The 53,666-nt window shown below is 66.6% G+C and carries 59 protein-coding genes (2 of these 59 only partly in view); 34 read left to right on the forward strand and 25 right to left on the reverse strand.

Going from position 1 to position 53,666, the window contains the following annotated elements; translation table 11 throughout:
• From EPD80_RS05020 to EPD80_RS05065, 11 genes are all read left to right on the forward strand, one after another.
• On the forward strand, nucleotides 1-1,338 hold the 3' portion of the coding sequence (locus tag EPD80_RS05020) for a dynamin family protein (protein WP_185957714.1). The gene continues 621 nt to the left of window position 1, outside the view; 1,338 of the gene's 1,959 nt are visible here — the last part of the coding sequence; its start codon lies off the left edge, out of view; its stop codon occupies nucleotides 1,336-1,338.
• A gap of 73 nt (nucleotides 1,339-1,411) precedes the next feature.
• Nucleotides 1,412-2,170, forward strand: coding sequence for a FadR/GntR family transcriptional regulator (locus EPD80_RS05025; protein ID WP_185957715.1), 759 nt, complete (start codon nucleotides 1,412-1,414; stop codon nucleotides 2,168-2,170).
• Nucleotides 2,163-3,653, forward strand: coding sequence for an FAD-linked oxidase C-terminal domain-containing protein (locus EPD80_RS05030; protein WP_142809967.1), 1,491 nt, complete (start codon nucleotides 2,163-2,165; stop codon nucleotides 3,651-3,653). The genes EPD80_RS05025 and EPD80_RS05030 overlap by 8 nt, the downstream gene beginning before the upstream one ends.
• A 55-nt stretch (nucleotides 3,654-3,708) precedes the next feature.
• Nucleotides 3,709-3,843: a hypothetical protein gene (locus EPD80_RS11475; protein ID WP_255446500.1), complete on the forward strand. Its 135-nt coding sequence runs from the start codon at nucleotides 3,709-3,711 to the stop codon at nucleotides 3,841-3,843.
• Complete coding sequence (glcE, locus tag EPD80_RS05035) at nucleotides 3,840-4,904, forward strand: glycolate oxidase subunit GlcE (protein ID WP_142809969.1); 1,065 nt, start codon at nucleotides 3,840-3,842, stop codon at nucleotides 4,902-4,904. The genes EPD80_RS11475 and glcE overlap by 4 nt, the downstream gene beginning before the upstream one ends.
• Nucleotides 4,905-4,907: 3 nt before the next feature.
• A complete protein-coding gene (gene glcF / locus EPD80_RS05040) occupies nucleotides 4,908-6,143 on the forward strand; it encodes a glycolate oxidase subunit GlcF (protein WP_142804857.1) in 1,236 nt (411 codons plus the stop codon).
• Complete coding sequence (gene dapF / locus EPD80_RS05045; protein ID WP_142804858.1) at nucleotides 6,140-6,997, forward strand: diaminopimelate epimerase; 858 nt, start codon at nucleotides 6,140-6,142, stop codon at nucleotides 6,995-6,997. The genes glcF and dapF overlap by 4 nt, the downstream gene beginning before the upstream one ends.
• Entirely contained in the window at nucleotides 6,994-7,626 is a 633-nt protein-coding gene (locus EPD80_RS05050) for a DUF484 family protein (RefSeq protein ID WP_185957716.1), read from the forward strand. The genes dapF and EPD80_RS05050 overlap by 4 nt, the downstream gene beginning before the upstream one ends.
• Before the next feature lie 5 nt (nucleotides 7,627-7,631).
• Nucleotides 7,632-8,528, forward strand: coding sequence for a tyrosine recombinase XerC (locus EPD80_RS05055; RefSeq protein ID WP_142809973.1), 897 nt, complete (start codon nucleotides 7,632-7,634; stop codon nucleotides 8,526-8,528).
• A 14-nt stretch (nucleotides 8,529-8,542) separates the two neighbouring features.
• On the forward strand, nucleotides 8,543-9,733 hold the full coding sequence (locus EPD80_RS05060; protein WP_142809976.1) for a class I SAM-dependent rRNA methyltransferase: 1,191 nt from the start codon (nucleotides 8,543-8,545) through the stop codon (nucleotides 9,731-9,733).
• A gap of 132 nt (nucleotides 9,734-9,865) precedes the next feature.
• Nucleotides 9,866-10,972 (forward strand): aromatic ring-hydroxylating oxygenase subunit alpha, encoded by a 1,107-nt coding sequence (locus tag EPD80_RS05065; RefSeq protein WP_142809978.1) that lies wholly within the window; start codon nucleotides 9,866-9,868, stop codon nucleotides 10,970-10,972.
• A gap of 47 nt (nucleotides 10,973-11,019) precedes the next feature.
• Here EPD80_RS05065 and mltA read toward each other — a convergent pair whose 3' ends face one another.
• Nucleotides 11,020-12,231: a murein transglycosylase A gene (mltA, locus tag EPD80_RS05070; protein ID WP_185957717.1), complete on the reverse strand. Its 1,212-nt coding sequence runs from the start codon at nucleotides 12,229-12,231 to the stop codon at nucleotides 11,020-11,022.
• Nucleotides 12,232-12,468: 237 nt separating this feature from the next.
• On the opposite strand from mltA, the gene EPD80_RS05075 reads away from it, so the two are divergent.
• From EPD80_RS05075 to EPD80_RS05085, 3 genes are all read left to right on the forward strand, one after another.
• The gene (locus EPD80_RS05075; protein ID WP_142809980.1) at nucleotides 12,469-13,059 is read left to right on the forward strand and encodes a DsbC family protein; all 591 of its coding nucleotides are present in this window, start codon (nucleotides 12,469-12,471) and stop codon (nucleotides 13,057-13,059) included.
• A 124-nt stretch (nucleotides 13,060-13,183) separates the two neighbouring features.
• Nucleotides 13,184-14,083: an ATP-binding protein gene (locus EPD80_RS05080; protein WP_221928857.1), complete on the forward strand. Its 900-nt coding sequence runs from the start codon at nucleotides 13,184-13,186 to the stop codon at nucleotides 14,081-14,083.
• Nucleotides 14,080-15,030 (forward strand): Nudix family hydrolase, encoded by a 951-nt coding sequence (locus EPD80_RS05085; protein WP_221928858.1) that lies wholly within the window; start codon nucleotides 14,080-14,082, stop codon nucleotides 15,028-15,030. The genes EPD80_RS05080 and EPD80_RS05085 overlap by 4 nt, the downstream gene beginning before the upstream one ends.
• Before the next feature lie 8 nt (nucleotides 15,031-15,038).
• Here the strand turns inward: EPD80_RS05085 and EPD80_RS05090 are convergent, their stop codons facing one another.
• From EPD80_RS05090 to EPD80_RS05145, 12 genes are all read right to left on the reverse strand, one after another.
• Nucleotides 15,039-15,242, reverse strand: a complete 204-nt coding sequence (locus EPD80_RS05090; protein ID WP_142804865.1) for a DNA gyrase inhibitor YacG — start codon at nucleotides 15,240-15,242, stop codon at nucleotides 15,039-15,041.
• 12 nt (nucleotides 15,243-15,254) lie between these two features.
• A complete protein-coding gene (gene zapD / locus EPD80_RS05095) occupies nucleotides 15,255-16,013 on the reverse strand; it encodes a cell division protein ZapD (RefSeq protein WP_142809982.1) in 759 nt (252 codons plus the stop codon).
• Nucleotides 16,010-16,636, reverse strand: a complete 627-nt coding sequence (gene coaE / locus EPD80_RS05100; protein ID WP_185955398.1) for a dephospho-CoA kinase — start codon at nucleotides 16,634-16,636, stop codon at nucleotides 16,010-16,012. Before coaE ends, zapD begins: the two co-directional genes overlap by 4 nt.
• Nucleotides 16,633-17,463 (reverse strand): SPOR domain-containing protein, encoded by an 831-nt coding sequence (locus EPD80_RS05105; RefSeq protein ID WP_142809984.1) that lies wholly within the window; start codon nucleotides 17,461-17,463, stop codon nucleotides 16,633-16,635. The genes coaE and EPD80_RS05105 overlap by 4 nt, the downstream gene beginning before the upstream one ends.
• Before the next feature lie 18 nt (nucleotides 17,464-17,481).
• Nucleotides 17,482-18,849 (reverse strand): TrpB-like pyridoxal phosphate-dependent enzyme, encoded by a 1,368-nt coding sequence (locus EPD80_RS05110; protein WP_142809986.1) that lies wholly within the window; start codon nucleotides 18,847-18,849, stop codon nucleotides 17,482-17,484.
• On the reverse strand, nucleotides 18,846-19,607 hold the full coding sequence (locus tag EPD80_RS05115) for a type III pantothenate kinase (RefSeq protein WP_142809988.1): 762 nt from the start codon (nucleotides 19,605-19,607) through the stop codon (nucleotides 18,846-18,848). Before EPD80_RS05115 ends, EPD80_RS05110 begins: the two co-directional genes overlap by 4 nt.
• Entirely contained in the window at nucleotides 19,604-20,407 is an 804-nt protein-coding gene (locus EPD80_RS05120) for a biotin--[acetyl-CoA-carboxylase] ligase (protein ID WP_142809990.1), read from the reverse strand. The genes EPD80_RS05115 and EPD80_RS05120 overlap by 4 nt, the downstream gene beginning before the upstream one ends.
• A 46-nt stretch (nucleotides 20,408-20,453) precedes the next feature.
• Nucleotides 20,454-21,845: a nitrogen regulation protein NR(I) gene (ntrC, locus tag EPD80_RS05125; RefSeq protein WP_142809992.1), complete on the reverse strand. Its 1,392-nt coding sequence runs from the start codon at nucleotides 21,843-21,845 to the stop codon at nucleotides 20,454-20,456.
• A complete protein-coding gene (glnL, locus tag EPD80_RS05130; RefSeq protein ID WP_142809994.1) occupies nucleotides 21,842-22,891 on the reverse strand; it encodes a nitrogen regulation protein NR(II) in 1,050 nt (349 codons plus the stop codon). The genes ntrC and glnL overlap by 4 nt, the downstream gene beginning before the upstream one ends.
• Before the next feature lie 62 nt (nucleotides 22,892-22,953).
• Nucleotides 22,954-23,349: a DUF4124 domain-containing protein gene (locus tag EPD80_RS05135; RefSeq protein ID WP_185957718.1), complete on the reverse strand. Its 396-nt coding sequence runs from the start codon at nucleotides 23,347-23,349 to the stop codon at nucleotides 22,954-22,956.
• 125 nt (nucleotides 23,350-23,474) lie between these two features.
• Nucleotides 23,475-24,860 carry a type I glutamate--ammonia ligase gene (gene glnA / locus EPD80_RS05140; RefSeq protein ID WP_142809998.1) on the reverse strand — a complete coding sequence of 462 codons (1,386 nt, stop codon included), beginning with the start codon at nucleotides 24,858-24,860 and terminating at the stop codon, nucleotides 23,475-23,477.
• A gap of 117 nt (nucleotides 24,861-24,977) precedes the next feature.
• Nucleotides 24,978-26,207, reverse strand: a complete 1,230-nt coding sequence (locus EPD80_RS05145) for a cation diffusion facilitator family transporter (RefSeq protein ID WP_142810001.1) — start codon at nucleotides 26,205-26,207, stop codon at nucleotides 24,978-24,980.
• Between the two features lie 10 nt (nucleotides 26,208-26,217).
• Between EPD80_RS05145 and EPD80_RS05150 the strand changes: the two genes are divergently transcribed.
• Genes EPD80_RS05150 through rfbC form a run of 8 tightly spaced genes read left to right on the forward strand, consistent with a single transcriptional unit; the run spans nucleotide 26,218 to nucleotide 33,378 of the window.
• The gene (locus EPD80_RS05150) at nucleotides 26,218-26,670 is read left to right on the forward strand and encodes a rhodanese-like domain-containing protein (protein WP_142810175.1); all 453 of its coding nucleotides are present in this window, start codon (nucleotides 26,218-26,220) and stop codon (nucleotides 26,668-26,670) included.
• 25 nt (nucleotides 26,671-26,695) lie between these two features.
• Entirely contained in the window at nucleotides 26,696-27,808 is a 1,113-nt protein-coding gene (gene nadA / locus EPD80_RS05155; RefSeq protein ID WP_142810004.1) for a quinolinate synthase NadA, read from the forward strand.
• A gap of 50 nt (nucleotides 27,809-27,858) precedes the next feature.
• Nucleotides 27,859-28,668 (forward strand): endonuclease/exonuclease/phosphatase family protein, encoded by an 810-nt coding sequence (locus EPD80_RS05160; RefSeq protein ID WP_221928860.1) that lies wholly within the window; start codon nucleotides 27,859-27,861, stop codon nucleotides 28,666-28,668.
• A gap of 39 nt (nucleotides 28,669-28,707) precedes the next feature.
• Nucleotides 28,708-29,892 (forward strand): cardiolipin synthase ClsB, encoded by a 1,185-nt coding sequence (gene clsB / locus EPD80_RS05165; RefSeq protein ID WP_185957719.1) that lies wholly within the window; start codon nucleotides 28,708-28,710, stop codon nucleotides 29,890-29,892.
• 39 nt (nucleotides 29,893-29,931) lie between these two features.
• A complete protein-coding gene (rfbB, locus tag EPD80_RS05170; RefSeq protein ID WP_142810007.1) occupies nucleotides 29,932-31,008 on the forward strand; it encodes a dTDP-glucose 4,6-dehydratase in 1,077 nt (358 codons plus the stop codon).
• Complete coding sequence (gene rfbD, locus EPD80_RS05175; RefSeq protein WP_142810009.1) at nucleotides 31,005-31,931, forward strand: dTDP-4-dehydrorhamnose reductase; 927 nt, start codon at nucleotides 31,005-31,007, stop codon at nucleotides 31,929-31,931. Before rfbB ends, rfbD begins: the two co-directional genes overlap by 4 nt.
• A complete protein-coding gene (gene rfbA, locus EPD80_RS05180; protein ID WP_142810011.1) occupies nucleotides 31,928-32,827 on the forward strand; it encodes a glucose-1-phosphate thymidylyltransferase RfbA in 900 nt (299 codons plus the stop codon). The genes rfbD and rfbA overlap by 4 nt, the downstream gene beginning before the upstream one ends.
• Complete coding sequence (gene rfbC, locus EPD80_RS05185; protein WP_142810181.1) at nucleotides 32,827-33,378, forward strand: dTDP-4-dehydrorhamnose 3,5-epimerase; 552 nt, start codon at nucleotides 32,827-32,829, stop codon at nucleotides 33,376-33,378. Before rfbA ends, rfbC begins: the two co-directional genes overlap by 1 nt.
• Nucleotides 33,379-33,664: 286 nt before the next feature.
• Here rfbC and EPD80_RS05195 read toward each other — a convergent pair whose 3' ends face one another.
• From EPD80_RS05195 to EPD80_RS05240, 10 genes are all read right to left on the reverse strand, one after another.
• Nucleotides 33,665-34,960, reverse strand: a complete 1,296-nt coding sequence (locus EPD80_RS05195; protein ID WP_142810013.1) for a M23 family metallopeptidase — start codon at nucleotides 34,958-34,960, stop codon at nucleotides 33,665-33,667.
• Nucleotides 34,961-35,056: 96 nt separating this feature from the next.
• A complete protein-coding gene (dacB, locus tag EPD80_RS05200) occupies nucleotides 35,057-36,466 on the reverse strand; it encodes a D-alanyl-D-alanine carboxypeptidase/D-alanyl-D-alanine endopeptidase (RefSeq protein ID WP_142810015.1) in 1,410 nt (469 codons plus the stop codon).
• An 8-nt stretch (nucleotides 36,467-36,474) separates the two neighbouring features.
• Complete coding sequence (gene lysA, locus EPD80_RS05205) at nucleotides 36,475-37,725, reverse strand: diaminopimelate decarboxylase (protein ID WP_142810017.1); 1,251 nt, start codon at nucleotides 37,723-37,725, stop codon at nucleotides 36,475-36,477.
• Entirely contained in the window at nucleotides 37,722-37,826 is a 105-nt protein-coding gene (gene lptM, locus EPD80_RS11575) for an LPS translocon maturation chaperone LptM (RefSeq protein WP_142804883.1), read from the reverse strand. Before lptM ends, lysA begins: the two co-directional genes overlap by 4 nt.
• Before the next feature lie 128 nt (nucleotides 37,827-37,954).
• Nucleotides 37,955-38,557 carry a TIGR01841 family phasin gene (phaP, locus tag EPD80_RS05215; RefSeq protein WP_142810019.1) on the reverse strand — a complete coding sequence of 201 codons (603 nt, stop codon included), beginning with the start codon at nucleotides 38,555-38,557 and terminating at the stop codon, nucleotides 37,955-37,957.
• Nucleotides 38,558-38,767: 210 nt separating this feature from the next.
• Nucleotides 38,768-39,544: an enoyl-CoA hydratase gene (locus EPD80_RS05220; RefSeq protein ID WP_142810022.1), complete on the reverse strand. Its 777-nt coding sequence runs from the start codon at nucleotides 39,542-39,544 to the stop codon at nucleotides 38,768-38,770.
• Between the two features lie 29 nt (nucleotides 39,545-39,573).
• Nucleotides 39,574-40,242, reverse strand: coding sequence for a lipopolysaccharide transport periplasmic protein LptA (gene lptA / locus EPD80_RS05225; protein WP_221928861.1), 669 nt, complete (start codon nucleotides 40,240-40,242; stop codon nucleotides 39,574-39,576).
• Nucleotides 40,239-40,874, reverse strand: a complete 636-nt coding sequence (gene lptC / locus EPD80_RS05230) for an LPS export ABC transporter periplasmic protein LptC (RefSeq protein ID WP_142810025.1) — start codon at nucleotides 40,872-40,874, stop codon at nucleotides 40,239-40,241. The genes lptA and lptC overlap by 4 nt, the downstream gene beginning before the upstream one ends.
• Nucleotides 40,871-41,398 carry a KdsC family phosphatase gene (locus EPD80_RS05235; RefSeq protein WP_142810028.1) on the reverse strand — a complete coding sequence of 176 codons (528 nt, stop codon included), beginning with the start codon at nucleotides 41,396-41,398 and terminating at the stop codon, nucleotides 40,871-40,873. Before EPD80_RS05235 ends, lptC begins: the two co-directional genes overlap by 4 nt.
• Nucleotides 41,398-42,390: a KpsF/GutQ family sugar-phosphate isomerase gene (locus EPD80_RS05240; protein WP_142810031.1), complete on the reverse strand. Its 993-nt coding sequence runs from the start codon at nucleotides 42,388-42,390 to the stop codon at nucleotides 41,398-41,400. Before EPD80_RS05240 ends, EPD80_RS05235 begins: the two co-directional genes overlap by 1 nt.
• Before the next feature lie 213 nt (nucleotides 42,391-42,603).
• Here EPD80_RS05240 and EPD80_RS05245 point away from each other — a divergent pair, with 213 nt between their 5' ends.
• On the forward strand, nucleotides 42,604-44,580 hold the full coding sequence (locus EPD80_RS05245; RefSeq protein ID WP_142810034.1) for a monovalent cation:proton antiporter family protein: 1,977 nt from the start codon (nucleotides 42,604-42,606) through the stop codon (nucleotides 44,578-44,580).
• A 95-nt stretch (nucleotides 44,581-44,675) separates the two neighbouring features.
• Here the strand turns inward: EPD80_RS05245 and EPD80_RS05250 are convergent, their stop codons facing one another.
• Both EPD80_RS05250 and EPD80_RS05255 read right to left on the reverse strand, forming a co-directional pair.
• Nucleotides 44,676-45,227 carry a FlgO family outer membrane protein gene (locus EPD80_RS05250; RefSeq protein ID WP_142810037.1) on the reverse strand — a complete coding sequence of 184 codons (552 nt, stop codon included), beginning with the start codon at nucleotides 45,225-45,227 and terminating at the stop codon, nucleotides 44,676-44,678.
• Between the two features lies 1 nt (nucleotide 45,228).
• Nucleotides 45,229-45,867 carry a FlgO family outer membrane protein gene (locus tag EPD80_RS05255; RefSeq protein ID WP_142810040.1) on the reverse strand — a complete coding sequence of 213 codons (639 nt, stop codon included), beginning with the start codon at nucleotides 45,865-45,867 and terminating at the stop codon, nucleotides 45,229-45,231.
• 134 nt (nucleotides 45,868-46,001) lie between these two features.
• Between EPD80_RS05255 and EPD80_RS05260 the strand changes: the two genes are divergently transcribed.
• The 11 genes in view from EPD80_RS05260 to hisG are tightly spaced (at most 28 nt apart) and all read left to right on the forward strand, a layout consistent with a single transcriptional unit that may run on beyond the window.
• Complete coding sequence (locus EPD80_RS05260) at nucleotides 46,002-46,829, forward strand: ABC transporter ATP-binding protein (RefSeq protein ID WP_142810043.1); 828 nt, start codon at nucleotides 46,002-46,004, stop codon at nucleotides 46,827-46,829.
• Complete coding sequence (gene mlaE / locus EPD80_RS05265) at nucleotides 46,826-47,608, forward strand: lipid asymmetry maintenance ABC transporter permease subunit MlaE (RefSeq protein WP_142804893.1); 783 nt, start codon at nucleotides 46,826-46,828, stop codon at nucleotides 47,606-47,608. Before EPD80_RS05260 ends, mlaE begins: the two co-directional genes overlap by 4 nt.
• 28 nt (nucleotides 47,609-47,636) lie before the next feature.
• Nucleotides 47,637-48,107 (forward strand): outer membrane lipid asymmetry maintenance protein MlaD, encoded by a 471-nt coding sequence (mlaD, locus tag EPD80_RS05270; RefSeq protein ID WP_142810045.1) that lies wholly within the window; start codon nucleotides 47,637-47,639, stop codon nucleotides 48,105-48,107.
• Nucleotides 48,104-48,865, forward strand: a complete 762-nt coding sequence (locus tag EPD80_RS05275) for an MlaA family lipoprotein (protein WP_142810048.1) — start codon at nucleotides 48,104-48,106, stop codon at nucleotides 48,863-48,865. The genes mlaD and EPD80_RS05275 overlap by 4 nt, the downstream gene beginning before the upstream one ends.
• 27 nt (nucleotides 48,866-48,892) lie before the next feature.
• Nucleotides 48,893-49,552 (forward strand): MlaC/ttg2D family ABC transporter substrate-binding protein, encoded by a 660-nt coding sequence (locus EPD80_RS05280; protein WP_221928862.1) that lies wholly within the window; start codon nucleotides 48,893-48,895, stop codon nucleotides 49,550-49,552.
• Nucleotides 49,549-49,866 (forward strand): STAS domain-containing protein, encoded by a 318-nt coding sequence (locus EPD80_RS05285; protein WP_206673186.1) that lies wholly within the window; start codon nucleotides 49,549-49,551, stop codon nucleotides 49,864-49,866. Before EPD80_RS05280 ends, EPD80_RS05285 begins: the two co-directional genes overlap by 4 nt.
• On the forward strand, nucleotides 49,863-50,756 hold the full coding sequence (locus tag EPD80_RS05290) for an ABC transporter ATP-binding protein (RefSeq protein WP_142810051.1): 894 nt from the start codon (nucleotides 49,863-49,865) through the stop codon (nucleotides 50,754-50,756). Before EPD80_RS05285 ends, EPD80_RS05290 begins: the two co-directional genes overlap by 4 nt.
• On the forward strand, nucleotides 50,749-51,519 hold the full coding sequence (locus EPD80_RS05295; RefSeq protein ID WP_142804897.1) for an ABC transporter permease: 771 nt from the start codon (nucleotides 50,749-50,751) through the stop codon (nucleotides 51,517-51,519). The genes EPD80_RS05290 and EPD80_RS05295 overlap by 8 nt, the downstream gene beginning before the upstream one ends.
• Before the next feature lie 16 nt (nucleotides 51,520-51,535).
• The gene (locus EPD80_RS05300; RefSeq protein ID WP_142804898.1) at nucleotides 51,536-51,805 is read left to right on the forward strand and encodes a BolA family protein; all 270 of its coding nucleotides are present in this window, start codon (nucleotides 51,536-51,538) and stop codon (nucleotides 51,803-51,805) included.
• Nucleotides 51,806-51,807: 2 nt separating this feature from the next.
• Nucleotides 51,808-53,058, forward strand: coding sequence for a UDP-N-acetylglucosamine 1-carboxyvinyltransferase (murA, locus tag EPD80_RS05305; RefSeq protein ID WP_142810054.1), 1,251 nt, complete (start codon nucleotides 51,808-51,810; stop codon nucleotides 53,056-53,058).
• A 9-nt stretch (nucleotides 53,059-53,067) separates the two neighbouring features.
• A protein-coding gene (gene hisG / locus EPD80_RS05310; RefSeq protein ID WP_142804900.1) for an ATP phosphoribosyltransferase crosses the window boundary here: on the forward strand, nucleotides 53,068-53,666 show its 5' portion. 58 nt of this gene lie beyond the right edge of the window; only the first 599 of its 657 coding nucleotides appear in the window; the start codon lies at nucleotides 53,068-53,070; the stop codon falls past the right edge of the window.

Genomic DNA, 53,666 nt, shown 5'->3' on the forward strand with positions numbered 1-53,666 from the left:
ATTCTCGATACGCCGGGGTTGAATGCCATCGGCGCCGAAACGGAACTGACGCTCTCGCTTTTGCCGCAGGCCCACGCCGTGGTCTTCGTGCTGGCCGCCGATACGGGCGTCACCCAGAGCGACATGAAGATCTGGCGCCATTACGTGCTCGAATCGCGCGTCGACCCCGACGAAGGGTGTCTGATTGCGCTCAACAAGATCGATTCGCTGTGGGACGGTATCCGCACCGAGGACGAGATCGAGCGCGAGATCGCCGCCCAGGTCGACTCCGTGGCGCGCATGCTGGCGGTGCGCCCGGAGCATGTCTTCCCCCTCTCGGCGCAGAAGGCGTTGGCCGCTCGCATCCATGGCGAACGGGACTTGCTGCGCCGTAGCCGCATCGAACCGTTCGAACACGCCTTGTCTCAGGATTTGCTCGGAAAACGCCAGGCGCTCACGCGCGAGGCGGTGGAGTCCGCCTTTCGCGAGATCGGTTCGTTGGCTGCGGGAATGTTGCGCGAGCGCTTGTCGGCCGTGGGAACACAGGAGTCGGAGCTGGTCGCCCTTCGGGGCCAGAACCGCAGCCGAGTGGCGTATCTCTTGCGCAAGGCCCAGACGGAGAAAGAGGAATTCGATGCGGCCTTGCGCCGTTATCAGGCCACTCGCGCCGTTTATGTCAAACTCTGTCGTGAGTTGCTCGACGCGGTGGCGATGTCGCGCTTTCGTTTCGAGCTGGCCGACGTGCGCCATCAGATGGAGATGGCGGCGTTTTCTTCCGACTTGAGGGAGCGCATCGAGCAGTTTTTCGCACGGGTGTTCGCTCTCATCGACCGGGCTCAGGCCAAGGTGGCGGAGATACACGAGATGCTCACCACCATGATGCGCCAGCTCGAAGTGGAACACGGCATCGTCTGCAATCCACCGGCGCCGCTCGATTTCGCCGCCGCCCGAGAGTCGCTCGAGACGGCGCGTACCTTGGCCTTACGCCAGCTTGCCAGCTGGGGCACCATGCTTGCGCATACCAAGTCGGGAGTCATCGAACGATTCCTCGCCTTGGTCGGAAGCGAGGTGCAGCATCGCTGGGCGGCGATGCACCGCGAAACGGTCACCTGGGTCCGGCAGGCGTTGTTGCCGCTCGAGGCGGCCTTGAAAGAGAAGAAGACCGAGCTCGAGTTGCGCATGAACGGCATCGTACGGGTGCATCAGGCGGCGGAATCCCTGGAGCCGCAGCTGGCCGAACTACATGCGGAGCGCGAGCGGCTCGAACAGCAACTCCAGCGGCTCGAAACCATGTTGCAGCGAGGGCTGGCGACCATCGCGCGCCCCCTGCTCGAACGCGCGCCCGAACATGCCGCTTGATCCTGGCGCGGCTTGCGTGTAAATTCTTCGACGATTCATTCACGCGGCCAAGATCATGAGAGCACGAAAAAAAATGATAAGGGAGTGTGAGCGCGTCGCCCATTTGCTCGTTCAGTCCATCTTGGCCGGTCATCATCCACGTGGTGCCCGCTTGCCGTCCGAACATGCCTTGAGCGAACGGTTCGGGGTGAGTAGGGCAGTGGTACGCGAGGCGATCGCTCATCTGAAGGCCGAAGGGGTGGTCATGGCACGTCAGGGCTCCGGCACCTACGTGATCGATCGCCCCGGTCGCAAGGGGTTCCATCTGAAGAACGTCGAGGAGGTTTCCGTCCTCGAAGAACTGCGCCACATCCTCGAGCTGCGCAAGGTGTTCGAAACGGGGGTGGCCGAACTGGCGGCGGTACGGCGCACCGAGACCGATCTGCGCCATCTCGAAGCGGTGGTGACTGCCATGGATCACTGGGCCCAGCAGGCAGCGCACACCCCTACCGAGGGGATGACCGGGGCGCAGTGGGACGACGAATTCCACCTGGCGCTCGCGCGGGCGACGCACAACCCCGAGATCGAGCGCTTCCAGGAATATCTTGGCGTGAAGAACGCCGCGGTCCACCGCGTGCTCTGGGGTGAAGAGGGTAGGGTGCGCGATTGGCCGATCGCGGCCAATGCCGAGCACCGCGATATCCTCGAAGCGGTGCGTGCGGGCGATCCGGCGGCGGCGCGGCGCGCGGCCGAGCGTCACTTGGAAGGAACGGCGGAACGAGTCTCCGAGGTGCTGTGTCCGGCAGGCGAAACCCCTGAAGAACCTTCTTCTTTGGAACCCATCGATGGCTGAGACTGCGCTCCATACTCCTTCTCCCGCCGTCACGCGCGAAGTCTTCGTCGCCGAGTTGCGCCGCCTCCTGCCTGCGGACGGTCTGATCCACGAAGAAGCCGAGCTGCGTGCCTACGAATGCGACGGCTTGTCGGCCTTCCGTGAGTTGCCCTGGGCCGTGGCCCTGCCGCGCACCGAGGAGGAGGTCGTGGCGCTGCTGCAGACGTGCCATCGCCTGCGGGTGCCGGTCGTGCCACGCGGCGCGGGTACGGGCTTGTCGGGCGGGGCGCTGCCGCATCCGCAGGGGCTGGTGCTGTCGCTCGCGCGGCTCAATCGCATCCTCGCCCTCGATCCCTTCGCGCGCACCGCCACGGTGCAGCCGGGGGTGCGCAACCTCGCCATCTCGGAAGCGGCCGCGCCCTACGGACTCTATTACGCGCCGGATCCGTCCTCACAGATCGCCTGCACGCTGGGAGGCAACGTTGCCGAGAATTCCGGCGGTGTGCATTGCCTGAAGTACGGTCTCACGGTGCACAACGTGCTGCGCGTACGCGGCTACACCGCCGCGGGGGAGCCCGTCGTGTTCGGCAGCCTCGCGCCGGATGCGCCGGGCTACGACCTGCTCGCGCTGGCGATCGGCTCGGAGGGAATGCTGGCGGTGGTCACCGAGATCACGGTGAAACTGCTGCCCCGACCGCAGACGGCGCGCTGCATCCTTGCCGCCTTCGACTCGGTGCGCGCCGCCGGCGAGGCGGTGGCCGCGATCATCGCCGAGGGCATCATCCCCGCGGGGCTGGAGATGATGGACCAGGGGGCGACGATCGCCGCGGAGGACTTCGTCCATGCGGGCTATCCGCTCGAGGCCGCGGCGGTGCTGCTGTGCGAGTCCGACGGTACCCCCGAGGAAGTGGAAGAAGAGATCGCGCGCATGGGCGCGGTGCTTGAGCGCTGCGGGGCTACCGAGTGGCGCGTCTCGCGCGACGAGGAGGAGCGGCTGCGCTTCTGGGCCGGACGCAAGGCGGCGTTTCCGGCCGCCGGGCGCGTCTCGCCCGACTACTACTGCATGGATGGGACGATTCCGCGCAAGGCCCTGGGCGAGATGCTGGAGGCGATCGCCGAGATGGAGCGCGAATACGGGCTGCGCTGTCTCAACGTCTTTCACGCGGGTGATGGCAATCTGCACCCCTTGATCCTGTTCGATGCGAACCAGCCCGGCGAATGGGAGCGGGCCGAGGCGTTCGGGGCCGACATCCTGGAGCTTTCGGTGCGGCTCGGCGGTACGGTCACCGGCGAGCACGGCGTGGGCGTAGAAAAGATCAACCAGATGTGCGTGCAATTCTCGCCCGTGGAGCTCGAGGCGTTCTTCCAGGTGAAAGCAGCTTTCGACCCGGCGGGAATCCTGAATCCCGGCAAGGCGATTCCCACGCTGCACCGCTGCGCCGAATACGGCCGGATGCGCGTGTCGCGCGGCAAGCTGCCTTTTGCCGAATTGCCGCGGTTCTGAACGGCGTGATTGCTCGTGAAGCAATCGTCGCAATCAGCAGATGGATTCACAAGCCATGAGCGAGAGGGCCTGGGTGCAGCTGCTATTGGTCGCCATTCCCGTGCTGGGGCTGATCGGTTCCCTGCTGTGGCTGCGCGACGAGGCGCGGCTCGCCGAGCGGCGCCGCAAAAAACGAGAGGAGAAACGATGAATGCGATCGTCGATCGCTTGCGTGAGCAGGTGCTGGCGGCGTGCGGGCGCAGGCGGCTGGAGATCCGCGGCGGGGGCAGCAAATCCTGGTACGGGGCGCCGGATCCGGATGCCGAGCCGCTGGAGGTGGGCCTACTCTCCGGCATCATCCGTTACGAACCCTCGGAATTGGTGCTCACCGCCTATGGCGGCACGCCGCTGAGGGAGGTGGAGGCGCTGCTCGCGCGTCACGGGCAATGGTTGCCCTTCTCTCCGCCGCACTTCGCCGATTCGGCCACGATCGGGGGGGCGGTGGCCGCTGGACTCTCCGGCCCGACCCGCTGGGGACACGGGGCGCTGCGTGACTACGTGCTGGGAGTGCGGGTGCTCGACGGCCAGGGGCGAGTGCTGCGCTTCGGCGGCGAAGTGATGAAGAACGTGGCCGGCTACGACGTCGCGCGGCTCTTTGCCGGTTCGCTCGGCACCCTGGGGGTGATCCTCGAAGTGTCGCTGAAGGTTTTGCCGCTGCCCCCGGCCACCCTCACCCTGCGCTTTGCCTGCAGCCAGGACGAGGCGATCGAACGCCTCAACCGCTGGGCGGGACAGCCGCTTCCCCTGTCGGCGAGCGTGTGGTGGCAAGGGGAAATGACCCTGCGCCTTGCCGGCGCCCGGGCGGCGGTGGAAGCGGCCGCGGCGCGCCTGGGCGGCGAGGTGCTGCCGGAGGCGGCGGCGCAGCGATTCTGGGAGGAAGTGCGCGAGCAGCGCCTGCCCGTCTGGAACCTGCACGAGGGTGAGGTGCTGTGGCGTCTGGCGTTGCCGCCGACCACGCCTGCCTGGGCGGATGCGGAGGATGCGCTCGTCGAATGGGGCGGAGGGCTGCGCTGGCTGCGCCGCCCGGTGGGCGACGATTCCTGGTTCGAACGCGCTCGCGCCGTGGGCGGACATGCCGTGCGCTGGCGCGGCGCCCGGGCCGGTGAGCGCGTGTTCGCGCCGCGCGGCGCCGCCGAGCGCGCCATCGAAGAGCGGCTCAAGGCCGCCTTCGACCCCGACGGCGTGTTCGCGCGTCGCTTGCCCTTGGAGTGAGCGATGCAGACGAATCTGGCCGATTTCATTCGTGACACCCCCGCCGGCCGGGTGGCCGACGTCATTCTGCGCAAGTGCGTACACTGCGGCTTTTGCACCGCCACCTGCCCGACGTATCAGCTGCTCGGGGACGAGCTCGATGGGCCACGCGGGCGCATCTATCTGATCAAAGAGGTGCTCGAGGGCGTGCCGCCCACGCGCGCCATCCAGCAACATCTCGACCGCTGCCTCACCTGCCGCGCCTGCGAGACGACCTGTCCTTCGGGCGTGGAATACGCGCACCTGCTCGACATCGGCCGGCACGAGGTCGATGCGCGCGTGCCGCGGCCGCTCGCCGAACGGGCCAAGCGTTGGGCGCTGGCGCGCGTGCTGCCTGAACGCCAACGCTTCGCCGCGGCGCTGCGGCTCGCCCGTTTGGGCAAAGGGGTGCTGCCGGATTCCCTGGCGGCGAAGATTCCGGCGAAAAAAGAGGCTGGCCCGCGACCGACGGCGCGCCACCCTCGCCGCTGGTGGCGGCTGGAAGGCTGCGTGCAGCCCGAGCTGGAACCGGCGATCGACGCGGCGGCCGAGCGCGTGTTCGACCGGCTGGGCATTTCGCTCGAGGCCGCGCCGGGGGCGGGGTGCTGCGGGGCGATCGAATGGCACCTCGACGAACAGGAACGGGCGCGAGCGCGGGCGCGGCGCAACATCGACGCCTGGTGGCCGGCGATCGAGTCGGGCGAAATCGAGGGCATCCTCATCACCGCCTCCGGCTGTGCGGCGCAGGTGCGCGATTACGGCTTCTGGCTCGCCGAGGATCCAGCCTATGCCGACAAGGCAGCGCAGGTGGCGCAGCGGGCGCACGATGTGAGCGAAGTGCTCGCCGCCGAATCGGCTGCACTCGAAGCGCTGCTGCCGGCGCAGCCGACGCCGCGCGGGGCCGTGGCTTTTCACGCGCCCTGTTCCTTGCAGCACGGTCTGAAGGTGCGCGGCGTGGTCGAGCGGTTGCTCGCGCGCGCGGGCTACACTCTGGTGCCGGTGCGCGATGCCCACTTGTGCTGCGGTTCGGCCGGAACCTACTCGCTGCTGCAGGCGGAATTGGCCGAGGCGCTCAAGCGCAACAAGCTCGCCGCCCTCACCGAACACGCTCCGGCCCGGATCGCCTCGGCCAACATCGGCTGCATCACCCATCTGGCGCACGGCGCGAGCGTGCCGGTGTGCCATTGGATCGAGCTCATCGACGAGGCGTTGAGGGCATGAACCTTCTCCATTTCACCAAGATGCACGGCCTGGGCAACGATTTCGTCGTGATCGACGCGATTCGCCAGCGCTTCACGCCTACGCCGGAACTAGTACGCTGGCTTGCCGACCGCCATTTCGGCATCGGCTGCGACCAGCTCCTGCTGGTGGAGGCGCCCACCCGCCCCGACGCCGATTTCCGCTACCGCATCTTCAACGCCGACGGCGGCGAGGTGGCGCAGTGCGGCAACGGTGCGCGCTGTTTCGCCCGCTTCGTGGTGGAGAAAGGGCTCACCACCAAGCAGCGCCTGCGCGTGGAGACGGCGAGCGGCGTGATCGAACCCGAGCTGCGCGAGGAAGGGGAGGTGGCCGTCGACATGGGCGTGCCGGTGCTCGAACCCGCGCGCATCCCCTTCGTCAGCGACACCGATGCAGTGGTGCAGACGCTCGAAGTCGACGGCAGGCCGGTGGAACTCACGGCAGTCTCCATGGGCAATCCCCACGCGGTGCTGGTGGTGCAGGACGCCGATCGGGCGCCGGTGGCCGAGCTCGGTCCACGAATCGAGCGTCATCCCCGTTTTCCCGAACGCGTCAACGTCGGCTTCATGCAGGTGCTCGCGCCCGACGCGATCCGGCTGCGCGTATTCGAGCGCGGGGCGGGTGAGACGCTCGCCTGCGGCACGGGTGCCTGCGCCGCGGTGGTGGCCGGTACCCTGCGCGGGCTGCTGTGCCCGCCGGTGACGGTACACACGCGCGGCGGGCGGCTGCGCATCGAATGGGCCGGGCCGGGTCGGCCCGTGATCATGATCGGCCCGGCGCGCACCGTGTTCGAAGGAGTGATCGACCTCGACCAACCCTGGGAGCTACCGCGATGAGCTGCTCGCACGACGACGTTCGCCATTATCTGCAGGAACATCCGGACTTCTTCCTGCGCGAGCCGGCGCTGGCGGCCTCCTTGGCCCTGCCGTCCGAAGGGCCGGGGGGGACGGTGTCGCTCGCCCAGCATCAGGCGAGCCTGCTGCGCGGCCAACTCCAGGCGATGGAAGAGAAATTCGCCCAGCTCTTGCAGATCGGGCGGCAGAACGACCAGCTCGCCGAGCGGATGCATCGCCTCGCGCTCGCCCTCATCGGGGCGGAGACGCGGCCGCAGGTGCGCCAGATCCTCACGCGCACTCTCACCGAAGAGTTCGCCGTGCCGACGGTGCGCCTGGGCCTTCCCGGCTGGCTCGCGGCGGAATTGCCCGAGACGCTCGCGGCGTTCGCCCGCACGCTCTCCGAGGTATACGTGGGGTCGCCGCCCCATCCGGCGCTCGCCGCCTGGCTCGGTACCGACGTCGCCTCCTGCGCCGTGCTGCCGCTGCCCGTGCCCGAAGAAGGCGTAGGGCTGCTGGTGCTCGGCAGCCCCGAGCCGCAGCGCTTCTATCCGGCGATGGGAACCGTCTTCCTGCGGCGTATCGGCGAGCTCGCCTCGGCGGCGCTCGCCCGCTGCCGCGAGGTGGTGTGAGCCCCGTGGACGAATCCAGGCTGCCCGAGGCGCTCGAGCGCTACCTCGCCGTGCTCGCTGCCGAGCGGCGTAGCGCCACGGCCACGTTGCGCGCCTACCGGCTGGAGCTCGCGGCGCTTTCCGCGGCAACGGGCGGTGAGCCGCTGCGCGCCGACGCGGCTGCCTTGCGCGCGGCGCTCGCCCGGGCCCACGGGCAGGGTCTGGCGCCGCGCTCGCTCGCCCGGCGCCTCTCATGCTGGCGTGGGTTCTACCGCTGGGCGCTGCGCCAGGGCTGGGTGGCGGTCAATCCCGCCGAGGGGCTGCGCGCGCCGCGCGCGCCGCGCCTCCTGCCCAAGGCGTTGGGCGTAGACGAGACCCAGCGGGTGCTCGATGCCACGCCCGAGGCGGAGCTGGAGGTGCGGGATCGCGCCATGGCCGAGCTCCTCTATGCCACGGGATTGCGGGTGGCCGAGCTCGTTTCGCTCGACCTCGATCCCGCCTGCCTCGATCTCGACCAGGGCTGGGTGAGCGTGACCGGCAAGCGCGGCAAACGCCGGACCGTGCCGCTGGGGCGCACGGCCATCGCGGCGATTCGCCAGTGGCTTTCCGTGCGCGCCGGGTTGGCGGCGCCGGGCGAGAAAGCGCTCTTCGTGAGCCGCGAGGGCAGGCGCCTCTCGCCGCAAGGGGTGGGGAGCCGCCTGGTGCGCTGGGGGCGCAAGCACGGCGTGGAGGGGAATCTCCATCCGCACCGGCTGCGCCACAGTTTCGCGAGCCACCTGCTGCAATCCTCGGGTGACCTGCGCGCGGTGCAGGAGCTCCTGGGGCACGCCTCGATCGCCAGCACCCAGGTCTACACTCGACTCGATTTCCAACATCTGGCACACATCTACGACGCGGCCCATCCGCGGGCCAAACGCAAATAGACTGGACTCTGCCCATGGCGACCTTGATCCTCAAACCCGGGCGGGAGCGCTCGCTCATGCGGCGCCATCCCTGGATTTTCGACAGCAGCGTCGAGCGCATCGACGGACCGGTGAAAAACGGCGACACCGTGCTCGTGGCGCGGCACGACGGCACGCCGCTCGCGCGCGCCGGGGTGTCGCTCGCCTCGCGCATCCGCGCGCGGGTGTGGCACTTCGCGCCGGATTCGCCCGTCGACCATGCGTTCTTCCGCCGCCGCATCGCGCAGGCGATCGCCCGGCGTCTGGCGCATCCCCAGTTGCGCGGACAGCAGGGACTGCGGCTCGTGCACGGCGAGGCCGACGGTTTGCCCGGCGTCATCGTCGATCGCTTCGGCGCGGTGGCGGTGCTGCAGCTCACCTTTGCCGGCGCCGAGCGCTGGCGGGAGGCCATCGTCGATGCCCTCCGGCGCGCCTTGCCGGAGCTGGAAGCACTCTACGAGCGCTCGGATTCCGGGGTGCGCCGGCTCGAAGGGCTGGAGCCGCGCACGGGTCTCGTCTTCGGAACCTTGCCCGAGACGGTGGTGATCGAAGAGTACGGCGTGCGTCTGCTCGTCGACGTGGTGCAGGGGCACAAGACGGGGTTCTACCTCGACCAGCGCGAGAACCGGCGGCTCGCCGGGCAGCTCGCCGACGGGGCGCGGGTGCTCAACGCCTTTTGCTATAGCGGCGGATTTTCGCTCCACGCGCTCGCGGGCGGCGCGCGCGAGGTCTGCTCGATCGACTCGAGCGGCCCGGCGCTGGAACTCGCACGGCGCAACCTCGCCCTCGATCCCGCGCTACCGGCGGATCGGGCGCGCTGGTTCGAGGCCGACGTCTTCACCCTGCTGCGCGAGTGGGAGCGCGACGGCGAGCGCTTCGACCTCGTCATCCTCGATCCGCCCAAGTTCGCCCCCTCGGCGGCCCACGTGCCGCAGGCGCGGCGGGCGTATCGCGACGTCAACCTCCATGGCATGCGCCTGGTCGCCTCCGGCGGGCTTCTGATGACGTTTTCCTGCTCCGGCGGCATCGGCACGGAGGAATTCCGCGAGATCGTCGCCGACTGCGCCGCCAAGAACGGGCGCGACGCGCAGGTGCTCGCCCGCCTGCAAGCCGGGCCGGATCATCCCGTGGGGCTGGCGGTGCCCGAGAGCGAATATCTCAAAGGGCTGCTCGTGCGACTGGAATGAATCCGGTCGGGGGCGAGGTCGAAGATTTTTTCGTTCGATCAACCCCTTGCATTCGTTTCGTGGTACCATCCCGCGCTCTTTCGGCGACCTCGGCGTCGAGGTCGGGTCCTTTCGTCCATGGAGGGTTCGATCATGTCGGAGATGGGTTCTGGGGTCCGTCTGCAGCCGGCGGCGCTGCAATTCCCGGTGTTGTGGTATTTCGACGAGGCGCTGTTTCGCCGCGAGCTGGAGATCTTCTTCCGCCAGGGGCCGGGTTATGTCGGGCACGAGGCGATGGTGCCGGAGCCCGGCTCCTACCGCTCGCTCGAGTGGTTCGACCACGCCAAGGCGCTGGTGCGCGACGCCCAGGGGCCAGCGCTGCTGTCCAACGTCTGCCGCCACCGGCAAGCCATCATGCTGCAGGGAGAGGGGAAGACCGAGCACGTCGTCTGCCCCTTGCACCGCTGGACCTACGATCTCACGGGGCGGCTGGTGGGTGCGCCGCATTTCTCCGAGACGCCCTGCCTCAACCTGCAGCGCGAGGCGCTCGAATCGTGGAACGGGCTCCTCTTTCGCGGGCCGCGTTCGGCGGCGGCCGATCTCGCCGGCATGGAGCTCGCCCGCTGGTTCGACTTCTCCGGCTACAAACTCGACCGGGTCGTGCGCCACGACTGCCACTACAACTGGAAGACCTTCGTCGAGGTGTATCTCGAGGATTACCACGTCGTGCCCTTCCATCCGGGGCTGGGCAATTTCGTCGATTGCAGCGCACTCGAGTGGCAGTTCGGCGAATGGTACTCGGTGCAGCGCGTGGGCATCACGGCGCTCGACAAGCCGGGCACGCCGGTCTATGCGCGCTGGCACAAGGCGGTACTGGATTATCATCAAGGGAAACTGCCCGAGCACGGCGCGATCTGGATGCTGTACTATCCCAACGTGATGGTGGAGTGGTATCCCAATACCTTGGTGGTGAGCACCCTGTGGCCGGTGTCGGTGAGCGAGACGATCAACGTGGTGGAATTCTATTATCCCGAAGAGATCGTCGAGTTCGAGCGCGACTACGTCGAGGCGCAGCAGGCGGCCTACATGGAGACGGCGATCGAGGACGACGAGATCGCCGAGCGCATGGACCGCGGCCGCAAGGCGCTCCTGGCCGAGGGTAGGGACGAGGTCGGGCCTTATCAGGAGCCGTTCGAAGTGGGGATGCCGCATTTCCACGCGTTCTATCGCCGGCTGATGGGGCTGGAGGGCGGCTGCTGAGGAAGTGCCGCGACCCGTTTCCCTCGAGGCGCCTGCGGGCGCCTTTTTCATTGCCTGGCTGCGGGTGGGTCGGCATCGGCCGGCCACAGCAGCCACAGGGCGACTTCGTCGCGCCGCCGCCCGGCGCGCTCGCCGGCTTCCTGGCCGCTGCCTTCATAGACGTCCACACGCAACGGTCCTTGGATGGCGCCTCCCGTGTCCTGCGCCAGCATCAGCCGGGACAAGGGGTGCCTGCCCGAGACCACGGCATAGAGCGGCGCACCCAAGGGCAGGAGCGCCGGATCGACCGCGAGGCTGCGCTGCGGCGTGAGCGGTACGCCCAGGGTGCCGATGGGGCCGGGGCCGTCGGGGGGCAATTCGCGGAAGAAGACATAGGCCGGATTGGCGTCGAGTAGCGCCTGACGCTGCTCGGGGTGGCGTTCGAGCCAGCGCCGGATGCCCTGCGTCGAGGCTTCTGGCAGAGTGAGTTCGCCGGCGTCGATGAGCAGACGCCCGATGGAACGGTAAGGGTGTCCGTTGTGATCGGCATAGCCGATGCGCACGGTCGAACCGTCGGTCAGACGCAGCAGGCCGGAGCCTTGGATCTGCAGGAAAAAGAAATCGAGCTCGTCGGCCGCCCAGAAGAGTATCGGGGCGGGCAGCCTCTCGCCCAGGGCACGGATCTCGGCGCGGCTGTAATAGGGGACGAGCCGATTGCCTTCCAGCCGGCCCTTGAGGCGTAGGTGCTTCGTCGCGGGCACGATTTCACCCAGATCCACGGTGACGAGATCGGCAGGCGGCCCGAGGATGGGGGTACGATGACGGGCATCCGGTGTGCGGCTCGCGGCGATCAGCGGCTCGTAATAGCCGGTGGCGAGCCCCGTGTCGCGGGTGCCGCCATCGGGTAGCACTGCCACGAGCTGCCAGGGGCGCAGGCGTCGTTCGAGGAATCGGCGCAGCACCGCGTCCTCGCGCGGCTGTTCGCGTGCCTCGCGGCAGACGGCCTGCCAGGCGGGTTCGATCGCCTCGAGGCGGGGGCAACCGGCGAGGAAAGCCTCCCACGCCTCGCTGGGGCGATCCTCGTGCCAGCCCGGCAGATCGCTCCAAGCGCGAGCCTCGGCGCGTAGAGCGGGCGCTGGCGCGCGTGGGGGAGCGGGTTGGGTCGTAGCCGGCGGGCAGACACAGGGTTCGGGCGGTGTGGGGGATTCCTGCCTGGTACAGGCGGCGAGGGAGAGCAGGAGTGCGAGCAGCAGGCAGGGGCGTGTGGCCAGTGGCGTCATGGGCGATCGGGCGCGAGAGGTCGTGCGCCGAGTATACTCGGACACCGCGTAACCGTGGCGAGCGGGGGCTGGACCAGGCGCCCGGAGTGCGCAATGCCAGACCCATCAACCGGATAGGCGAGCATCCGGGCCTCGTGCACTGCCGCCATGCCGTCGCCGCGCAGTAGGTCATTCGCAGCGCCTACTCGTCGATCATGGTGACCTGCCCGATGGCAGAATCTTTGGGGGAGGGGGACGATGCATCAGCCGAGCAGGAAAATTGTGCCGCCGTTGGTGCTGGCTTGGGTGTTGGCCTTGGTTCTGACGGGGTGGATCGAGGCGCACGCGGGGGATGAACCGTGGTCCGATCTGGACGAGGGCAGGCGCGACGGTATGGACGTCGGTCGCGTGGATTTTGCCCGCTTGCCGTTCGATCGGGCGATCGCGCTGGTGTATGGGACGGGCTCGCGGACGATCGTTTCGTTCGTAGATCCCAACTGCAGCTACTGCAAGGAATCGATGCGCGAACTCGATGCGCTCGGGGACGTAACGGTCTACGTCTTTCTCTACCCCATTCTGGGCGAGGATTCACGAGAAAAATCCGAACGGATCTGGTGCGCGCCGGATCGGGCGCGGGCATGGCGGGCGTGGATGCTCGAAGGCCGGTTGCCTGCCCCGGCGGCTTGCGATGCGAGTGCGATCGAAGAAAACCTCCGCCTGGGGCGAGAACTGGGGATCTCTTGGGTGCCGACGATCATTTTGCCCTCGGGAAAGCGCATTTCGGGGTTGATCCGTGCCGACGATCTCGGCGATCTGTTGAGCGGGGAAGCATCGGGGCTTCGTCGTTGACGACACCCTGAGCTCCGGGTGTGGGGTTCCATGAGCGTGCGCGACGGCTTTCGCGGCGCCCTCGAGACACGACGCGGGTATACTCGGGGCCCTTGGTCGCGATGCTCGCTGGAGTGGGGAGACGATGGAAACGATGAACGTGCAAGGACTGGTGGCCGCGATCGAGCGCCTGGCCTCGGTGTTGGAGGCTCGGGCGGCCAGTCAGGAAACGGCGCGGGTGTGCTGGCCGGAAGAAGAGGGTTTGGCCTACTGGTATCGGCGGGTGGGCGGGCGCAGCATGTTGCAGCCGGTGCGGCGGCCGCATCGTTTGCGCCTCGACGATCTCAAGGACATCGAGCCGCAGAAAGTGCGCGTGGTGCGCAATACCGAGCAGTTCCTCGCCGGACGCCCGGCGAACAACGTGCTGCTTACGGGGGCGCGGGGCACGGGGAAGTCTTCCCTGGTGAAGGCGCTGCTCACCGAGTACGCCGATCGGGGGCTGCGACTGGTGGAAATGGAAAAGAGCGATCTGGTCGATCTGCCCGACGTGCTCGCCTGCCTCGAGACGCGGCCCGAGCGCTTCATCGTCTTCATCGACGATCTCTCGTTCGAGGAGGGCGAGCCGGCCTATAAGATGCTCAAGAGCGTGCTCGACGGTTCGGTGTGGGCGCAGCCGGACAACGTGCTCCTCTACGCGACCTCCAACCGGCGGCATCTGATGCCGGAGTTCTTCCACGAGAACGAGGGGACGCGCCACGTCGGCGAGGAGGTACATCCGGCCGAGGCGGTGGAGGAAAAAATCTCGCTCTCCGAGCGTTTCGGCCTGTGGGTGTCGTTCTACCCCTTTTCGCAGGAGGAATATCTCACCATCGTCGCGCATTGGCTGCGTTCGTTCGGCGTCGGTGAGGCCGAGATCGAGGCGGCGCGCGCCGAGGCGTTGCAATGGGCGATCGAGCGCGGCTCGCGTTCCGGCCGGGTGGCCTGGCAGTTCGCGCGAGATTGGGCGGGGCGACATGGCTTGCCGCGCAAGGAGCCTCGAGGGTGAAACGCGTGGAAGTGGCCGCGGCGGTGCTGCGGCGCGACGACGGCGCCGTGCTGCTGGGGCAACGGGCAGAGGGAACGTTCTGCCCCGGCTACTGGGAATTTCCCGGCGGCAAGGTGGAGCCGGGCGAGACGCCGGCGCAGGCGCTGGTGCGGGAGTTGGCCGAAGAGCTGGAGATCGCCGTGGCGCCCGAAGACGTGCTGCCGTGGGTGGTGCGCGAGCATGCCTATGCGCACGCGCACGTGCGGCTGCATTTCTTTCGCATCGTGCGCTGGTCGGGCGAGCCTCGGGCGCGGATCCATGCGGCGCTCGCCTGGGCGCGGCCGCCGGCGATGACGGTCGCGCCCCTGTTGCCCGCCAACGGTCCGGTGTGGAAGTTCCTCGCCCTGCCGGAGCGGATGTTGGTGAGCGGCGTGGCGGCGATGCTCGAAGCGGGGGAGCCGCTCGCCGGGGCGCTCGAACGGCAGGAAGAGGCGCTCGTGCGTGCACGTGCCCTGGGGTCGGTGCTCGTGCAGGTGCGCGAGCCGGCGGCGCTCGCCGAAGTTCTGGTACGACGGCTGCGTCCCCATCTGGGGCCGGAAGATCTCCTGGTGCTCAATGGCGAGGTCGATGCCGCCCGGGCGCTGGGCACGGGGTTGCATCTGTCGCAGCGGCGCTTGGAATCGCTTTTCCGGCGACCCGATCTGCCCTGGGTCGGAGCCTCCGTGCATGAGGCGTCCGCCTTGCGTCGCGCCGAGGCTTTGGCGCTGGATTATGCGGTCTTGGGGCCGGTACGACCGACCCGCTCGCATCCGGGCACGGCGGCGCTCGGTTGGCAGGGGTTCGAGGAAATCGCGCGCGGTGCGGCGATCCCGGTCTATGCCATCGGCGGGTTGGGACCGGCGGATCTGGAGGATGCGCGCCGTGCCGGCGCGCACGGCGTGGCGGGGATCCGTGCCTGGTGGAGCTAGCTAGCCGTCTATTGCGATTCGCCGCCGGATGCGGAGGGCGTGTCCCCGCCCGAGGCCAGGCGATAGCGTTCGTCGGCCCAGGCGCCGAGATCGATGAGTTTGCAGCGCTCGGAGCAGAATGGGCGCCAGCGCGATTCCGGCGTCCAGGGCACCGGTTTGCCGCAGGTGGGGCAGGAGACGAGGCGCGGAGTCTTCGCAACGGTGTCGTTCATGGCGTATCCCTTTCACAGGCGGCACAGTTCGAGCACGAAGGGGACGTCGAGTTCCAACGGTTGCGTGGAGGGGCGCAGATCGCTGCGGGGGGGGCCGAATCTCAGACTGATGAGGTACTTGTTGGCCGACATTGTGGGGATGACTTGCAGAGCGGGGTCGACATGGACGCGAGCGAGCAAGCAGTAGGTCCCTTTGAGTTCGCGCTGGTATGCGCCGCGAGGGGCGATGGCCTCGAAGCGTTCGGCATTGCCGCGCAAGAGGCCCAGCACGAGCTCGACGCCCTCGCGAATCGGCTGCAGCGCAGCGGTCCAGCGTTCGAGCGATGCCGTACGCAATTCAGGGGGCTGTTCCAGCCAGAAATGGTAGGCGGGGGCATCGAAGACGCACAGGCCGCCGGGGACGTGGGCGCGTGAGCGCAGCGCCATCAGCCATTCGTTTTCGCGCAGGTAGTGATCCACCCGTCCGACCATGTCGAGCAGGGCGGTGCGGGTTCGTTCGATACGCGCCACGAGGGTGGCCAGGCGTTCGGCGTCGACCCGCTCGCTGGGTAGGGCGAGCAGGGCGGCGCGCTGGCGATCGAGTTCCTGCATCAGGTCGAGCTTGAGGTCGGTGCGTCCGGCGATGTCGGCGAGTTCAAAGAGAGTAACGATCGCGGCGTGGTGGTCGTACCGGTGTGTGCTGTCGAGAAAATGTTGCCACCGCCGCCACACGTCCTCGAGGCGCAGCAAGGTGCGGATGCGTTCGCTGAAGGGGAATTCGAAGAGAATCATGGCGGCGCGTGCCGGGCGAGTTCGCGGTAGAGGCGGTCGAGCGCTTCGACCTGGGCGTGGAGCTGGGCGAGATCGCCTCCGTTGTCGAGAATGTCGTCGGCGGCGGCGAGCCGCTCGGCCCGGCTCGCCTGCTGCGCCATGATGCGGCGGATCAGGTCTTCATCCAGGCCGCTGCGCGCGCGTACCCGCGCGATTTGGATTTCCTCGGGGCAGTCGACCACGGCGATGCGTTGGCAGCGGCGGCGGTAGTCTTCGCCCGCTTCGATGAGTAGGGGCACCACCAGCACGACGTAGGGTGCCTCGGTGGCGGCACGGCAGCGCGCATCGGATTCCTGGCGAATCAGGGGGTGCAGGATGGCTTCCAGCCGACGTTTCACCTCGGGGTCGGAGAAGGCGAGCGTGCGCATCTGGGCGCGATCGAGCGCCCCGGCAGGGGTGAGGATGTCGGGACCGAAGGCGGCGACGAGCGCCGGGATCGCCGCGCCGCCAGGTGCGGTGAGTTCGTGCGCGATCGCGTCGGTGTCGACCACGGCGGCACCGAGCCGGGCGAAGTGCTCGGCGGCGGCGCTCTTGCCGCTGCCGATGCCGCCGGTCAGGCCGATGATGAAGGGGGGATGGCTCATGGGGGGCAGGTGTCGATGGCGATCTGGGGAAAACGGGCTCGGATGCGCTGGCGCAGGTCGGCGATGGCATCTTGGGGGCCGAGGTAGGTGAGGTCGTGGACGGTAGTGCGGTGCTCCACGATCTGGGCATCCTCGACTTTTTTCGCCCGCAGTTCCGCGATCCGCTTCTCGGCGCTGTCGCGGGAGCGGAAGAGCCCGAGCGAAATGCCCCATTGCAACGGACCAGGGTCTCGGATCACGAAATAATCTTCGACCCCGGCTAGACGCAATTGTTCGAGCCGACGATTCGCGGCTGCCGCGCCTCCTTGGGGGGGAAGAAGCACGCGCCAAGCCGTGGTTTTTGTATTGGTTCGCTCTTGGATTTGGATGCCGGTCAGCCCGCGTGATACGTCCTTGAGCGCCGGCAGCCGATCGGGATCGACCCCGGTGAGCTGCAGGCAATCCGGAGGGGGAGCCAGGCTCGGAGTCATGGCCGGTCGTTCTGTCCCCGAGGTGCCCGAGCCGGGTGCAGCAGAGGCAGGTGGAGTCTCGATGCGCGGTGTGCCGGCAAGGAGGAGCGGGTCGTTGGCTGTGGGGGGGGTGGATTCCGGCTCGGTGGCGGTGTGCGCGACCAAGGGCTGCGCCGCTTTGGGATCGTGTGCTTCGACCGATGGGGGAGCGGGAGCCTCCGGCCCCGCTGCCGTTTCGAGTATCCTCAGGCGTTCGGGGCGCAGGGGGTGCTCGCCGGCTGCGCGTGCCGCTTCGGGAGAAGGTCGCGGCAGCAGCCCCGCGGTCATCGCCAGCAGGAGCGCGTTGACGAGCAGGAGCAGCGCGATCAGAAGGCGCATCGCCTCGGTGTCTCCCTCTCAGCCCACGCTCGGCAAAGCGCGTAGCGCCTCGGCCAGAAGCTCATCGGGCAGGGTGTAATCTTCGAGCTCGCCGCGCAGGTAGCGCTCGTAGGCGCTCATGTCGAAGTGTCCGTGTCCCGTGAGGTTGAAGAGCAGCACCTTGGCTTCGCCCGTTTCCTTGCAGTGCAGGGCTTCGTCGATCACGGCGCGGATGGCGTGACAGGATTCCGGTGCGGGGATGATGCCCTCGGCGCGGGCGAACTGGATGCCGGCCTCGAACGTGGCCCGCTGCGGCACGGCGAGCGCCTCGACCTGACCCTCATGCACGAGCTGCGACACCAAAGGGGAGGCACCATGGTAGCGCAGCCCGCCGGCGTGGATGCCCGGCGGCACGAAGTCGTGTCCCAGGGTGTACATCCGCATCAAGGGGGTGAAGCCGGAGGCATCCCCGTAATCGTAGGCGTAGGTCCCCTTGGTGAGGGTGGGACAGGATTCGGGCTCCACCGCCACGCAGCGCAACTCCGCGGCGCGTCGTTCGCCGGCGAACTTGTCGGCGAGGAAGGGGAAGGCGATGCCGCCGAAGCTCGAGCCGCCGCCGCAGGGACCGAAGATCACGTCGGGATAGAGCCCGATTTTCTCGAACTGCTTTTTCGCTTCCAGTCCGATGAGGCTCTGGTGCAGCAGGACGTGGTTGAGCACCGAACCGAGGGTGTAGTTGGTGTCGGGGCGGGAGGCGGCTTCTTCGACGGCTTCCGAAATGGCGATGCCCAACGAGCCCGGATGATCCGGCTCGGTGGCCAGGATGCGGCGGCCGGTTTCGGTGAGCGGCGACGGGCTGGCGTGCACTTCCGCACCCCAGGTTTCCATCAGCACGCGGCGCTGAGGTTTTTGCTGGTAGCTCACGCGCACCATGTAGACGCGCACCTCCAGCCCGAACATCTGGCCAGCGAAGGCGATCGAAGAGCCCCATTGACCGGCACCGGTCTCGGTGGTGAGCCGTTTGATGCCGACCTGGCGGTTGTAATAAGCTTGGGGCACGGCGGAATTGGGCTTGTGCGAACCGGCTGGGGAAACGCCTTCGTACTTGAAGAAAATCTTGGCCGGCGTGCCCAGGCGCCGCTCCAGGCGTACGGCGCGCATGAGCGGCGAGGGGCGCCAGATGGCATAGGTTTCGCGCACCGCGTCGGGGATGGCGATCCAGCGCTCGCGGCTCATCTCCTGCTCGAGGATGGGCTCGGGAAAGATCGCGGCCATCGCCGAGGGATCGACCGGTTTGCCATCCGGCCCGAGCGGAGGTGCCGGCGGGGTGGAGAGATCGGCGGCGATGTTGTACCAATGCGTCGGAATCTCGTACTCTTCGAGGAGGACCCGGGTTGGTTCGCTCATGGGGTGTGCTCTCGTGCGTCATGGGAGGGATTGGGACGGGCGCTGGCAGCGGCGACCACGGCCAGGCCCCGCAGGACGAGATTATCCACCGTCCGGGCCGGAATGGCCAGATGCCCGGCGATGATGTCGGCGTCGCCACCCGAGAGCAGGGCCATGGCACCGCAGGCAGGCCCCTCCATGACCCGATAGTAATGTTCGATGGCCCCGACCTGGGCGAGCAGGCAGCCGCTGGCGATGGCGTCGTGCGTGTTCGTCGGCGGCAGGCGGACGTCGCCGGTGGCAAAGGGCAGGCGGGCAGTGGCGTGTGCCAGGCTCGCGCGCATGGTCGTGAGCCCAGGCAGGATCAACCCACCTCGAAAGAATCCGTCGGCGTCGAGCCAGTCCACCGTGGTGGCCGTGCCGCAGCAGACGACGAGCGCTGCGCCCCGGTGCAGGTGGTGCGCGGCGATGAGCGCGGCCCAACGGTCGGCGCCGAGCCGCTCGGGCTCGTCGTAGCCGTTCGTGACGCCGCAGGACTGCGCCTGCGCCACGAGCCAATGGATCGAACCGAGCTGTCGCTCGAGTTCGCGGGCGAGGCGATCGTGGGCGACATTCACCCCGAAGCACCGGATCGTGGCGGGTAGCCGCGCGCGCATCGCGGCGACCCACGTCGCGATGTCCTCGTGGCGGCAGGCGCCGGTCTCGCGCCAGGTATCCCCGTCGAGCAGGGCCCATTTGAGCCGCGTGTTGCCCAGGTCGAGGAGCAGCGTGGGATTCATGCGAGAGGACGCAGCGAGACGTCGCCGACGCAGCAGGCGATGCGCCCGGCCGCGGTGTCGAGCAGCAGGCGACCCGTGTCGTCGACGCCGGCGGCTATCCCGACGGTTTCGCGCTCGCCGTCGCGCACGGCCACCGCAAGCCCCCGGTAGGCGTCGAGTGCGTTCCACTGTTCCTGCCAGGGAGCGAAGCCGTGGCCGGCGAGATAGGCCGCGCGGACGGCATCGAGCCGTTCGAGGAGGGTCGCAAGGAGTGCATCCCGCGGCGGTAAAGGGGAGAGGTGTCGCGCGAGCGCGGTGGCGGGTATTCCGCCGTCGGGGTGGAAGTCCGGCGGCAGGTCGAGGTTGAGCCCCACGCCGACGACGACGCGGATCGGCGCCGCGCTGCGGCTCTGCGCCTCGATGAGTACACCGCCCACCTTGGCGCCGGCAACGAGAAGGTCGTTGGGCCACTTGAGCCCCACGCCGGACACGCCCAGCGCGTGCAAGGCTTGGGCGAGCGCCACGCCGACGGCGAGCGGCAGCGCGGCGAGCGAGGTGCCCGGAGGAAAGGCGAAGAGGCAGGAGAAGGTGAGACTCGCGTCGGGCCAGGATTGCCAGGCGCGCGCCTGGCGTCCCCGCCCTTGGGTCTGTCGGTCGGTACCCACGACGGTGAGCGAGCCGGGATCGGGCAGAGGCAGGCGCATCGCCTCGTCGTTGGTCGAGGCGCATTCGGCAAGCCAATGAAGGTCGAGCCGCCGGGCGAGCGATTCGGGTAAGCGCCGGTGCACGGCCGCCGGATCGACAGGGGGAGAAACGGACATTGGGGTGTCGCAGCCAGGGTGCGAAGCGGTTATTGTACGGCAGGCATCAGCGCTTGAGCTTGCGCGTGAGCGTGTTGCGACCCACGCCGAGCCGAGCGGCGGCTTCTGCTCGGCGCTGGCCGGTGTGGGCGAGTGCCCGCTCGAAGAGGACGCGTTCGAAACGCGCGTGCAGCTCATCGTAGAGGGCGCTGCGGCCGGTGGCAAGCAGGCGGTCGACTTCCTTGGCGAGCAAGTGTTCCCAGGCCGGGGATGCGGAGGAAGGTTCGGTGGTGCCGGCAGGTTCCACGGGGGCGCGCACTTCCGGCGGCAGATCGTGCGGTTCGATGCGCTGCGCCGGGGTCATGACGGTGAGCCAATGGCAGAGGTTCTCGAGCTGGCGCACGTTGCCGGGAAAGGGGTAGCGTACGAGCGCCTCCAAGGCGGCCGGCGAGAGCGTCTTGCGCTCCACCCCCAGTTCGCGCGCGCTCTTCGTCAGGAAGTGGCGGGCGAGGAGCGGGATGTCCTCGGCGCGCTCGCGCAGCGGCGGCAGGCGCAGCCGGATGACGTTGAGGCGGTGATAGAGGTCTTCGCGAAAGAGCCCCTCGCGCACGCGGGCTTCCAGGTCCTGGTGCGTGGCGGTGATGATGCGCACGTTGGCACGCAGCGGCTGCTGTCCACCGATGCGGTAGTAGTGCCCGTCGGAGAGCACGCGCAGCAGCCGGGTTTGGAGGTCTGCGGGCATGTCGCCGATCTCATCGAGAAAGAGCGTGCCACCCTCGGCCTGCTCGAAGCGGCCGCGGCGGGCGGCGGCGGCGCCGGTGAAGGCGCCTTTCTCGTGGCCGAAGAGCTCGGCTTCGAGCAGTTCGCGTGGGATCGCCGCGGTGTTGATGGCAACGAACGGGCCGTCGCGCCGCGGGCTGTGACGGTGGAGCGCCCGGGCGACGAGTTCCTTGCCGGTGCCGGATTCGCCGGTGATGAGCACGGTGACGCTGGAGTGTGACAGCCGTCCGATGGCGCGAAAGACTTCCTGCATCGCCGGGGCTTGCCCCAGGATCTCGGGGGTGGCGTCCGGCTCGTCCTGGGCCACTGCGCCGGGCCGCGCCTCCAGCGCCCGACGCACCAGGCGCACGGCCTCGGGTACGTCGAAGGGTTTGGGCAGGTACTCGAAGGCGCCGGCCTGGAAAGCGCTCACGGCGCTGTCGAGATCCGAATAGGCAGTCATCACGATCACCGGCGTGCCGGGGGCGCGCTCGTGCAGCTGCCGCACGAAGGCGAGCCCGTCGGTGCCGGGCATGCGGATGTCGGTGAGTACCACGGCCGGCCTCTCCCGCGCGAGCGCCTCCAGCGCCGCCTCGGCACGCTCGAAGCCGCGGTGGGGCAGGTTCTCACGCTCGAGCGCGCGTTCGAGCACCCAGCGGATGGATTTGTCGTCGTCGAGGATCCAGATGGCGTCGTTCATGTCGGGCTCCCGGCAGTGAGCGGCAGCAGGAGGTGGAAACGCGTGCGCCCGGGGCGGCTGTCGAACTCGATGGCACCGTGGTGTTGGGCGACGATGTCCTGGGCGATCGCCAGGCCCAACCCCGCACCGCCCTCGCGCCCGCTCACCAGCGGATAGAAGATGCGCTCGCGCAGCGCTTCGGGGATGCCGGGACCGTCGTCGGCGATCTCGACATGAGCCGCGAGGCGGTAGCGCCGCTTGGCGAGCGTCACCTGGCGCGCGGCCCGGGTACGCAGTTCCACCTTGCCCTTGCCCTCGGTGGCCTGGGCGGCGTTGCGTGCGATGTTGAGGATCGCCTGCAGCAGGCGCTCGCGGTCGGCGGTGAGCTCCGGCAGGCTCGCGTCGTAGTCACGCTCCACCCTCAAGGAGGGGAATTCGGCGAGCAGCAGCCGACGCACGTGTTCCAGGATCTCGTGGACGTTGACCGGCGCCGGACGCGGTGCCTGGTGCGCGGCGAGAAGCCCCGTGAGCAGGCGTTGCAGGCGGTCGGTCTCGAGGATGATGACTTCGGTATACTCCGCGAGCGCCGGATCGGGTAGTTCCATCTGCAGCAGTTGCGCCGCGCCGCGAATGCCCCCCAAGGGGTTCTTGATCTCGTGGGCGAGCGCACGCACGAGTTCCCTCGCGGCCTGCTGCAGACGCAGGCGCTCTTCTTCCTGGGTCGTCTTGAGGCGTTGGTCGATGGGGCGGAATTCGAGCACGAAGCCTTCGCCGTCGTCCTGGATGGGGCTCACCGTGACGTCGGTCACCAGAGTCTGCCCGGAAGGCAGGTGCAGGCTGAGCCCGTGGCAGGTGTAGAACCAGCGGTTGCGTTCGGCCTCGTCGAGAGCGGTGCGCAAGGTGGGCGAGGCACCGAAGATCTCTTCCCAGGGGCGACCGGCGAGGCGTTCACGGGCGAGTCCGAAGAGGTGTTCGGCCGCGGCATTGGCCGTTTGCAATCGCCGCTCGGGAGAGGCGAGGACGACGGCGGTGGAGAGCCAGTCGAGGGCGGTGAGATCGGGCGGCATGGCGGTGCCTGGAGAGAAGACGGAAAAAATTTAGCAAGAACGGTGCCAAGTGAGCTGAAGACTCAGCGCAAACGCTGGAGTTCGCGCTCGATTGCTTCGAGGTTTCGCCGCTGGCGTTCGGCTTGGGACTGTAGCTCGGGGAGGAGATCGGGGGCAGCAGACTGCAGTGCGCGCTGGGTCTGTTGCAGGCGCTGGTGCTCGGCGGCTTTCTCCTCTTCGAGGATGCGGCGGCGCAGGTCGTCGCGCTGGCGCTGTTCGCCGGGGCTCACGCGGGGAAAACTCGAGGGAGAGGCGGCAGCGGGGGCGGAGTGGGCGGGCCTCGAGTCGAGATAGGGGAGGTCTCGCAGGGCTTCGCAGTGCATCCCTTTGGTGCTGGTACGATCGTTGGTGTAGGTGACGCGTCCGTCGCCGTCGGTGCATTTCCACAACGTGGCCGAGGCAGCCGGTGCGAACAGCACGCCCAGGCTCGAGAGGGCAATGAAAAAGAGGCGGGATGGGAATCCGTTCATGCAGCAAGTATAAAGGAAAAAGGGCGACCCTCGGCCGCCCTTTCGTATCGTTTCCCTCGGGAAGGGAAAATTGCTCAGAGGCTGTAGTAGAGCTCGAATTCGAGCGGATGGGTGGTCATGCGCAGGCGCTGCACTTCCTCGTTCTTCAGCTCGATGTAGGCATCGATGAAGTCGTTGGAGAACACGCCGCCGCGGGTGAGGAATTCACGGTCGGCGTCGAGCGCTTCCAGCGCCTGGTCGAGGCTGTGGCACACGGTCGGGATCTTGGCGTCCTCTTCCGGCGGCAGGTCGTAGAGGTTCTTGTCGGCCGGATCGCCCGGGTGGATCTTGTTCTGCACGCCATCGAGCCCGGCCATCATCAGCGCGGCGAAGGCGAGATAGGGGTTGGCGAGCGGATCGGGGAAGCGGGCTTCGATGCGCCGTGCCTTGGGATTGGCCACGTAGGGGATGCGGATCGAGGCCGAGCGGTTGCGCGCGGAGTAGGCGAGTTTGGTCGGGGCCTCGAAGTGCGGCACCAGGCGCTTGTAGGAGTTGGTGCCGGGGTTGGTGATGGCATTCAAGGCGCGGGCGTGCTTGATGATGCCGCCGATGTAATAGAGCGCGAATTCGGACAACCCCGCGTAGCCGTTGCCGGCGAAGAGGTTTTGGCCCGCTTTCCAGATGGACTGGTGGACGTGCATGCCCGAGCCGTTGTCGCCGACGATGGGCTTGGGCATGAAAGTGGCCGTCTTGCCGTACTGGTGCGCCACGTTGTGCACCACGTATTTGAGCGCCTGCGTCCAATCGGCGCGGCGCGTGAGGGTGTTGAATTTGGTGCCGATCTCGCACTGGCCGGCGTTGGCCACTTCGTGGTGATGCACTTCGACCGGCACGCCGATCGATTCGAGGGCGAGCACCATGGCAGAGCGGATGTCGTGCAGGCTATCGACCGGGGGGACGGGGAAATAGCCGCCCTTGACGCGCGGACGGTGGCCGGTGCCTTCCCAGGAGGCTTCGCCGGAAGTGATTTTGACCGAGCAGCCGGACATGTCGACCGACCATTCGACCGAGTCGAAGATGAAGAATTCGGGTTCGGGGCCGAAATAAACCGTGTCACCCAATCCCGTCGATTTCAGATAGGCTTCGGCGCGCTTGGCGATCGAGCGGGGGTCACGGTCGTAGCCTTTGCCGTCGGCCGGCTCGACCACGTCGCAGGTGATGACCACCGTGGGTTCTTCATAGAAAGGGTCGACGTAGGCGGTTTCCGGGTCGGGGACGAGCAGCATGTCGGAGGCCTGGATGCCTTTCCAGCCGGCGATCGAGGAGCCGTCGAAGGCGTGGCCGCGCTCGAAGATTTCTTCGTCGAAGGCCGACACCGGTACCGTGACGTGGTGCTCTTTGCCGAGGATGTCGGTGAAACGGTAGTCCACGAAACGGGCTTCGCTTTCGTGGATGAGCTTGAGGACGTCTTGTGCATTCATCGGGTCGACTCCGGGTCAGGAAAAAATGAATGAGAAAAATAAAGCAATGTTCGTGCCAGGTTTTTGTGTGGCGAGATGGGGCATTTCGTCGGGGCGAGTGCAGCCCGGCGGTATCGATCATGCACTGGATTCGTGCGATTCGGCCTTTGGTATGCACTTTTCTGGTGCAATCTCGACGAAGAGTCGGATCGTGGCGAGATCGGGGTGGCGCTGGCGCAGGGATTCGAGCTGGGAAAAAAGCGCCGTTCGATCCGCGGCAAGCAGGAATGGCGCCTGTTCGGCCGGGATCTGTAGGTCGAGATGGGTACGCCCACCCTGGTAGTGCAGGATGATCCAGTCTGGGGTGGCGGCAGCGAAAGCGGGCAGTGCGCGTAGCTCTTGCACCAATTCGGTGCGATCGGTGAGGGCTTGCATCTGCCCGGGCGGACGGGTCATGTCGTTTTCGTGGTCGACGTGGATCAGCGCATCGTCGAGGTGGGGGAAGCGTTCCTTGAGGCGGGCAAATACGAGGTCGGCCACGCGGTGACCTTCGGAGACCGACAGGCGAGGAGCGACCTGGATGTGCGCATCCAAGAGGATGCGGTCGGCCATGCGCCGCGTGCGGATCTGGTGCAGATCCTCGACGCCGGGGGTGGTACGGATCGCTTCGGCGATGCGGGCGACTTCTTCCGGATCGAGCCCGGTGTCGACGAGCTCGCGCACCGCTCGGTAGGCAAAGCGTACGCCCATGGAGGCGATCATGAAGCCGACGAGCGCGGCGGCCAGGAGTTCGAGAAAACGGTAGCCGGCGAGGCTGCCGCCGATGCCGATCGCCACGACGAGCGAGGAGGCGGCATCCGAGCGGGCGTGCCAGGCGGCGGCCTCCAGCACCTGCGCCTTGAGGGCGCGTCCGCGGCGGCGTAGCCAGTGATACATTCCTTCTTTGGCGAGCAGTGTGATGAGCGCCATGACGAAGGCCGCGGTTTCGATCGGCGGGGCGTGCTCGAGCGTCTGTAGCCGCATGCCCGCCGCCCACAGGAAGCCGCAGCCCACTCCCAGCAGTACGAGCCCGAGAACGAAGCTGGCAAACGTTTCGAAACGCCCGTGTCCGTAGGGATGGTTGTCGTCGGGCGGAGCGCCGCCGCTGCGCCCGGCCCAGCTCACCATGGCGTCGGTGGTGAGGTCGGCGAGGGTATGGATTGCATCGGCCACGAGGCTGAACGCGTTGGCGGCTAGCCCGATGAGGATCTGCAATATGGCCAGGATGGCGTTGATGGCCATGGCCGTGAGACTGGCGCGGGCGATGGCGTTGCCGCGCATCCGCGCTGCGTTGGGCAGTGGAGGCGGTATACTAGATTCGGAGCTCATGGAGGACGCCGTGGGAAATCTGCACGATATTCTAGCGCTTGCCGGCGAGCGCGCCGAGCGCTTCGGCCTGCCCTACGCCGGGGCTTTGACGCCCACCGAGGCGTTTCTGGTGTGGCAAGCGGCGCCCGGCGCGGTACTCGTCGATTGCCGTACCCGCGCCGAGTGGGATTGGGTAGGCCGTATTCCCGGTGCGGTGGAGATCGAATGGCTGCACTATCCCGACTTGATGCCGAATCCCGATTTTCTCACCCACCTTCGGGCCCAGGTCGACCCCGAGTCCTTGGTGATGTTCTTGTGTCGCTCGGGTGGCCGTTCCGATCAGGCGGCGCGTGTGGCTACGGCGGCGGGTTTTACTTCGTGTTACAACGTGCTCGAAGGTTTCGAGGGCGCGAAAGACGCCGCCGGGCATCGCGGAACGGTGGGGGGATGGAAGTTCCACGGCCTGCCGTGGGTGCAAAGTTGAATCGATGCCCTTTGGGAGGGAGGAGATGACGACGATTCTCGAGAAAGCCTTGCCGTTCGCGCCCTACGCGGCGATGAGCGACGAGCAGGCGCAGGAGCGCATCCTTGCGGCGCGATCGCGCTTGGGCGAAGAGGCGGTGATCCTGTGCCACCACTACCAGCGCGCCGACGTCTATCGGCACGCCGATCTCACCGGCGATTCGCTCAAGCTCGCCCGGCTCGCCGCGCAGACTTCCTCGCGTTACATCGTTTTCTGCGGCGTGCATTTCATGGCCGAGGTCGCGGATATCCTGTCGCAGCCCGAGCAGGTGGCGATCCTGCCGGATCTGGCCGCCGGTTGTTCCATGGCCGACATGGCCGATCTCGCCAAGGTGACGCGCGCCTGGCGGGAACTGGGCGAAGTGCTCGATGGCGATCCGGCCGAGGTCTATACGCCGGTCACCTACATCAATTCCGCGGCCGATCTCAAGGCCTTCTGCGGTCGTCACGGCGGCATCGTGTGCACCTCGACCAACGCGCCGCACATCATGGAGTGGGCTCTGGCGAGACGCCCCAAGCTCCTCTTCTTCCCCGACCAGCATCTGGGGCGCTGGACCGGCTACAAGCGCGGTATCCCGCTGGAGGACATGCTGGTGTGGGATCCCGATCTGCCTTACGGCGGTTTGACGCCGCAGCAGATTCGGCGGGCTACCATCCTGCTGTGGAAAGGGCACTGCTCGGTGCATCAGATGTTTACCAAGGCGCAGATCGATCGCTGGCGGGCCAAGCATCCGCACGGCTACGTCATTTCGCACCCCGAGTGCGCCTTCGAAGTGTGCCTGGCTTCCGACCACGTCGGTTCGACCGAATTCATCCAGAGCACGATCCGCGTCGCCCCGGCGGGCACCGAATGGCTGGTGGGCACCGAGTTCAACCTGGTCAGTCGTCTGGCCGAGGAGATGGCGCCGCAGGGCAAGACCGTGCAGTTCATGGGGGGGGTGGTGTGCATGTGCTCGACGATGCAGCGCATCGATCCGCAGCACCTCGCCTGGACGCTCGACAATCTGGTGCAGGGGCAAGTGGTCAATCGCATCGCCGTGCCCGAGGAGACGGCCCGATGGGCGAAAGTGGCGCTGGAGCGCATGCTGGCAGCCACATGAGTGGTTTGCTGGCGGAGCAAAAAAAGGGGCGACGTTGGCTAGGAGGGGCGATGCACGCGCCCTTTACCGCTTCGGAGCGTCTCCTCCGTCCCGGCATCCACCGATCGGTGGCGCTGCGCGTGGTGAGTTACAACATCCACAAAGGCTGGGGGCCTTTCAACCGACGTCTGACCATCGCCGAGATGCGCGAGGCGCTGCATGGTCTCGACCCCGACCTCGTGCTGCTCCAGGAAGTCCAGGGGGTGCATATTGGGCACGCGCTGCGCCATGCCCACTGGCCGGCGCAGCCGCAGCATCACTATCTCGGGGCCGAACGTTGGCCCGAACGCATCTACGGCGGCAACCGTTTTCACGAGCTGGGACATCACGGCAATGCGGTGCTCTCGCGCTTTCCGGTCCAGGATTGGGCCAATCACGACGTCTCGGCGCATCGTTGGGAGAGTCGCGGCATCCTGCATTGTGCCGTGGCGCTGCCGCACGGCGCGGTCTTGCATGTTTTTTGCGTGCATCTCGGGCTCAGGGCACGCTGGCGGCGCCAACAGCTCGAGCGGCTGCGTGAGCTGATCGCCGCCTTGCCTCTGCAGGCGCCGGTCGTCGTGGGCGGGGACTTCAACGACTGGGGTCGAGCGGCGGAAGAGCTCCTTGCTCTGCCCTTGGGTTTGCAGGATGCTTTTACCGCTGCCGGACGCCGCGCGCCGCCGCGGACCTATCCCGCGCGCGGTCTGGCGATCGGCCGGCTCGACCGGCTCTACGTGCGCGGCGGTACGGTGCGTGAAGCGCACGTGCTGCGCGGGCGTCCTTGGTCGCGTCTCTCGGATCATCTCCCGCTCGTGGTCGACCTCGACCTGGACGTTCGATGAGTGCGCCGTGCGGCTGCCTCCCCGCCTGAGGGCTCGCCGATGGCCCTGGACTTCCTGCCCGGTAACCGTCTGGAACTGCTGGAGAACGGTGCGGAATTCTTCCCGGCGCTGCTGCAGGCGATCGATGAGGCCCGCGAGGAAGTGCAGCTCGAGACCTACATCTTCGAGTGCGACGAAATCGGCGAGGCGGTGCTCGCGGCGCTGGTCAGGGCAGTGGCCCGGGGCGTGCGCACTCGTCTCCTGGTCGATGGCTTCGGCAGCCGTGATTTTGTGCTGCAGCGGATGCACGGCGTGGCGGCCGCGGGCGTGGAGGTCGAAGTCTATCGCCCGCTGCGTGGCCCCTGGTTCATCCCGCGGCGCCATCGATTGCGGCGCCTGCACCGCAAGCTCGTCTGTTGCGACGGACGCGTCGCGTTCGTCGGCGGCATCAACATCCTCTCGGATTTCACTCGTCTGCCCGGGCGCCGGACCCGCCAACCGCGATGGGATTACGCCGTGCGGATCGAGGGGCCGCTCGTGCGTTCGGTGCAGCAGGCGATGCGCCGCCTGTGGCGCCTGGTCTACTGGACCAACGTCAAGCGCCGTCCTCCCCCTGAGCCTCGCCTCACGGCAGCCCCGAGGATCGACCCAGCCGGACCCCATCGCGCCGCCCTGGTGCTGCGCGACAACTGGCGCCATCGTCACGACATCGAGCACGCCTATCTGCAGATGCTCGCGCGTGCCCGCGAAGAGGTCTGGATCGCCTGTGCCTACTTCTTTCCCGGCAAACGCTTTCGCCGGGCGCTGGCGGCCTGCACGGCGCGGGGCGTGCGGGTGCGCCTCGTCCTGCAGGGGCTGAGCGATCATCCCATCCTGTCGCAGGCCACGCGCGCCCTCTATCCCTGGCTGCTGCGCCATGGCATCGAACTATGGGAATATCATGCCACCGAGATGCACGCCAAGGTGGCGGTGTTCGACGGTCGTTATTCCACGGTGGGCTCGAGCAACATCGATCCCTTCAGCCTCTTCATGGCGCGCGAGGCCAACGTCTGGGTGGATGACCCGGGGTTCAGCAAAGATCTGCGTGCACGGATCGAGCGGCACGTGGCGCAGGGCGCGGTGCGGCTCGACGAAGAGGGGTTCGCGCGGCTACCCCGCTGGCGCAAGGCTTTGAGCTGGGTGGTGCTCGGCTGGGTGCGCCTCATCATCGGTTGGGCGGGCTATACGCGCGACATGGAGGGGTGAAATTGGTATCATTGCACTTTTCCGCGACCTGTACCGACCATGACGATTCTCGTGACCGGCGGCGCCGGCTTCATCGGCAGCAACTTCGTGCTCGACTGGCTCGCGCGCCATGACGAGCCCCTGGTCAACCTCGACGCCCTCACCTATGCGGGCAATCTGGAGAACCTCGCCTCGCTCAAGGGCGATCCGCGCCATGTCTTCGTACACGGCGACATCGCCGATCGGGACCTCGTGCGCTCTCTGCTCGAACGGCACCGGGTGCGCGCCGTGGTGCATTTTGCCGCCGAATCGCACGTCGATCGCTCCATCCATGGGCCCGAGGCTTTCGCGCGCACCAACGTGCTGGGCACCGTGCGGCTGCTGGAGGCGGCGCGGGCCCATTGGGAAGGGCTGCCCGAGCCCGAGCTCTCGGCCTTTCGCTTCATCAACGTCTCCACCGACGAAGTCTATGGCTCGCTCGGCCCGGACGATCCGCCCTTCACCGAGACTACGCCCTACGCGCCCAATTCGCCTTACGCGGCGAGCAAGGCCGGGGCGGATCACTTCGTGCGCGCCTTCCATCACACTTATGGTCTGCCGACGATCACCACGAACTGCTCCAACAACTACGGCCCCTACCAGTTCCCGGAAAAGCTCATCCCGCTGTGCCTGACGCGCGCGCTCGCCGGCGAGCCGCTACCCATCTACGGCGACGGGCAGCAGGTGCGCGACTGGCTCTACGTGGGCGATCATACGGCCGCGCTCAGGCGCGTGCTGGAGGCGGGCCGGCCGGGGCAGACCTACAACATCGGCGGCTGGAACGAGCGCACCAATCTCGAGGTGGTGCACACCTTGTGCCGCTGGCTCGATGCGCTCGCGCCGCGCGCCGACGGCCGCTCGTACGCCGAGCAGATCACTTTCGTCACCGATCGTCCGGGACATGACCGGCGTTACGCGATCGATGCGCGCAAGATCGAGCGCGAGCTCGGTTGGCGACCGGCGGAAACGTTCGATACCGGCATCGAAAAAACGGTGCGCTGGTATCTCACGCACCGCGACTGGGTCGAGCACGTCACTTCCGGCGCGTATCGCGAGTGGCTCTCGCGCCACTACGGCGCCGCTTTGTCGGCGCAATGAGCGAGGCCTCCATCCTCTTGCTGGGCGCGAGCGGTCAGCTCGGCTGGGCACTCGCCCCGCTCCTGGCGCTGCAGGCCCCGCTCGTCGCCCCTTCACGCGCCGAGCTCGATCTCGGCGATGCGGCGGCCCTGCGGGCGCGGCTCGATGCCCTGCGCCCTCAGGGCATCGTCAATGCCGCGGCCTACACCGCGGTGGATCGGGCCGAGACGGAAACGGCGCTCGCCTGGCGGCTCAACGCCGAAATGCCCGGAGAACTCGCCCGCTGGGCCGCGGCGCACGGTGCCTGGCTCATGCACTATTCCACCGACTACGTCTTCGACGGTACGGGGCAGCGCCCTTGGCGCGAGGACGATGTGCCCCGGCCGGTGAACGCTTATGGCCGCAGCAAGCGTGCCGGCGAAGCATTCGTGCTCGAAAGCGGCGCCCGTGCACTCATTCTGCGGGTGAGCTGGCTCTACGGGCTGCACGGAGCCAATTTCCTCAAAACCATGCTGCGCCTGGGCGCGAGCCGACCCGTGGTGCGCGTGGTGGCGGACCAGGTGGGCGCACCCACCGGCACCGGGCTCGTTGCCGCAGTGAGCGCCGAGCTGGTGCGCCGGCTGCGCAGCGCGCCCGATACCTGCCCCACTGGTCTCTACCACCTCGCGCCCACCGGTGAGGCCAGCTGGTACGACTACGCTGCCTTCGTTTTCGAGCGTGCGCGCGCGGCCGGCTGGCCACTCGTGCTCGAGCGCCTCGAGCCGATCGCGAGCGCCGACTATCCGACCGCGGCCCCGCGCCCGGCCAATTCCCGGCTCGACACCACGCGGCTTGCCACCACCTTCGGCCTGCGGCTGCCGCCCTGGCAGGACGAGGTGGCACGTACGGTGGCCGTGCTCGCCGAGCCGCTGTCCCTTCTACCCCCATTGATGCAGAAATCATGAATTCGACTTCTTCCCGCAAGGGCATCATCCTCGCCGGCGGTTCCGGCACCCGGCTCTATCCCTCGACGCTCGCCGTCTCCAAGCAGCTGCTGCCGGTCTACGACAAGCCGATGATCTACTATCCGCTGTCTACCCTGATGCTCGCCGGCATCCGCGACATCCTGGTGATCTCCACGCCCCAGGACACGCCGCGTTTCGCCCAGCTCCTGGGTGATGGCAGCGCCTGGGGGTTGTCCCTGTCCTACGCCGAGCAGCCCTCGCCCGACGGACTCGCGCAGGCGTTCCTCATCGGCGAAACCTTCCTTGCCGGCGCCTCTTCGGCCCTGGTGCTGGGGGACAATCTCTTCTATGGCCACGACCTGCCGCAGCTCCTCGTCGCGGCGAATGTGCGCGAGCAGGGCGCCACCGTCTTCGCCTATCACGTGCAGGATCCGGAGCGCTATGGCGTGGTTGCATTCGACGCCACCGGGCGCGTGGTCGACATCGAGGAGAAGCCCATCCGCCCCAGATCGAACTATGCCGTCACCGGGCTCTACTTTTACGACGGCAGCGTGGTCGAGCGCGCGCGGGCGCTGCGCCCCTCGGCGCGCGGTGAGCTCGAGATCACCGACCTCAATCGCAGCTACCTGCAGGAAGGGCGGCTCGCGGTCGAACTCATGGGACGCGGCTATGCCTGGTTCGATACCGGCACGCACGATTCGCTGCTCGAGGCCGGGCAGTTCATCGCCACCATCGAACGGCGCCAAGGGCTGAAAATCGCCTGTCTGGAAGAAATCGCCTGGATGCAGGGCTGGATCGACGATGCGGGGCTCCTGCGTCAGGCCGAACGGCTGGGCAAGAGCGGCTACGGACGCTATCTGCGCCAGCTGCTCGACCAGGGGCGGGGGGCGGCATGATGCGAGCGATGGCGCTCGAGATTCCCGAGGTGATCCTGCTCGAGCCGGTGGTGCACGGCGATGCGCGCGGCTATTTCTTCGAGGCCTACAATCGGCGCGCGTTCGTTGCCGCCACGGGGCTCGAGGTCGACTTCGTACAGGACAACGAATCGCGCTCGCGCCGCGGCGTGCTGCGCGGCCTGCATTATCAACTGCCGCCGCACGCGCAAGGAAAGCTGGTGCGCTGCACCGAGGGGGCCGTGTTCGACGTGGCCGTCGACCTGCGCCGCAGCTCGCCCACGTTTGGGCGCTGGGTGGCCACCGAACTCTCCGACGAGAACAAGCGCCAGCTGTGGATTCCGCCCGGTTTCGCCCACGGGTTTCTCACCCTCAGCGAGCATGCGCGGTTGCTCTACAAGACGACCGACTATTACGCGCCCCAGTGTGACCGGTCGCTACGCTACGACGACCCGACGCTGGCGATCGCCTGGCCGGATCTGGGGATGGAGCCTCTCGTTTCCGACAAGGACCGTGCGGCGCCGTTCTTAGCCGCGGCCGAGTGTTTCTCCTAGGGAAACGCTGAATAATTGGCTGCGCGGGCGAATCGCTGCGTTGCGCGGTGCTCGCTCCCTCGCCTATCTACTCGATATGTCTCGGTCGCTGCGCTCCGTGCGCCTTGCGCTTCATCCCGCTCGCTCATTTCTTCAGCGTTTCCCTGGAGCGCGGCGAATAGCCTACCGAGAGAACGCAACGCTGCCCGGATGCCCGCCCGTCCTTGCGACGGGAGAGCAGCCCACCGCGCTTCGGGCGCTCGACCTTGGCGCCGCTCGCACGGGCCGCTTCCCGCGCGTTCCCGGTTCAATCGGCTGCGGCGACTTCGACCGGCGTGCGGGTGAGCAGCGCGATTTTTTCCAGCAGCGGTGCCGTTTGTTGACGGAAGCGGGCGAGTTCGCGTTCTGGCAGCGGCTCGGGGGCGGGCAGGGCGATTTTGAGCGGATCCTGCGGTTTGCCGTTGATGCGTACTTCATAGTGCAGGTGCGGGCCGGTGGCCCAACCGGTGGAGCCGACGTAACCGATCACGTCGCCCTGAGAGACGCGCTTGCCCGCCCTGAGACCCGGCGCGAATCCTTTGAGGTGGCCATAGCCGGTGACATAGCCGCTGCGGTGCTCGAGGAGTACGAAGTTGCCGTAGCCGTTCTGCCAGCCGGCGAACTTCACCACGCCGTCGGAGGCGGCCATCACCGGCGTGCCAGGAGGGGCAGCGAAGTCGGTACCGGCATGGTGGCGCCATTCCCGTTTGATGGGATGGAAACGGCCGCCGAAATTCGAACTCACGCGAGTGAAACGCAGGGGGTAGCGCAGAAAACCCGTGCCGAGCACTCGACCGTCCGGGGTGTAGTAGCCGCTTTTGCCGCCGGGAAGGTCGTAGCGCAGCACGACGTGGCGCTTGCCCTGATTGACGAATTCGGCGGCGACGATCTCGCCCGGTTGCGGCAGCCCTTCGGCGTCGAGTTTCGTTTCGTAGATCACGGCGAAAGAATCGCCCACACGCAGGTCGCGTGAGAAATCGATCTGGGTGCCGAAGATCTCGGCGAGCTTGGAGGCGACCGCATCGGGCATGCCGATCTCGGAGGCGGTGGCAAAGAGCGAGTGCGTGATCACCCCCTGGCGTAATTCGAGAAAGGCGGTGCCGTCGTCGTTCTCGGTGCCGACAGGGGCCATGCGAAAGCCGTCGTCGGCTCGGTGGATGGCGACGCGTGCGCCGCTGACGAGCGGCAGGATCAGAGAATCGACCCGACCGTCGGCGCGAAGGCGTACCGTGGCGGTGGAGTGTGCACGGAGTTGCCGCTGGATGGCGCGGACCTCTTCATCGAGCGAGGTATAGTCGAGCAGCCCCTCGTCTTCGGCACCGATGCGCTCGAGGAAAGCGGGCAACGTCTCACCGCGACGAAACGCCTCGCGAATCACGTACGCCTGCGCCGTATCGGTGGCAACAGGGGGGGTGAGGGTGATCGGGGGGAGGTCGGTGACGAGGGGGGTGCGGGCGTACGGTACCTGGTCGGAGAAAGCGGCCACGGCTAGACCGACGACGGCGGCGCCGTAGAGTGCGAGGGTAGTACGCAGTACGCGGCGACGAAGGGGTGGTCGGTTCATCGAGTGTTTCCTCGGGCACGCAATGGCAGGAAATGGTCGGGATTATGAACCAGCTTTGGCGTAGGTGCAATGCTGGTTCGCCCGACTGAACGGGGATCAGTGCGCCCAAAGCCAATCGAAGAGCGCCGTGAGCGCCTCTCCGGCTTGAGCGGCATTCGCGTGCTCGATGACGGCGGCGATCACGTAAGGCGTCCCGGACTGGCTCTGGGCGAAACCGGCGATTGCGCGCACGTCGCGCAGCGTTCCCGTTTTGACGTGAGCCCACTCGCGGATGGGGGAATCCTTGAAACGGCGCCGGGCCGTGCCATCGACGCCGGCCACCGGCAGCGTGGCGATGAATTCGGCCGCGTAAGGGCGGTTCCAGACCGTTTGCAGCAAGCGGGCGAGGTCGGCGGCGGTGATGCGTTCTTCGCGCGACAGCCCCGCGCCGTTTTCCAACACCACCCCGTGGCGATCGATCCCCGCTTCGGTGAGCAGCGAGCGTACGGCACTCGCACCAGCGGCGACGTGATCCGGCGCTGCCGGCATGCGACGCGCGCCGACGAGGGCGAGGAGCTGGCGTGCGATCGGGTTGCTCGACCACTTGTTCATTTGATACGCGATTTCGGTGAGCGTGGGCGAGTCGTCGGTGGCCACGAGCCATTCGCCTCCGGCCGGGGCGGGGGCGTCGGCGGGCAGCAGCCGGCCACCCAGCTCACGCCAGATGCCTTCGAGCATGGCCGAGGCGAAACGCTCGGCGGGTAGCGGCGAGAGCCCGAGGAAACGGATGCCGCAGCTTGCCGGATAGCGACCCGCGAGCGTGATCGCCACGCCTTGCGCATCTTCCTGCACGCCCGTCTCGAGGCGTTTGACGACGTCGGCCGGGCAGGCGCCGGTTTCGATCTTCAGGGCGTTACCCACGCTCACGCCGGCAAGCGGCGGATGGAGCGTGGCGAGCACCCGCGCCCCGTCGGACGAGGGCTGTAGCTGCACGATCACCGTGTTGAAATTGACGAGCTCGGCGCTCGCCGGGGTGTTGTAGGGACGATAGCCGTCGCCGTCGAAAGCGAAGGGATCGGTTGGGGGAATGCGCAGCCCGTCGGCCTCCAGTATCAACCTACCCCTGATCGTGTGGATACCGAGGGCACGCGCCGTGCGCAGCAGTTTCCAGGCACGTTCGGCAGTGAGATAAGGGTCGCCGTCGCTGCGCAAAACCAGATCACCCACGAGCTCCTGACCGAGCACGCGGCCGCGGGCCACCAGCCGGCTCGTCCAGCGATACTGGGCCCCGAAGGTTTCGTAGGCGGCAAAGGTGGTGACGAGCTTCATCACCGAGGCCGGGTTGCGCGGCACGGTCTCGTTCACCGCCAGCAGCGGCGCACCGCCTTCGAGCGGCTGCACGAGGACGGAGACGGCCTGCACCGGCACTTGCGCCCGCTCGAGCGCGGCGGCGATCGACAGGGGCAGGGATTGGGCGCGGACGAGCCCCGCTCCCATCCACAGGAGGAGGGCGAACAGCAGGCGCATGGCCGAGGTCAGGTTTCTTCTGGCGCCCACAGGCTCTCCAGCGATTCGCGCCGGCGGATGAGGCGGTGTGTCGCCCCGTCCACCAGCACTTCGGCTGGCCGTGGCCGGGCGTTGTAGTTCGAGCTCATGGCCATGCCGTAGGCGCCGGCCGAGAGCACCGCGAGCAGATCCCCGGGTTCGAGGGCGAGTTCGCGCCCGCGGCCGAGGAAGTCGGACGATTCGCACACCGGCCCCACCACGTCGTAGCGGCGCGCCGGCCCCGGTCGCGGCACGACCGGGACGATCTCGTGCCAGGCGTCGTAGAGCGCCGGGCGCATCAGGTCGTTCATGCCGGCATCGACCAGGGCGAAGTCCTGTTCTTCCCCCTGTTTGAGGTATTCGACGCGCGTGAGCAGCAAGCCCGCGTTGCCGACGACGGATCGCCCCGGTTCGAACACCAGTCGTTCGGGGCGGTCGGCAAAGCGATCGGCGAGCGTGCGCAGCACGGCGGGGATGTCGGGCGGAGTCTCGTCGCGGTAACGGATGCCCAGGCCCCCGCCCAGATCGATGTGCCGCAGCCGGATACCGTCGCGCTCGAGCCGCGCTACCGCGTCTTTCACGCGATCGGCGGCTTCCAACAAGGGAGAAGGGTCGAGCAGCTGCGAGCCGATGTGGCAGGCGATGCCGACGAGCTCGATCTCCGGTGCCGACTTGGCCTGCCGGTAGAGCTCGAGCGCTTCCGCCACGGGAATGCCGAATTTGTTGCGCTTGAGCCCGGTGGAGATATAGGGATGCGTCTTGGGGTCGACGTCGGGGTTGATGCGCAGGGCCACCGGGGCATGCCGACCCAGTTCGCGGGCGATGTGCGTGATACGGGCGAGTTCCGCCGCCGATTCGACGTTGAACACACCGATCCCGACTTCCAGCGCGCGGCGGATCTCGGCGGCGCCCTTGGCGACGCCGGAGAAGACGATGCGATGCGCTTCGCCGCCCGCGGCGAGCACGCGTTCGAGCTCGCCGCGGGAGACGATGTCGAACCCCGCCCCGCGCGCGGCGAGTAGCCGCAGGATCGAAAGATTGCCGTTCGCCTTGACAGCGTAGCAGATCTCGGCGCGTTCGGGCGGCAGCGCCGTGCGATAGCGGTCGAACGCCGATTCGATCGCCGCACGCGAATAGACGTAGCAAGGGGTGCCGTAGGCGGAGGCAATGGCTGTGAGCGGAACGTCTTCGAGGGCGAGTCCTCGTGCCGTGACCCGTAGCGTCGGCATGGGGAAATTCATTTCGATTCCCCCGAGGCAGGAGGTGGGGGCAGGTAGAGCGGTCCTTTCACACCGCAGCCGGCAAGCGCCAATGCGAGGACGAGGGGGAGGAGAAAGCGCATGGTCTGCAGGAAAGAAGTTCGGTCGAAACGCTATCCTAGCAGAGCCGGCGGCAGGGGAAAAGCAAAACGCCCGCGTACGGCGGGCGTTTCACGCAACGCGGTGCCCGGCACCGCGTCCAGTGTGCGACTCAGGCCGCGCTCTGGGTGGTTTTCTTGGCTGCCGTCGCCGCGGGGGCGGCTTTGGTGGCGAGCTGCTGGGAGGCGGACGTCACGGCCTTCACGGTGGCGCTGGTTGCTGCAGTCATGTTGGCCTCGGCGATCTCGGCCACTTGCTTGGCGGCCTTGGCGAGGTTGTCGTAGGCGCTGTTGGCCGCCGCGATGGCGGACTTGGCTGCCGCGATGACCGTCTCGGCGCCGGTGGGCGCAGATTTTGCCATCTTGTCGAGCAGCTCGATCATTTGCCGGTTGGCTTCGGCCAATTGCGTTTCGATGATTTTGGCGATCTCGGTCTGGCTCTGCTGCAGCACTTCGTAGACGTTGCGCTGATAGGCGAGCGTCTTCTCGATCGAGGGGGTGAGGGCTTCTTGCTGCAGCTTGAAGAATTCCTGCGCGTCTTTGGTTTCGGCAACGCGCTTGGCGTGCGCGAGCGACTGCTCGATCGCTTCGCGCAGGGTGTTCATCTGCAGCGCGATGAGCCGCTCGGTCGCGGAGAATCCGGAGCTGGCCATGGCGAGCCACGCATCCGAGAGTTGGCGGCCACGTTGGGTGAGGGTGTCGACGGTGGTGTTCATGGTACGTCCTCCTTGAATGGAAAAGATTGCTGCAATGCAGCAACGATCCCACTATAGTTCAAGGTCGGGGCCTTGTCAAGCTTTTTTGTGCAATGCACAAAATCCATGTAACGCAAGGATTTTTTGGGATTTGGATGCAAATAAAGGGGAAAGGTTCTCGTTTGCCGTATCGCGACATGAGCCGCCCCCGTAGGGGCGGGTTTCGAGCGCTCAGCGATGGGTGAATCGTGGGGCGCGTTTCTCGAGGAAAGCGGCCATGCCTTCCTTTTGGTCTTCCAGGGCGAAGCTGGAATGGAACATGCGGCGTTCGAAGAGCAGACCTTCGTTGAGGGGGCCCTCGTAGGCGCGATTGACGCACTCCTTGATCATCATGACGACCGGCAGCGAGTAGCTGGCGATGGTCTTGGCCGTCTCGAGGGCGTCTTCGAGCAGCCGCTCGGCCGGGACCACGCGCGCCACCAGGCCGCTGCGCTCGGCTTCTTCGGCGTCCATGAAACGACCGGTGAGGCACAGCTCCATCGCTTTGGCCTTGCCCACGGCGCGCGGCAGGCGCTGGGTGCCGCCGGCGCCGGGCAGGATGCCGAGCTTGACTTCGGGCTGACCGAACTTGGCATTGTCGGCGGCGATGATGAGGTCGCACATCATGGCGAGCTCGCAGCCGCCGCCCAGAGCGAAACCGGCCACCGCGGCGATCACCGGTTTGCGGCAGGTCTTGACGCGTTCCCAGTTGCGCGTGATGTAGTTGCCCTTGTAGGCGTCCATGTAGGAGAAATTGGCCATGGCGGCGATGTCGGCCCCGGCGGCAAAGGCTTTTTCGTTGCCGGTGATGACGATGGCGCCGATTCCTTCGTCGGCCTCGAAGGCATCGAGCGCATGCCCCAGTTCATCGACGAGCGCATCGTTGAGGGCATTGAGCTGCTTGGGGCGGTTGAGCCGGATGAGGCCGACGCGGTCGTGGGTCTCGACGATGATGTTTTGGTAGTCCATGGAATGCTCCTCTCGTGGGTGGGAAAAATTCATTGTTCCTCGGTGTTCTTCGGCTGAATCACGGCACGCACACGGCCCGATGGCGCACTGGAGGTGCCGCCGGCGGTGGTGACGTAGTACTGGTCGGTGTTCTGGTCGTACTCGATGTAGGCGCCACGCACTTCGTCCTGACCCGAGGTGGCGCGGGCCCGGCCGATGAGCTTTACTTTGTTGGTGCGCGCGTCGTATTCGAGCCGCTCGGCTTCTCCGGTGACCCATTCGTCGCTGTTGTCGCGTTTCTGCTTGAAGGTGGCGAGCCTGCCGCCTTGGGCGGTGGCCACACCCGTCTTGAAGCCCTGCTCGTCTTGGGTCACGACGACGCGGTCGCCCCGGATTTCCAGCGTGCCCTGCTTCATGAGCACGTTGCCCTCGAAAATATGGATTTTTTGCCGGTCGTCGACGTGGATGCGGTCGGCGTCGATTTCGATGGGTTTTTGTTTGTCGGCCTTTTCCGCATACGCGGGCGCGGCGGCCAAGGCGAGCCACAAGGGCAATAGCAGGGCGCCTAGAAAAACCGTCGTGAGCGGCCGCCGCCCTAGGCGTGAGGCGCTTGGGGTGGGAGTCTCATGAACGTGGGTGTGCTTCAGGGCAGCGCGTAACGCTGCCATGCAGCCGCGCAGCAGCTTGATCGAGGTCTCCGGCTGAAGGATAGGGATCATGGTGATGGACTCCGTCGGGGAGCGGGAGACGCCGTCGGCGGCGATGCGGCGTTCTTGGAGGTGGTCGAGGGGGGTGGTGGCCAGAACACGTGGGCGTTGCCGATGAGCGTGATCTTCGCGAGGTGGTCTTCCGCTTCCATCCGGTCGCCGCTGGCGCGCCGCTCGCCGCGTGTGATGAGCACGGGAAGGTCGGAGCGGGCTCGACCATCTTCTGGCCACCAGATGAGCATTTGTCCTTGGTAACGGGTTTCCTCTCCGTCGAGCACTCGGGTGACGAGCACGTCGTCATGAGCATGGATCCGTTGCCCACCGTCGAAGACGTCGGCGCGCTGCGCCTGTCCGGTGAAGTAGACGTCCTCGCGCCGGGATGTGACACGGGGGTGTTCGAGCGCGGTGCGATCGTCGCTCAGGTAGTGCGTGGCGCGCTCGGCGATGAGGCGGTGCATGGGCAGTCCGGCCTCCGAATAGACGTCGATGACCAGGCCGCCGGAGACGAGATCGACTTCGCCGGCGGGTTCGACGGGGGCGGGCTGGGTGAGAAGGTTCACCCGCCGCTCGAGCCAGAAAGAGAATCCGGCAAGCAGCGTGACGAAAAGCAACGGCAGGAGCACGGCGGGGCGAGGAGGGGTCATGGGGTGTGAAGGTAGGGTGCCAGCAGTTCGTCCCAGCGTCCTTGGGCACGCAGCAGGAAGTCGCACAGTTCGCGCACGGCGCCGGCTCCGCCGGGGCGGGAGGCGATCCAGTCGGCCCGGGATTTGACGAGCTCGTGGGCGTCGGCCGGCGCCGCACTGAAACCGCAGGAAAGCATGAGAGGGAGGTCGACGACGTCGTCGCCCATGTAGCCGGCCTCTTCGAATCCCAGCCCGCGCTCGGCGAGTCGCGCGGCCATCTCGCTGCGTTTGTCTTCGATGCCCATGGCGAGCGGCAGGCCCAGTTCGGCACAGCGCCGTGCCAGGGCGACGGAGGTTCGGCCGGAAATCACGATCGGTTCGATGCCGGCGCGGGCGAGCAGCTTCAGCCCGTGTCCGTCGAGGGTGTGGAACGCCTTGAGGGTGTCGCCCTCGGGGCCATAGTAGAGACGGCCGTCGGTGAGCACGCCGTCGACGTCGAACCCCATCAGGCGCACGCGGCTGGCTTTGGCGGTGGCGATGGTCATCACAGCACCTTGGCGCGCATGAGGTCGTGCATGTGCAGCGCCCCGACGAGGCGGCCGTCGTCGACCACGAGCATCTGGCTGATACGCGCATCTTCCATACGGCGCGCGGCTTCGGCGGCGAGCGCCTCGGGGGAGATGGTCTTGGGCGAAGGATTCATGCGCCGGGCGAGAGTCTCGGTGCGCAGGTCGGCACCTTGTTCGATGGCGCGGCGCAGATCGCCGTCGGTGAAGATGCCCAGCGGCTGGTCGTCGGCATCGATCGCCGCGACCATGCCCATGCCGCCGCGCGACATGATGAGGAGCGCTTCGGTGAGGGGAACGTCGGGCGGCGCGGTCGGGACCTCGGGGCGCAGCCGCATCACGTCGGCCACGCGCGTGAGCAGCTTGCGCCCGAGCGCCCCGCCGGGGTGCGAACGGGCGAAATCTTCCGGGCCGAAGCCGCGCGCTTCCAGGAGCGCGATCGCCAGCGCGTCGCCCATGGCGAGCGCCGCGGTGGTGCTGGCGGTCGGGGCGATGTTGTGCGGGCAGGCTTCCTCGCGCACGCTCACGTCGAGATGCACGTCGCTCTGGCGTGCGAGCGGGGAATCGGGGCGGCCGGTGAGGGCGATCAGGGCCGCGCCCTGGCGCTTGATGGCCGGCAGGATCATCAGCACTTCGTCGCTCGCGCCGGAATAGGAAATGGCGACGACGACGTCCTCGGGCGTGATCATGCCGAGATCCCCGTGCGCGGCCTCCGCGGCATGGACGAAGTAGGCGGGCGTGCCGGTCGAGGCGAGCGTGGCGGCGATCTTGCGCCCGATGTGGCCGGATTTGCCCACGCCGGTGACGATCACCCGGCCGCGCGCGCCGAGAATCGTTCGTACCGCGTCGCCGAAGGTTGGGTCGAGCCGCTCGGCCAGGGCGTGCAGTGCCTGCGCTTCGATGGTGAGCGTGCGCCGTCCGCTGGCGAGCATGCGGTCGGTGTCGAGGGGGGGAACCGTCTGCGGCTGCATTTACGCTTCGTTTATACTTGAAAAGCCCAGTATAACAAATACGGGCACCTCGAATGACCTCGCTGCGCGGCTGGAAGGTAGCGTTCTGCGGTGCTCGGATGTCCGCATATCCACTCGATATGTGTCGCATCCGGCGCACCGGATGCCTTGCCTCGCAGCCGCCCGCGGCGCTTTTTCGCGGTGTCCAGACGAATCCCGTCTCGGGGGATCGGAATGCATGAAGTCTTGATCACGATTCTGATACTTTTGGCCGCTTCGCTTTTTGCGGTGGCCTTGTTCAAAGAGATGGGGTTGCCCTCTCTGATGGGCTATCTCTTGGTGGGAGTGGCCATCGGGCCGCATGCCTTGGGTTTGATGCCTCAGGATGGGCCGACGGCCTGGCTCGCCGAATTTGGTGTGGTTTTTTTGATGTTCTCCATCGGCTTGGAGTTCTCGCTCACCCGCCTCAATGCGATGCGCCGCATCGTGCTCGGTTTGGGGGCGCTACAGGTGATCGTCACGCATATCGTGCTCACCGCCTTGTTTTGGCTCTTGGGTCTGTCGCTCTTGCCGGCCTGGGCCCTGGCCGGTGCGCTCACCATGTCTTCGACGGCCATCCTCTCGAAACTCCTCGTCGAGCGGCGCGAACTGGAAAAACCTCACGGAAGGGAGACCATCGGCGTCCTGTTGTTCCAGGATCTGGCGGTGGTGCCCTTGCTGATCCTGGTGCCGGCGTTCGCTTCCTCGCAGGGCGACCAATGGGTGGGGGCGCTGGCTTTGGCAATGTCAAAGACCGTGGCGGCACTCGTCTTGGTCTTGCGCTATGGGCATCCTCTGATGAGCCGTTGGTTCGACTGGGTAGCGAAACGGCGCTCGCCCGAGCTCTTCATGATCAACGTGCTGTTGGTCACCCTGGGCATGGCCGCTTTGTCCGAGGCGTTTGGCCTGTCGTTGGCGCTGGGGGCTTTCTTGGCGGGCATGCTGATTTCCGAGACCGCCTATCGTTATCAGGTGGAAGAGGACATCAAGCCGTTTCGCGACGTGCTCTTGGGCTTGTTTTTCATCACGGTGGGGATGTTCCTCGACATCGGCGAAGTGACGCGTCACTTCATCTACGTGGCGGGCTTGCTGGTCTTGGTCCTGGCGATCAAATTCACGGTGGTGTTCGTCGGTTCGAGGATGATGGGCTCGAAGGCGCCGGTGGCGATGCGCTCGGCGTTGTGGTTGTGCACCGGCGGGGAGTTCGGTTTCGTGTTGCTGGCGCAGAGCGCGGGATTGGAGATCTTGCCGTCGTTCTGGCTACAGACGGGCGCGGCGGCGTTGGTCTTGTCGATGTTGCTCGCTCCGCTCATCGTCGCGGCGTCGGACCGTCTGGTGTTGCGCTTCGTCGCCTCGGAGTGGATGACGCGTGCGATGGAGCTCACGGCGATCGCAGCGCAGACCATCAAGGTGAAACAACACGTGTTGATCCTGGGCTATGGCCGTACGGGGCAGTATCTGGCGCGCCTGCTGGAGCACGAATCGGTGCCGGCCGTGGCGCTCGATCTCGATCCCGAGCGGGTGGCCGAGGCTACGGCCGCGGGTGAAAACGTACTCTATGGCGATGCGAGCCGGCGCGAGACCCTGATCGCGGCCGGCTTGCTGCGCGCCCGCGCAGTGGTGATTTCTTTTGCTGATCTGCAGGCATCCCTACGCGTGTTGTCGGTACTGCGCGAACTGCGCCCCGACGTGCCGGTCGTGGTGCGCGCGCGCGCCGAGAGCGATATCGACTGGCTGACCGCGGCCGGCGCCACGGCGGTGATCTCCGAGGCGATCGAAGTTAGCCTGATGCTGGCCACGCATACCTTGGCGCTCATCGGTACTCCCCTGAGCCGCGTGGCGCGGCGCATCCGCGAGATTCGTGCCCAGCGGTACGCGCTGCTGCGCGGCTATTTCGCTGGCAGTTCGGACGAGCGGGGATCCGAAGGACTGGAAGGGGAGATTCGCCTGCATTCGGTATTGCTGCCCGAGGAGGCTTGGGCAGTGGGGCGGCATCTCGGTGAGCTGGGTTTGAAAGAGTGCGGCGTCGAGGTCGCGGCAGTCCGTCGGCGCGGCATACGGGCGCAGTCACCGGAACCGGGATTGATCATGCGCCCCGGCGACGTGGTGATCCTGCGAGGGGAGCAGAAGGCGCTCGAGCGCGGGGAGGCGATCCTGCTGCAGGGGCCGTGAGGCAAAATCCCCGACTTCCCCGGCGGTACGCCCTTGCTTCGCGTACGCGAACCCTGCGCGACGGTTCCGCTGCACGCCGATCGATTCACGGCTGCTCAATCGGCCACGGTGGTGCGCAAATCCAGCCGGCCGTTGCTGGGGGGAGGTTCGCCGTCGAGGCAGTGCTCGGGGATTCGCCCGGTGCTCGCGGCGCGCACGGTGCCGTCGGTCGGATCGATTCGCCGTGCGCCCAGCGACACCCAGCCTGCGCTGCGCCGATAGGTGCCGACCGCGACCTCGCGTTCGCTGACCAGATCTCGTCGGATCCGTTCGGTGTCGCGCGTGAGCAGCCGAAATCCGTCTTCGTCCAGAATGAAATGGTCGCCCACTTCCACGTGACGAACCGGTGCGTTACAGCGCTGGCTCCAGGCCAGCCGGAAGGATTCTCCCAGGGCCTTACCATACGGGTCGGTGGTATAGCCGTCGACCTCGACGAAGTCGGTGATGACGATGTTTTGGCTTCCGGGGCAGATTTGCGCCACCATGCGAAAGAGCGCGTCTTGGAGGATCTCGTGGCACGACGGGCTCAGGGAGGTGGGGGCGCTACAGGCCGAGAGCAATGCTGCGGCCGACAAAGCTGCAGCCGCGGCTCGGATACGGGCGATCATTTCATTTGCCGCGGATGATGCGCATGGGTTTGAGCTGATCACCGTCGACGAGCAGTCGGGCGACGAACTCGTCGATCGGCAGGCTGATCTGGCCGGAACTCACGACCACGCCCGTATTGATGTCTATGATGCGGGCGTTCACGAAGACTTCGTTGCCGGCGATCGAATAAGTGCCGGCGAGCACCCCGGCGACCAGGTATTGGTATTCGAGCAGTTTTGGGTCGCGGGTGAGGACGAATTCGCCCGTGGGATTGACGGCCACCGCTTTGCTCAGGCGGATGTCGTAGACGTTCCAGCGTCGTATCTGCAATTCGTGAACCAAATTCTCGGTGACGAGGCGTCCCAGTGGAGAGGTGTCGTCGAGATCGTCGAGATTGACGAAGGTGCTGGCGAGCACGGCCGGAAGTAGGGCTTTGTGTCGAGTATTACGATCGAGCTGCTCGGCGAGTTGAGCGATGGCTGTACTGAATCCCGCCGCCCTGCTGGGCTCGGCGAGCGTCAGGCTCCCCGATGCGACGGGCGTGCTCCGGCTTTCGGCATCGGAAGGCTGAGCGCCTATGGTCTGGGTGCAGCCAGCTAGGGCGAACAAGGCGCCACACAACAGGGGGGCACCGTGGACGAGAAGGCGATTGTTCTTCATGGTCGTGCTCCTGGCTTTCCAGGGATATCGGCGAGCGTGACGTAAACTTTAATGATTTACCAGGGGCTATGGAGTCCTTTTGTGGGGTACGGGGTTTCGTGTATCATTGACGACACCCGAGGTGAGAGTGAGCCGTGACGACCCATCCTGACATCGCTGAACCCGTGGTTGAACTGCGCGGCGTCGACGCCGGTTACGGCGAGCGCCTGATCTTGTCGGGCATCGATTTTTCGGTGCGCCGCGGGCAACTCGTGGCCGTCATGGGCGGCAGCGGCTCGGGCAAGACCACCTTGCTGCGCCTCGTCTCCGGTCAGCTGCGCGCGCGCAAGGGAAGCGTGCGCGTCTTCGGCGAATCCCTGGAGAAGATTTCCGAAAAAGAGCTCTACGCTCTGCGTCGGCGCATGGGGATGCTCTTCCAGTTCGGTGCGCTCTTCACCGATCTGTCGGTATTCGACAACGTCGCCTTCCCCTTGCGCGAGCACACCGACTTGCCCGAATCGATGATCCACGACCTCGTCCTTCTGAAGCTCAACGCCGTGGGTCTGCGGGGAGCCGCCACGCTCATGCCCAGTGAGCTCTCCGGTGGCATGGCGCGGCGCGTGGCGCTCGCCCGTTCGGTGGCGCTCGATCCGGAACTCATCATGTACGACGAGCCCTTCGCCGGGCTCGATCCGATCTCGCTGGGGGTGATCGGTCAGGCGATCCGCAAGCTCAACGATGCGCTCGGTGCTGCGTCCATCCTGGTGACCCACGACGTGGTAGAGTCGCTTTCCATCGTCGATTACGTCTATCTCGTCTCCGAAGGGAAAATCGTGGCCCAAGGTACGCCCGATGAGATTCGCGCTTCTACCGATCCCTTCGTGCACCAGTTCATCCATGCCGAAGCCGACGGGCCCGTTCCGTTCCATTATCCCGCGCCTCCTCTCGCAGAGAGCCTGTTGGAATCGGAGGTGGCACGATGATCCGGTTGCTGCGCGCCCTGGGGCGGCTCACGGTCGATGGAGTTTGGCAGGTCGGGTTCGCAACCCGCTTCCTCTTCGTGATGCTGCGCCACTCGGGGCCGTCGTTTGCGCGTTTTTCGCTCACCATCCGCGAGCTCTATTTCTCCGGCGTGCTCTCGCTCGTCATCATCGTGGTCTCGGGCGCCTTCGTCGGCATGGTACTGGGGCTGCAGGGCTATGACACCTTGCAGCGCTTCGGCTCGGAGTCGGCGCTCGGCAGCATCGTGGCGCTGTCGCTGCTGCGCGAGCTCGGGCCGGTAGTGGCGGCACTGCTGTTTGCCAGCCGCGCCGGTTCGGCGGTCACCGCCGAGATCGGGCTCATGAAGGCCACCGAGCAGCTCACGGCCATGGACATGATGGCCGTCAACCCCATCGCCCGGGTGGTGGCTCCCCGCTTCTGGGGCGGGGTGCTGTCGATGCCGCTGCTCGCGGCCATCTTCAGCACCGTCGGGGTCATCGGCGGCTGGTTCATCGGCGTGGTCGTGATCGGGGTGGACAACGGCACGTTCTGGTCGCAGATGGCCAATTCCGTCGACTTCCGGGAAGACGTGATGAATGGGGTCGTCAAGAGCTTCGTGTTCGGTTGGGCGGTGAGCCTGATCGCGGTCTTTCAGGGCTATGATTGCACGCCGACGGCCGAAGGGGTGTCGCGGGCGATCACGAAGACGGTGGTCTATTCGTCTCTGACGGTGTTGGCGTTGGATTTCATTCTGACTTCTTTCATGTATATCGGAAAATGACATACGGGTTATTTTCCCGGGAGTGGCGATGAATCGTGCGATGCTGGATCTGTGGGTCGGCGCCTTCGTGGCGCTGGGGTTCGCGGCGTTGATGTTTTTGGCGATGCAAGTGGCCGATGTCTCTTCCGAAGGAACGCGAGGCGCCACCATCACCCTCTATGCTCGTTTCGACGATATCGGCGGGCTCAAGGTCAAGGCGCCGGTCAAGAGCGCCGGAGTGGTGGTGGGGCGGGTCACTGCGATTCGTTTCGATCCCAACGTGTACCAAGCGGAGGTGGAAATGAGGGTTTCCGCCGCCTATCCTTTTCCCAAGGATACGATCGCTGCCATCTTGACCTCCGGTCTCTTGGGTGAGCAGTATATCGGTCTGGCAGCCGGCGCCGACGTCGAAATGCTCGAAGACGGAGATCGCATCCAGATGACGCAGTCGGCGCTCGTATTGGAGAAGCTGATCGGTCAATTCCTGTTCAACCAGGCAGCCGATGGCGGCGGCAAATGAGCATGAAGGGGAGCGAAGTGTACAAGTACAAGAAAACGATCGCGGTGCTGGCTACCGGCATGGTTTTATCGGGTTGTGCGACCAGCCAACCCTCCCACCCCAAGGATCCATTCGAAGGGTTCAACCGGGCGATGTTCCAGATCAACGACGCCCTCGATACGGTCGTCTTGCGCCCGGCGGCGGTGGTCTACGACAACGTCTTGCCTTCCCCGGCGAAAACGGGGGTGAGCAACTTTTTCAGCAATCTGGGGGACTTGAGAAATGCAGCCAACAATTTGCTGCAAGGCAAGGTCGAGGCGGCATTCGGTGATCTCTTCCGTTTCGCGCTGAACTCGACCTGGGGCTTGCTCGGGGTGCTCGACATCGCCTCCGAGGCCGGCATCCCCAAACATAACGAAGATTTCGGCCAGACCCTCGCCGTGTGGGGGGTGGGCGATGGCCCTTACTTGGTGCTGCCGCTCCTGGGTGGGCGCAACATACGCGATACCGCCGCGTTGCCGGTCGATTACTACAGTCATCCGACGACCTACGTCGAGGGCGATGCGGCCAAGTATTCCTTCAAGGCGGCCGAGATCGTGGTCAAGCGGGCCGAGTTGTTGCCGGCCGATCGGGCCATCGAAGGACGGATGATCGACAAGTACGCCTATATGCGAGACGCCTACTTCCAGAGGCGTAACTACTTGATCCACGATGGAAATCCTCCGATCGAGTACGAAGATTTCAATGGCAATGGAATTGATGGCGACTCGGGTCGCTAGAACGTGAGGAAGGACGTGAGGACGAACATGATGCATCGATCGATGGTATGGCGCTGGCTGGGAATCGTGCTTCTGCCGATATTGATCTTCGGTTGGGGGACGGCCGTGCGTGCCGAACCCAAGGCGCCCGACGTGCTGGTCAAGGAGATCGCCGACGAGGTCATCGAACGGCTCAAACAGAAGCCGATCCAGTCCGATGAGGACATGAACGAATGGCTCGTCTACGTCGAAGAGCGGGTGCTCCCCCATTTCAACTTCGAGCGGATGACGATGCTGGCCGTGGGTCCGGCCTGGCGGCAGGCCACGCCCGAGCAGCGCAAACGTCTCACCGAGGAATTCAAGACCCTGTTGGTACGAACCTACGCCTCCGCGTTGCGTGAATACCGCAACGAAAAGCTCGAATTCAGACCCTTGCGCATGGCCCCGGGTGACAAGACCGTGCGAGTTTCCTCCTATTTCATCCGCCCTGGCGGGGAGCCGATCTCCGTCGACTACATGATGGAATTGAGAGGAGACTCTTGGAAGGTATTCGACGTGGTGGTGGCCGGCGTGAGCTTGGTGACGAGCTATCGCAGCACTTTCGGCCAGGAGATTCAAGCCAAAGGGATCGATGGGCTGATCCAGATGCTCGCACAGAAGAACGCTCGCGGCGAGACTTTGCCGGCCGACGCGGCGACGCAGGGATGAGCAAAACGATGTCCGATACGGGGCCGATGATGCGTGTTTCGCTCGAAGGGCACATCGATCTGCGCAGCGTCACCGGTTTTCTCGATCGTTGGCCGGAGGGGGTCCAGGCCGGCTCGCACGTCCTCGTCGATGCGGGGGGGGTGAGCGCGTGCGATTCTTCCTTCGTGGCGCTGTTGATCGAATGGCTGCGCCGGGCGCGGCGTGCCGGCGCCACGCTCGAGATCACGCGACTGCCGCAACAGGCCCTGGCGCTCGCCCAGCTCTACGGGGTCGACGCCTTCTTGCCCCTGACGCCGGAACCGGCCAAGACATGACCGCTGCCATCGCCTTGCAAGGCGCCGTCAAGCGTTTCGGCGACTTCACGGCGCTCGCCGGCGTAGACCTCAGCATCGAGCGTGGCGAATTTTTCGGCCTGCTGGGGCCCAACGGGGCGGGCAAGACCACCCTCATCTCGCTCTTGGCCGGCCTGGCACGGCCGAGCGCGGGCAGTGTGCGCGTCATGGGATTCGATGTCGTGCGCGACTACCGCCAGGCGCGCCGCGCCATCGGCGTGGTGCCGCAGGAGCTCGTCTTCGATCCCTTCTTTACGGTGCGCGAGATCCTGCGCATCCAATCCGGCTATTTTGGGCTCACCCGCAACGAAGCCTGGATCGAAGAACTGCTGCACGGCCTGGGGTTGGCCGACAAGGCCGAGGCCAACATGCGCACCCTCTCGGGCGGGATGAAACGTCGCGTTTTGGTGGCACAAGCCCTGGTGCATCGTCCCCCGGTGATCGTGCTCGACGAGCCCACCGCGGGCGTAGACGTCGAACTGCGCCACGGTCTGTGGCAATTCATCCAGAAACTCAACGATCAGGGACACACGATCCTCCTCACCACCCATTATCTCGAAGAGGCCGAGTCGCTGTGCCACCGCATTGCCATGCTCAAGGCCGGCCGGATCGTGGCGCTCGACACCACCGAGCGGCTGCTCGCGCGATTCCATGCCCATGAACTGGAAGTGCGGCTCGATCGCCCCGAAGTGACCCTCACCCTGGGTGGCGTGGCGGGCGAGGATGGCTGGGTGCGTATCCCCTTCGAGCGTTATGCCGACATCGAGCTCATCCTGCGTCGTCTGCGCGAAGCGGGTGCCGAGGTGCGCGAGCTGCGCGTGGGTGAGCCGGATCTGGAGCGTGTCTTCGTCGAGGTGATGCGAAGTGCCTGAATGCTTCGGTGCGGGCTTCCGCACGCTCTTCTACAAGGAAGTGATGCGGTTCTGGAAAGTGGCGTTCCAGACGGTGGCCGCGCCCATCCTCAATGCGCTGCTCTTTCTGCTCATCTTCTCCAACGTGCTCGACCGGCACGTGACGACCTATGGAGAGGTGCCTTATACCGCCTTCCTCATCCCGGGGTTGGCGATCATGTCGGTGCTGCAAAATGCCTTCGCCAATTCCAGCTCTTCGCTCATCCAGAGCAAGGTGACTGGCAACATCGTCTTCGTGCTGCTGCCCCCTTTGTCGCATCTGGAATTTTTCTGGGGCTACGCGCTCGCTTGCGTGGTGCGGGGGCTCGCCGTGGGCTTGGGGGTGATCCTGGTGGGGCTCGTCTTCGTCGATCTGCCGCTCGCCGCGCCGCTATGGGCGCTCGCGTTTGCCGTGATCGGTTCGCTGCTATTGGGTGCACTAGGGATCGTCGCCGGCATCTGGGCGGATAAGTTCGACCAACTCGCCGCCTTTCAGAACTTTCTCGTCATGCCACTCACCATGCTCTCTGGGGTGTTCTATTCGATCGCGTCGCTTCCCCCTTTCTGGCAGAAAGTGTCGCATCTCAACCCGTTCTTCTTCGTGATCGACGGCTTTCGCTATGGTTTTTTCGGTCAGGCGGACACCAACCCGTGGGTGAGTCTGGGGGTGTCGCTCGCTGCCACGGTCGCGGTGGTGACGCTCACGCTCACCCTGCTCGCCCGCGGCTACAAACTACGTCAGTGAGGTTGTGGAGTCTCTCATGTACGATCCCAAAGCGATCGAAGCGGCCATCGCGGCCCATCTTCCCTGTCTGCACGTCCAGGTCGAGGGTGAGGACGGCGTGCACTTCACCGGCTTGGTAGTGAGTGAAGCCTTTCGCGGCAAGCGCAAAGTGCAGCAGCACCAAATGGTCTATCGGGCCTTGGGGCCGGCGATGGGCACGGAAATCCATGCCCTTGCGCTGACGACCCTCACGCCCGAGGAGTGGGAAAATCTGCGCGCCGAGCTCGAGTCGCGCGGAAGGGGTTGAGGGTGGACAAACTCGCCATCGTCGGCGGTGTGCGGCTCGCCGGTGAGATCCCCGTCTCCGGGGCGAAGAACGCGGCATTGCCCATCTTGTGCGCGGCGCTGCTGACCGAGGAGCCGCTCGAGGTCGAGAACGTGCCGCACCTGCGCGACGTCGATACGCTGCTCGCCCTGCTGGCCCGCATGGGTGTGGCGATCGAGCGCGAGGGTCCGACCGTGCGGCTGCAGGCGAAGCGCATCGTCTCTCCCGAAGCGCCCTACGAACTCGTGAAGACGATGCGCGCCTCCATCCTCGTGCTGGGCCCGCTCGTGGCGCGCTGTCACGAGGCCGTGGTGAGCCTTCCCGGCGGCTGTGCCATCGGCGCGCGCCCGGTCGACCAGCACATCAAGGGATTGCAGGCGCTGGGCGCCACGGTACGCGTCGAACACGGCTACATCCACGCCACCACGCCGGGGCTGCGCGGGGCGCGGCTCGTGCCGGATCTGGTCACCGTCACCGGCACCGAGAACTTGCTCATGGCCGCTTGCCTCGCCGAAGGGACGACGGTCATCGAAAACGCTGCGCGTGAACCGGAAGTGAGCGATCTCGCCCGCTGCCTGGTGGCCATGGGTGCGGACATCGACGGCATCGGCACCGACACCTTGCGCGTGCGCGGCGTGTCGCGGCTGCACGGCGCCCGTTACCGCGTCATGCCCGATCGCATCGAGACCGGGACCTATCTGTGCGCCGCAGCCATTACGGGTGGGGGAATCCGGCTCACCCGAGCCGACCCTGGTTCGCTCGAAGCCGTGCTCGCCAAGCTCGCCGAGGCGGGGTGCCGCATCGAGACCGGCCCCGACTGGGTCGTGCTGCAGGCACCGGCGAGGCTGCGCGCCGTGGACGTGCGCACCGCCCCGTATCCGGGCTTTCCCACCGACATGCAGGCGCAGTTCATGGCGCTCGATACGGTGGCCGAGGGCAGCGGGGTCATCCGCGAGACCATTTTCGAGAACCGCTTCATGCACGCCGTCGAGCTGCAGCGGCTCGGAGCCGACATCCGCATCGACGGCAACACCGCCGTGGTCACCGGCGTGGCGCGGCTCGACGGGGCCGCCGTCATGGCTACCGACCTGAGGGCATCCGCCGGGCTGGTCGTGGCCGCGCTCAAGGCCGAGGGCGAGACGATCATCGAGCGCATCTATCATCTCGATCGCGGCTACGAACGGATCGAGGAAAAGCTGGGGGCCCTGGGCGCCCAGGTGCGCCGCATCCGGTAGAATCGAGGCATGGAACGGATCACGCTCGCGCTCTCCAAGGGGCGCATCTTCACCGAGACGCTGCCGCTGCTCGCGGCGGCCGGCATCGTGCCGCAAGATGACCCTGAAACCTCGCGCCGGCTCATCCTCGAGACCAATCGCCCCGAGGTGCGGCTGCTGATCGTGCGCGCCACCGACGTGCCCACCTACGTCCAGTATGGGGCGGCGGACCTGGGCATCGCCGGACGGGACGTGCTGCTCGAACACGGCGGGCAGGGGCTGTATCAGCCGCTCGACCTGCGCATCGCCCGCTGCCGGCTGTGCGTGGCCGTGCCCGAGGGGTTCGACTATGCCGCGGCGGTGCGGCTCGGCAGCCGCATCCGCGTGGCGACCAAGTACCTCAAGACCGCCAAGGCGCATTTCGCCGCCAAGGGGGTGCACGTCGATCTCATCAAGCTCTACGGCTCGATGGAACTCGCGCCCTTGGTCGGGCTGGCCGACGCCATCGTCGATCTCGTTTCTTCGGGCAACACGCTGCGGGCCAATCGCCTGGTCGAGGTCGAGGAAATCATGCCCATTTCCAGTCGTCTGATCGTCAACCAGGCCGCCTTGAAACTGAAGCACGCCTT

It is taken from the genome of Tepidiphilus olei (assembly GCF_006980705.1).
GTDB classification, from domain to species: Bacteria; Pseudomonadota; Gammaproteobacteria; order Burkholderiales; family Rhodocyclaceae; genus Tepidiphilus; species Tepidiphilus olei.

Excerpts from the sequence above, each read along its gene's own strand:
- EPD80_RS05025 (WP_185957715.1), top strand. The coding sequence starts at position 1,412 with ATGATAAGGGAGTGTGAGCGCGTCGCCCATTTGCTCGTTCAGTCCATC.
- EPD80_RS05030 (WP_142809967.1), top strand. The coding sequence starts at position 2,163 with ATGGCTGAGACTGCGCTCCATACTCCTTCTCCCGCCGTCACGCGCGAA.
- EPD80_RS11475 (WP_255446500.1), top strand. The coding sequence starts at position 3,709 with ATGAGCGAGAGGGCCTGGGTGCAGCTGCTATTGGTCGCCATTCCCGTG.
- glcE (WP_142809969.1), top strand. The coding sequence starts at position 3,840 with ATGAATGCGATCGTCGATCGCTTGCGTGAGCAGGTGCTGGCGGCGTGC.
- glcF (WP_142804857.1), top strand. The coding sequence starts at position 4,908 with ATGCAGACGAATCTGGCCGATTTCATTCGTGACACCCCCGCCGGCCGG.
- dapF (WP_142804858.1), top strand. The coding sequence starts at position 6,140 with ATGAACCTTCTCCATTTCACCAAGATGCACGGCCTGGGCAACGATTTC.
- EPD80_RS05050 (WP_185957716.1), top strand. The coding sequence starts at position 6,994 with ATGAGCTGCTCGCACGACGACGTTCGCCATTATCTGCAGGAACATCCG.
- EPD80_RS05060 (WP_142809976.1), top strand. The coding sequence starts at position 8,543 with ATGGCGACCTTGATCCTCAAACCCGGGCGGGAGCGCTCGCTCATGCGG.
- EPD80_RS05065 (WP_142809978.1), top strand. The coding sequence starts at position 9,866 with ATGTCGGAGATGGGTTCTGGGGTCCGTCTGCAGCCGGCGGCGCTGCAA.
- mltA (WP_185957717.1), bottom strand. The coding sequence starts at position 12,231 with ATGACGCCACTGGCCACACGCCCCTGCCTGCTGCTCGCACTCCTGCTC.
- EPD80_RS05075 (WP_142809980.1), top strand. The coding sequence starts at position 12,469 with ATGCATCAGCCGAGCAGGAAAATTGTGCCGCCGTTGGTGCTGGCTTGG.
- EPD80_RS05080 (WP_221928857.1), top strand. The coding sequence starts at position 13,184 with ATGGAAACGATGAACGTGCAAGGACTGGTGGCCGCGATCGAGCGCCTG.
- EPD80_RS05090 (WP_142804865.1), bottom strand. The coding sequence starts at position 15,242 with ATGAACGACACCGTTGCGAAGACTCCGCGCCTCGTCTCCTGCCCCACC.
- zapD (WP_142809982.1), bottom strand. The coding sequence starts at position 16,013 with ATGATTCTCTTCGAATTCCCCTTCAGCGAACGCATCCGCACCTTGCTG.
- coaE (WP_185955398.1), bottom strand. The coding sequence starts at position 16,636 with ATGAGCCATCCCCCCTTCATCATCGGCCTGACCGGCGGCATCGGCAGC.
- EPD80_RS05105 (WP_142809984.1), bottom strand. The coding sequence starts at position 17,463 with ATGCGCCTTCTGATCGCGCTGCTCCTGCTCGTCAACGCGCTCCTGCTG.
- EPD80_RS05110 (WP_142809986.1), bottom strand. The coding sequence starts at position 18,849 with ATGAGCGAACCAACCCGGGTCCTCCTCGAAGAGTACGAGATTCCGACG.
- EPD80_RS05115 (WP_142809988.1), bottom strand. The coding sequence starts at position 19,607 with ATGAATCCCACGCTGCTCCTCGACCTGGGCAACACGCGGCTCAAATGG.
- EPD80_RS05120 (WP_142809990.1), bottom strand. The coding sequence starts at position 20,407 with ATGTCCGTTTCTCCCCCTGTCGATCCGGCGGCCGTGCACCGGCGCTTA.
- ntrC (WP_142809992.1), bottom strand. The coding sequence starts at position 21,845 with ATGAACGACGCCATCTGGATCCTCGACGACGACAAATCCATCCGCTGG.
- glnL (WP_142809994.1), bottom strand. The coding sequence starts at position 22,891 with ATGCCGCCCGATCTCACCGCCCTCGACTGGCTCTCCACCGCCGTCGTC.
- glnA (WP_142809998.1), bottom strand. The coding sequence starts at position 24,860 with ATGAATGCACAAGACGTCCTCAAGCTCATCCACGAAAGCGAAGCCCGT.
- EPD80_RS05145 (WP_142810001.1), bottom strand. The coding sequence starts at position 26,207 with ATGAGCTCCGAATCTAGTATACCGCCTCCACTGCCCAACGCAGCGCGG.
- nadA (WP_142810004.1), top strand. The coding sequence starts at position 26,696 with ATGACGACGATTCTCGAGAAAGCCTTGCCGTTCGCGCCCTACGCGGCG.
- EPD80_RS05160 (WP_221928860.1), top strand. The coding sequence starts at position 27,859 with ATGCACGCGCCCTTTACCGCTTCGGAGCGTCTCCTCCGTCCCGGCATC.
- clsB (WP_185957719.1), top strand. The coding sequence starts at position 28,708 with ATGGCCCTGGACTTCCTGCCCGGTAACCGTCTGGAACTGCTGGAGAAC.
- rfbB (WP_142810007.1), top strand. The coding sequence starts at position 29,932 with ATGACGATTCTCGTGACCGGCGGCGCCGGCTTCATCGGCAGCAACTTC.
- rfbD (WP_142810009.1), top strand. The coding sequence starts at position 31,005 with ATGAGCGAGGCCTCCATCCTCTTGCTGGGCGCGAGCGGTCAGCTCGGC.
- rfbA (WP_142810011.1), top strand. The coding sequence starts at position 31,928 with ATGAATTCGACTTCTTCCCGCAAGGGCATCATCCTCGCCGGCGGTTCC.
- rfbC (WP_142810181.1), top strand. The coding sequence starts at position 32,827 with ATGCGAGCGATGGCGCTCGAGATTCCCGAGGTGATCCTGCTCGAGCCG.
- EPD80_RS05195 (WP_142810013.1), bottom strand. The coding sequence starts at position 34,960 with ATGAACCGACCACCCCTTCGTCGCCGCGTACTGCGTACTACCCTCGCA.
- dacB (WP_142810015.1), bottom strand. The coding sequence starts at position 36,466 with ATGCGCCTGCTGTTCGCCCTCCTCCTGTGGATGGGAGCGGGGCTCGTC.
- lysA (WP_142810017.1), bottom strand. The coding sequence starts at position 37,725 with ATGAATTTCCCCATGCCGACGCTACGGGTCACGGCACGAGGACTCGCC.
- lptM (WP_142804883.1), bottom strand. The coding sequence starts at position 37,826 with ATGCGCTTTCTCCTCCCCCTCGTCCTCGCATTGGCGCTTGCCGGCTGC.
- phaP (WP_142810019.1), bottom strand. The coding sequence starts at position 38,557 with ATGAACACCACCGTCGACACCCTCACCCAACGTGGCCGCCAACTCTCG.
- EPD80_RS05220 (WP_142810022.1), bottom strand. The coding sequence starts at position 39,544 with ATGGACTACCAAAACATCATCGTCGAGACCCACGACCGCGTCGGCCTC.
- lptA (WP_221928861.1), bottom strand. The coding sequence starts at position 40,242 with ATGATCCCTATCCTTCAGCCGGAGACCTCGATCAAGCTGCTGCGCGGC.
- lptC (WP_142810025.1), bottom strand. The coding sequence starts at position 40,874 with ATGACCCCTCCTCGCCCCGCCGTGCTCCTGCCGTTGCTTTTCGTCACG.
- EPD80_RS05235 (WP_142810028.1), bottom strand. The coding sequence starts at position 41,398 with ATGACCATCGCCACCGCCAAAGCCAGCCGCGTGCGCCTGATGGGGTTC.
- EPD80_RS05240 (WP_142810031.1), bottom strand. The coding sequence starts at position 42,390 with ATGCAGCCGCAGACGGTTCCCCCCCTCGACACCGACCGCATGCTCGCC.
- EPD80_RS05245 (WP_142810034.1), top strand. The coding sequence starts at position 42,604 with ATGCATGAAGTCTTGATCACGATTCTGATACTTTTGGCCGCTTCGCTT.
- EPD80_RS05250 (WP_142810037.1), bottom strand. The coding sequence starts at position 45,227 with ATGATCGCCCGTATCCGAGCCGCGGCTGCAGCTTTGTCGGCCGCAGCA.
- EPD80_RS05255 (WP_142810040.1), bottom strand. The coding sequence starts at position 45,867 with ATGAAGAACAATCGCCTTCTCGTCCACGGTGCCCCCCTGTTGTGTGGC.
- mlaE (WP_142804893.1), top strand. The coding sequence starts at position 46,826 with ATGATCCGGTTGCTGCGCGCCCTGGGGCGGCTCACGGTCGATGGAGTT.
- mlaD (WP_142810045.1), top strand. The coding sequence starts at position 47,637 with ATGAATCGTGCGATGCTGGATCTGTGGGTCGGCGCCTTCGTGGCGCTG.
- EPD80_RS05275 (WP_142810048.1), top strand. The coding sequence starts at position 48,104 with ATGAGCATGAAGGGGAGCGAAGTGTACAAGTACAAGAAAACGATCGCG.
- EPD80_RS05280 (WP_221928862.1), top strand. The coding sequence starts at position 48,893 with ATGATGCATCGATCGATGGTATGGCGCTGGCTGGGAATCGTGCTTCTG.
- EPD80_RS05285 (WP_206673186.1), top strand. The coding sequence starts at position 49,549 with ATGAGCAAAACGATGTCCGATACGGGGCCGATGATGCGTGTTTCGCTC.
- EPD80_RS05290 (WP_142810051.1), top strand. The coding sequence starts at position 49,863 with ATGACCGCTGCCATCGCCTTGCAAGGCGCCGTCAAGCGTTTCGGCGAC.
- EPD80_RS05300 (WP_142804898.1), top strand. The coding sequence starts at position 51,536 with ATGTACGATCCCAAAGCGATCGAAGCGGCCATCGCGGCCCATCTTCCC.